Origin of the sequence: Virgibacillus tibetensis (genome assembly GCF_036026595.1) — a bacterium.
Classification (GTDB): domain Bacteria; phylum Bacillota; class Bacilli; order Bacillales; family Amphibacillaceae; genus Virgibacillus_P; species Virgibacillus_P tibetensis.
Genome location: NZ_JARZFX010000001.1, coordinates 799,343 through 857,013, shown reverse-complemented (window position 1 = coordinate 857,013; position 57,671 = coordinate 799,343). Strand labels below are relative to the sequence as shown.

50 protein-coding genes and 1 other annotated feature (2 of these 51 running past the window's edge) are annotated in these 57,671 nt (G+C 37.7%); of the genes, 48 read left to right on the top strand and 2 right to left on the bottom strand.

From position 1 onward, the window contains the following. The 37 genes from bshC to pyrE all read left to right on the top strand — a co-directional run. Window positions 1-1,596, top strand: partial view of a bacillithiol biosynthesis cysteine-adding enzyme BshC gene (bshC, locus tag QGM71_RS04670; RefSeq protein ID WP_327606340.1) — the 3' portion only. Its footprint begins 48 nt before the window's first position; 1,596 of the gene's 1,644 nt are visible here — the last part of the coding sequence; the start codon falls outside the window, past its left edge; it ends in the stop codon at window positions 1,594-1,596. Window positions 1,597-1,800: 204 nt separating this feature from the next. Then, entirely contained in the window at window positions 1,801-2,232 is a 432-nt protein-coding gene (gene mraZ, locus QGM71_RS04665) for a division/cell wall cluster transcriptional repressor MraZ (RefSeq protein ID WP_327606339.1), read from the top strand. A 28-nt stretch (window positions 2,233-2,260) separates the two neighbouring features. Further along, window positions 2,261-3,238 carry a 16S rRNA (cytosine(1402)-N(4))-methyltransferase RsmH gene (rsmH, locus tag QGM71_RS04660; RefSeq protein WP_327606338.1) on the top strand — a complete coding sequence of 326 codons (978 nt, stop codon included), beginning with the start codon at window positions 2,261-2,263 and terminating at the stop codon, window positions 3,236-3,238. Continuing rightward, complete coding sequence (gene ftsL / locus QGM71_RS04655; protein ID WP_327606337.1) at window positions 3,238-3,612, top strand: cell division protein FtsL; 375 nt, start codon at window positions 3,238-3,240, stop codon at window positions 3,610-3,612. The genes rsmH and ftsL overlap by 1 nt, the downstream gene beginning before the upstream one ends. Before the next feature lie 17 nt (window positions 3,613-3,629). Beyond that, a complete protein-coding gene (locus QGM71_RS04650; RefSeq protein WP_327606336.1) occupies window positions 3,630-5,885 on the top strand; it encodes a penicillin-binding transpeptidase domain-containing protein in 2,256 nt (751 codons plus the stop codon). Between the two features lie 120 nt (window positions 5,886-6,005). Then, the gene (locus tag QGM71_RS04645) at window positions 6,006-7,937 is read left to right on the top strand and encodes a stage V sporulation protein D (RefSeq protein ID WP_327606335.1); all 1,932 of its coding nucleotides are present in this window, start codon (window positions 6,006-6,008) and stop codon (window positions 7,935-7,937) included. Window positions 7,938-8,110: 173 nt separating this feature from the next. Further along, on the top strand, window positions 8,111-9,583 hold the full coding sequence (locus QGM71_RS04640; RefSeq protein WP_327606334.1) for a UDP-N-acetylmuramoyl-L-alanyl-D-glutamate--2,6-diaminopimelate ligase: 1,473 nt from the start codon (window positions 8,111-8,113) through the stop codon (window positions 9,581-9,583). A gap of 5 nt (window positions 9,584-9,588) precedes the next feature. Then, window positions 9,589-10,953, top strand: coding sequence for a UDP-N-acetylmuramoyl-tripeptide--D-alanyl-D-alanine ligase (locus QGM71_RS04635; protein ID WP_327606333.1), 1,365 nt, complete (start codon window positions 9,589-9,591; stop codon window positions 10,951-10,953). Window positions 10,954-10,994: 41 nt separating this feature from the next. Beyond that, window positions 10,995-11,981 (top strand): phospho-N-acetylmuramoyl-pentapeptide-transferase, encoded by a 987-nt coding sequence (gene mraY / locus QGM71_RS04630; protein WP_327606332.1) that lies wholly within the window; start codon window positions 10,995-10,997, stop codon window positions 11,979-11,981. Continuing rightward, a complete protein-coding gene (murD, locus tag QGM71_RS04625; RefSeq protein ID WP_327606331.1) occupies window positions 11,978-13,327 on the top strand; it encodes a UDP-N-acetylmuramoyl-L-alanine--D-glutamate ligase in 1,350 nt (449 codons plus the stop codon). Before mraY ends, murD begins: the two co-directional genes overlap by 4 nt. An 88-nt stretch (window positions 13,328-13,415) precedes the next feature. Continuing rightward, complete coding sequence (gene spoVE / locus QGM71_RS04620) at window positions 13,416-14,528, top strand: stage V sporulation protein E (RefSeq protein WP_407702986.1); 1,113 nt, start codon at window positions 13,416-13,418, stop codon at window positions 14,526-14,528. A gap of 175 nt (window positions 14,529-14,703) precedes the next feature. After that, complete coding sequence (locus QGM71_RS04615; protein WP_327606330.1) at window positions 14,704-15,513, top strand: cell division protein FtsQ/DivIB; 810 nt, start codon at window positions 14,704-14,706, stop codon at window positions 15,511-15,513. Window positions 15,514-15,761: 248 nt separating this feature from the next. Then, the gene (gene ftsA / locus QGM71_RS04610) at window positions 15,762-17,042 is read left to right on the top strand and encodes a cell division protein FtsA (RefSeq protein WP_327606329.1); all 1,281 of its coding nucleotides are present in this window, start codon (window positions 15,762-15,764) and stop codon (window positions 17,040-17,042) included. Window positions 17,043-17,160: 118 nt separating this feature from the next. After that, entirely contained in the window at window positions 17,161-18,294 is a 1,134-nt protein-coding gene (gene ftsZ / locus QGM71_RS04605) for a cell division protein FtsZ (protein WP_327606328.1), read from the top strand. A 1,042-nt stretch (window positions 18,295-19,336) separates the two neighbouring features. Next, window positions 19,337-20,257 carry a sigma-E processing peptidase SpoIIGA gene (gene spoIIGA / locus QGM71_RS04600; RefSeq protein ID WP_327606327.1) on the top strand — a complete coding sequence of 307 codons (921 nt, stop codon included), beginning with the start codon at window positions 19,337-19,339 and terminating at the stop codon, window positions 20,255-20,257. A 14-nt stretch (window positions 20,258-20,271) separates the two neighbouring features. Next, window positions 20,272-20,991 (top strand): RNA polymerase sporulation sigma factor SigE, encoded by a 720-nt coding sequence (gene sigE, locus QGM71_RS04595; protein WP_327606326.1) that lies wholly within the window; start codon window positions 20,272-20,274, stop codon window positions 20,989-20,991. Between the two features lie 124 nt (window positions 20,992-21,115). Next, a complete protein-coding gene (gene sigG, locus QGM71_RS04590; protein ID WP_327606325.1) occupies window positions 21,116-21,901 on the top strand; it encodes an RNA polymerase sporulation sigma factor SigG in 786 nt (261 codons plus the stop codon). Between the two features lie 129 nt (window positions 21,902-22,030). Beyond that, the gene (locus QGM71_RS04585) at window positions 22,031-22,300 is read left to right on the top strand and encodes a YlmC/YmxH family sporulation protein (protein WP_327606324.1); all 270 of its coding nucleotides are present in this window, start codon (window positions 22,031-22,033) and stop codon (window positions 22,298-22,300) included. Window positions 22,301-22,364: 64 nt separating this feature from the next. After that, entirely contained in the window at window positions 22,365-23,174 is an 810-nt protein-coding gene (pgeF, locus tag QGM71_RS04580; protein WP_327606323.1) for a peptidoglycan editing factor PgeF, read from the top strand. 27 nt (window positions 23,175-23,201) lie between these two features. Then, on the top strand, window positions 23,202-23,882 hold the full coding sequence (locus tag QGM71_RS04575; protein WP_327606412.1) for a YggS family pyridoxal phosphate-dependent enzyme: 681 nt from the start codon (window positions 23,202-23,204) through the stop codon (window positions 23,880-23,882). Continuing rightward, on the top strand, window positions 23,879-24,310 hold the full coding sequence (locus QGM71_RS04570) for a cell division protein SepF (protein ID WP_327606322.1): 432 nt from the start codon (window positions 23,879-23,881) through the stop codon (window positions 24,308-24,310). Before QGM71_RS04575 ends, QGM71_RS04570 begins: the two co-directional genes overlap by 4 nt. An 8-nt stretch (window positions 24,311-24,318) precedes the next feature. Continuing rightward, window positions 24,319-24,585: a YggT family protein gene (locus QGM71_RS04565; protein WP_327606321.1), complete on the top strand. Its 267-nt coding sequence runs from the start codon at window positions 24,319-24,321 to the stop codon at window positions 24,583-24,585. Between the two features lie 12 nt (window positions 24,586-24,597). After that, window positions 24,598-25,374 (top strand): YlmH family RNA-binding protein, encoded by a 777-nt coding sequence (locus QGM71_RS04560; RefSeq protein WP_327606320.1) that lies wholly within the window; start codon window positions 24,598-24,600, stop codon window positions 25,372-25,374. Between the two features lie 105 nt (window positions 25,375-25,479). Beyond that, window positions 25,480-25,980 carry a DivIVA domain-containing protein gene (locus tag QGM71_RS04555; RefSeq protein WP_327606319.1) on the top strand — a complete coding sequence of 167 codons (501 nt, stop codon included), beginning with the start codon at window positions 25,480-25,482 and terminating at the stop codon, window positions 25,978-25,980. Window positions 25,981-26,037: 57 nt separating this feature from the next. After that, window positions 26,038-26,258, top strand: a binding site (T-box leader). A 118-nt stretch (window positions 26,259-26,376) separates the two neighbouring features. Then, a complete protein-coding gene (ileS, locus tag QGM71_RS04550) occupies window positions 26,377-29,133 on the top strand; it encodes an isoleucine--tRNA ligase (RefSeq protein WP_327606318.1) in 2,757 nt (918 codons plus the stop codon). A gap of 234 nt (window positions 29,134-29,367) precedes the next feature. After that, window positions 29,368-29,838: a signal peptidase II gene (lspA, locus tag QGM71_RS04545; protein ID WP_327606317.1), complete on the top strand. Its 471-nt coding sequence runs from the start codon at window positions 29,368-29,370 to the stop codon at window positions 29,836-29,838. Then, the gene (locus QGM71_RS04540) at window positions 29,835-30,746 is read left to right on the top strand and encodes an RluA family pseudouridine synthase (RefSeq protein ID WP_327606316.1); all 912 of its coding nucleotides are present in this window, start codon (window positions 29,835-29,837) and stop codon (window positions 30,744-30,746) included. The genes lspA and QGM71_RS04540 overlap by 4 nt, the downstream gene beginning before the upstream one ends. A gap of 166 nt (window positions 30,747-30,912) precedes the next feature. Continuing rightward, entirely contained in the window at window positions 30,913-31,455 is a 543-nt protein-coding gene (gene pyrR / locus QGM71_RS04535; protein WP_327606315.1) for a bifunctional pyr operon transcriptional regulator/uracil phosphoribosyltransferase PyrR, read from the top strand. A 162-nt stretch (window positions 31,456-31,617) separates the two neighbouring features. Continuing rightward, window positions 31,618-32,979, top strand: a complete 1,362-nt coding sequence (locus QGM71_RS04530) for a solute carrier family 23 protein (RefSeq protein ID WP_407702992.1) — start codon at window positions 31,618-31,620, stop codon at window positions 32,977-32,979. A gap of 14 nt (window positions 32,980-32,993) precedes the next feature. Then, window positions 32,994-33,941 carry an aspartate carbamoyltransferase catalytic subunit gene (locus tag QGM71_RS04525; RefSeq protein WP_327606313.1) on the top strand — a complete coding sequence of 316 codons (948 nt, stop codon included), beginning with the start codon at window positions 32,994-32,996 and terminating at the stop codon, window positions 33,939-33,941. After that, complete coding sequence (locus QGM71_RS04520; protein ID WP_327606312.1) at window positions 33,880-35,163, top strand: dihydroorotase; 1,284 nt, start codon at window positions 33,880-33,882, stop codon at window positions 35,161-35,163. The genes QGM71_RS04525 and QGM71_RS04520 overlap by 62 nt, the downstream gene beginning before the upstream one ends. Continuing rightward, a complete protein-coding gene (locus QGM71_RS04515; protein ID WP_327606311.1) occupies window positions 35,156-36,256 on the top strand; it encodes a glutamine-hydrolyzing carbamoyl-phosphate synthase small subunit in 1,101 nt (366 codons plus the stop codon). The genes QGM71_RS04520 and QGM71_RS04515 overlap by 8 nt, the downstream gene beginning before the upstream one ends. After that, on the top strand, window positions 36,249-39,449 hold the full coding sequence (carB, locus tag QGM71_RS04510; RefSeq protein ID WP_327606310.1) for a carbamoyl-phosphate synthase large subunit: 3,201 nt from the start codon (window positions 36,249-36,251) through the stop codon (window positions 39,447-39,449). Before QGM71_RS04515 ends, carB begins: the two co-directional genes overlap by 8 nt. Continuing rightward, window positions 39,446-40,201: a dihydroorotate dehydrogenase electron transfer subunit gene (locus tag QGM71_RS04505; RefSeq protein WP_327606309.1), complete on the top strand. Its 756-nt coding sequence runs from the start codon at window positions 39,446-39,448 to the stop codon at window positions 40,199-40,201. The genes carB and QGM71_RS04505 overlap by 4 nt, the downstream gene beginning before the upstream one ends. After that, window positions 40,201-41,106, top strand: coding sequence for a dihydroorotate dehydrogenase (locus QGM71_RS04500; RefSeq protein WP_327606411.1), 906 nt, complete (start codon window positions 40,201-40,203; stop codon window positions 41,104-41,106). Before QGM71_RS04505 ends, QGM71_RS04500 begins: the two co-directional genes overlap by 1 nt. Before the next feature lie 4 nt (window positions 41,107-41,110). Further along, window positions 41,111-41,824, top strand: coding sequence for an orotidine-5'-phosphate decarboxylase (gene pyrF / locus QGM71_RS04495; RefSeq protein WP_327606308.1), 714 nt, complete (start codon window positions 41,111-41,113; stop codon window positions 41,822-41,824). Then, on the top strand, window positions 41,808-42,422 hold the full coding sequence (gene pyrE / locus QGM71_RS04490) for an orotate phosphoribosyltransferase (protein WP_327606307.1): 615 nt from the start codon (window positions 41,808-41,810) through the stop codon (window positions 42,420-42,422). Before pyrF ends, pyrE begins: the two co-directional genes overlap by 17 nt. Window positions 42,423-42,447: 25 nt before the next feature. On the opposite strand, the gene QGM71_RS04485 is transcribed toward pyrE, so the two are convergent. Then, the gene (locus tag QGM71_RS04485; protein WP_327606306.1) at window positions 42,448-43,212 is read right to left on the bottom strand and encodes a class I SAM-dependent methyltransferase; all 765 of its coding nucleotides are present in this window, start codon (window positions 43,210-43,212) and stop codon (window positions 42,448-42,450) included. Between the two features lie 831 nt (window positions 43,213-44,043). Here QGM71_RS04485 and QGM71_RS04480 point away from each other — a divergent pair. After that, window positions 44,044-44,904 carry a LysR family transcriptional regulator gene (locus QGM71_RS04480; protein WP_327606305.1) on the top strand — a complete coding sequence of 287 codons (861 nt, stop codon included), beginning with the start codon at window positions 44,044-44,046 and terminating at the stop codon, window positions 44,902-44,904. 67 nt (window positions 44,905-44,971) lie between these two features. Beyond that, the gene (locus QGM71_RS04475; RefSeq protein ID WP_327606304.1) at window positions 44,972-45,391 is read left to right on the top strand and encodes an organic hydroperoxide resistance protein; all 420 of its coding nucleotides are present in this window, start codon (window positions 44,972-44,974) and stop codon (window positions 45,389-45,391) included. Window positions 45,392-45,580: 189 nt separating this feature from the next. Here the strand turns inward: QGM71_RS04475 and QGM71_RS04470 are convergent, their stop codons facing one another. Further along, window positions 45,581-47,290 carry an Rqc2 family fibronectin-binding protein gene (locus tag QGM71_RS04470; protein ID WP_327606303.1) on the bottom strand — a complete coding sequence of 570 codons (1,710 nt, stop codon included), beginning with the start codon at window positions 47,288-47,290 and terminating at the stop codon, window positions 45,581-45,583. Window positions 47,291-47,543: 253 nt separating this feature from the next. Here QGM71_RS04470 and QGM71_RS04465 point away from each other — a divergent pair, with 253 nt between their 5' ends. The 9 genes from QGM71_RS04465 to rsmB form a co-directional block, all read left to right on the top strand. Continuing rightward, window positions 47,544-50,198, top strand: coding sequence for a calcium-translocating P-type ATPase, SERCA-type (locus QGM71_RS04465; protein WP_327606302.1), 2,655 nt, complete (start codon window positions 47,544-47,546; stop codon window positions 50,196-50,198). A 164-nt stretch (window positions 50,199-50,362) separates the two neighbouring features. Then, a complete protein-coding gene (locus QGM71_RS04460; protein WP_327606410.1) occupies window positions 50,363-51,244 on the top strand; it encodes a YicC/YloC family endoribonuclease in 882 nt (293 codons plus the stop codon). 101 nt (window positions 51,245-51,345) lie between these two features. Beyond that, window positions 51,346-51,609, top strand: a complete 264-nt coding sequence (gene remA / locus QGM71_RS04455) for an extracellular matrix/biofilm regulator RemA (protein ID WP_327606301.1) — start codon at window positions 51,346-51,348, stop codon at window positions 51,607-51,609. Window positions 51,610-51,632: 23 nt separating this feature from the next. Further along, window positions 51,633-52,250: a guanylate kinase gene (gene gmk / locus QGM71_RS04450; protein WP_327606300.1), complete on the top strand. Its 618-nt coding sequence runs from the start codon at window positions 51,633-51,635 to the stop codon at window positions 52,248-52,250. Next, a complete protein-coding gene (gene rpoZ / locus QGM71_RS04445; protein WP_327606299.1) occupies window positions 52,247-52,450 on the top strand; it encodes a DNA-directed RNA polymerase subunit omega in 204 nt (67 codons plus the stop codon). The genes gmk and rpoZ overlap by 4 nt, the downstream gene beginning before the upstream one ends. A gap of 273 nt (window positions 52,451-52,723) precedes the next feature. After that, window positions 52,724-53,932, top strand: coding sequence for a bifunctional phosphopantothenoylcysteine decarboxylase/phosphopantothenate--cysteine ligase CoaBC (coaBC, locus tag QGM71_RS04440; RefSeq protein ID WP_327606298.1), 1,209 nt, complete (start codon window positions 52,724-52,726; stop codon window positions 53,930-53,932). Then, entirely contained in the window at window positions 53,929-56,337 is a 2,409-nt protein-coding gene (gene priA, locus QGM71_RS04435; protein WP_327606297.1) for a primosomal protein N', read from the top strand. The genes coaBC and priA overlap by 4 nt, the downstream gene beginning before the upstream one ends. Window positions 56,338-56,367: 30 nt before the next feature. Beyond that, a complete protein-coding gene (fmt, locus tag QGM71_RS04430; protein WP_327606296.1) occupies window positions 56,368-57,306 on the top strand; it encodes a methionyl-tRNA formyltransferase in 939 nt (312 codons plus the stop codon). A gap of 1 nt (window position 57,307) precedes the next feature. Beyond that, window positions 57,308-57,671: the beginning of a 16S rRNA (cytosine(967)-C(5))-methyltransferase RsmB gene (rsmB, locus tag QGM71_RS04425; RefSeq protein WP_327606295.1), read on the top strand. Its footprint extends 983 nt past the window's final position; 364 of the gene's 1,347 nt are visible here — the first part of the coding sequence; it begins with the start codon at window positions 57,308-57,310; its stop codon lies off the right edge, out of view.

Here is a 57,671-nt window from a genome sequence, read left to right as displayed (position 1 = left end):
CATAGCCAAAATACATTAATGAATGATTATCGACAAAATAAAGAAGAAATTATGAAGTTTTTTGAGTATCTCCCTTTTACCGATCTTAACCAAAGAATGAAGGATTTGGGGGGGTACAATTTTGAACGAGAGAAACTTACCCAAGTATTACATACGATGAATGAAAAATGGGATGCTCCTCAATCAACTTTTTACAACATAGAAAGATTAAAGAAAGAAAACAGTGTTGTAATTATAGGTGGACAACAAGCCGGACTATTAACTGGGCCAATGTATACTATAAATAAAGTAATATCTATCGTCCAGCTAGCAAGACAACAAGAAGCAGAATTGGGAGTGCCGGTTATTCCTGTTTTTTGGATTGCTGGAGAAGATCATGATTTTGATGAAATTAACCATATTTTTTTACCGGATAAATCAAAAATGAAAAAGCACAAACTTTTGCAGCGCATCTTCGGAAAAAGCTCAGTCTCCCATATAGAAATTGATTCTACCTACAGTAATCAGTGGCTGAATCAGCTATTTGAACAATTGGAAGAGACCCAGTACACAAAAGATTTATACCATTCTGTGAAAAGCTGTCTTGATAAGTCATCTACTTATGTTGATTTCTTTGCACGTGTTATTTATAACCTTTTTAGCGATGAAGGGTTAGTTTTGATTGATTCTGCACAACCGGGAGTACGCAGGTTGGAGAGTGAACACTTTGTACAACTAATTGAAAGACAACCTGAAATCAGTAAAGATATTGTTGAAGCCTCCCAGCAGTTAGAGCAATCAGGTTACACTCTATCACTCGATGTAAAATCAACTGACGCCCATATCTTTTATCATAAAAATAATGAACGGATTTTGCTTGAAAGGAATGGGGCTGGTGAATGGATAGGGAAACAGAAAGAGGTCTTATTTTCAACAGAAGAATTGCTGGATGTAGCAAGACGGCACCCCGAACTATTAAGTAACAATGTTGTAACGCGGCCGTTAATGCAAGAATTACTATTTCCTACACTGGCATTTATCGGTGGACCAGGTGAAATTAGTTATTGGGCAGTATTAAAGCCAGCTTTTGAATCTCTGAATATTAAGATGCCGCCTGTAATACCAAGGCTTTCGTTAACTTACATTGATCGAAATATAGAAAAAACATTGAAAAAATATGAAATCACCCCCACATTCGCAGTTAACCATGGCATTAATGAAATGAAGGAGAACTGGCTTGCCTCCAAAAGTGACCCGCCAATTCATAAGGTGGCCAGCGAAATTAAACTTGCAGTCGACCAAGCCCATAAACCTTTAAGGGATATTGCGAAGGGGATACGAGCGGACTTGGGGGAATTGGCTGAGAAGAACTTATATTACCTGCAATGTGATATTGAGTATTTAGAAGACCGGATTATAAAAACACTTGAAGATAAGTATGCAAAAGAGTTGCTCGAATTTGATCGGATATCAATCGCCCTTCATCCGCAACAAGGATTACAGGAAAGAATCTGGAATCCGTTGCCTTGGCTCAATGAATATGGTAATGCCTTTATTAAGGACATAACAAATTCTCCATGCTCATTCGAAAATGATCACTATTTAGTATATATCTAGTAGTAACAAAATATCGTCCACATTCCCCCACTTTAATGGGGGATCAAAGAAAAAGCCGTCTATCATTGATATGACGGCTTTTTCTTTTTGTCTTATTTTATTCCAAATACCTCTTTTTAGGATTAATACAAAAAATATTATAAATAAGTGGTGAATGGTGGGGGAATGTGGTAATATGAAAAATAAGAAAGTGGGGCTAGCTATATGTTCATGGGTGAATTTCAACACAACATTGATACTAAAGGTAGAATAATTGTCCCTTCTAAGTTTCGTGATGAACTTGGAGAAACCTTTGTAGTAACCCGTGGACTGGATAAGTGTTTATTTGCTTACCCAATGGATGAGTGGAAATTATTGGAAGAAAAATTAAAAAAGCTCCCATTGACCAAGAAAGATGCTAGGGCATTCACACGTTTTTTCTTTTCGGGTGCGGTGGAATGTGAAGTTGATAAACAGGGAAGAATAAACCTTCCACAACCGTTAAGAAACTACGCTGTATTAGATAAAGAATGTGTTGTGATTGGAGTATCTAATCGAATTGAATTTTGGGCAAGTGAAAGTTGGGAGGATTACTTCAATAATTCTGAAGAATCTTTTGCTGAAATTGCTGAAAACCTAATGGATTTTGATATATAATCTGCAAAGCATAGAAATGGGTGTTATTATGTTTGATCATTATAGTGTATTAAAAAATGAAACGATAAATGGATTAGCAATAAAACCTAACGGTACATATGTAGATTGTACAGTCGGTGGTGGCGGGCACGCAGAACAAATTGCGTCTCAATTAAATGAAAATGGACTGCTGGTAGCTTTTGACCAGGATCTGGATGCCCTAGAGGCAGCTAAGAAACGGTTGAAATCATATGAAGACCGTATTACTTTCATTCATTCAAACTTCAGAGGTATCGAACAGGAACTCGAATCCCGTAATATTAGTCGTGTTGATGGAATACTGTTCGATCTAGGTGTTTCTTCACCTCAATTGGATAGAGGCGAAAGAGGATTCAGTTATCAATATGATGCGCAGCTTGATATGAGAATGAACCAAACCCAACAATTAACGGCTTTTGAAATTGTTAATACATGGTCATATAGTGAACTAGTAGGCATCTTTTTCAAATATGGTGAAGAAAAGTTTTCAAAACAAATAGCCAGAAAGATTGAGGCGTTTAGAAAAACACAAGAAATTAATACTACACATCAACTAGTCGATTTAATCAAAGAAGGGATACCTGCTCCTGCAAGAAGAACAGGTGGGCATCCTGCAAAACGTATTTTTCAAGCACTGAGGATCGCTGTAAATGATGAACTTGCAGCATTTAATGATGCCCTTCATCAAGCAGCCAGATCAATTGATGTGGGCGGAAGAATTGTAGTAATTACCTTTCATTCGTTAGAAGACAGGTTGTGTAAACAAGCATTTAAGACTTGGAGCACTGCTAAGGAAACGCCAAGGAATCTTCCGATAGTGCCGAAAGATCATGAAGCTCCTTTTAAATTGATTACGAGAAAACCAATTGTAGCGAATACTGAGGAATTAGAAGCTAATCGCAGATCTCGTTCAGCAAAATTACGTATTATTGAAAAAGTAAATCAATGGTCAGAAGAATTTACCTATGAAGAAGGGTGGAAGAAATAATGAGTGCAAATCACGCGCGGAATTGGCAGCAAACAAGACCACAACATTCCCCAAATAAAGAACAAAAAGTTACTGTAAAGGTTCAGAAACAGGGGTGGGTTACAAAAGGCGAAAAGGCAATTTATTCACTTATTGGTGCATGCTTAATCATCGCTGGCATCTTCATAGTCTCCTTCTCTTCATCCACAGATACATTAAATAGGGAACTACAGCAATTAGAACAAACTGTTCAAACGCAACAGTTACAAAATGAGGCACTTACTTTCGAAATGAAAGAACTGAGTCTCCCGGAAAGAATAACTAAAATTGCTAAAGATAACGGTTTAAAAATTCAAGATGCTGAAGTTAAACAAGTACACGCATTTAACAATTAACCGAGGGGTACGTGGTTATGAAAAAAAATAAGACAACTCACTTCATGGCTGGTATATTGATTGTATTTTTTGTTGGTATTTTTCTGGTTCTAACAGGTAGATTTTTGTATATCCAGGCGACTGGGGAAATAAATAATATATCACTAGAGGAATGGGCAGAACAAAAAAGAACTGCGTCTTATAAGTTGAACTCTGAGAGAGGAAAAGTATTTGACAATAATGGAATGCCATTAGCATACGACAGGTCAACTTATCGAATGTATGCCATCGTTAAGGAATCTTATTCTACAAATTCAAAGGAGCCGAAGCACGTAGTAGATCCGAGGAGAACTGCGGATTTGCTGGCTCCTATTTTAGATATTGAATCTAGTGAAATAGTAACCAAAATTGAAAACGGCATTAAGAATGAAAGATTTCAAGTAGAATTCGGGAAAGAAGGAAGAGAGCTTTCCCAGCAAGAAAGAGATGAGATTGCAGAATTAAATCTACCAGGCATTAATTTTGAACGAGAAGCGATCCGCTATTACCCAAATGGCATGTTCGCTTCCCACATTATTGGGTTTGCCAGGGAAACAGAGGAAGAACAAGAAGATGGGACTGTAACAAGAGATATCGTAGGTGTCACAGGGATAGAAAATGAAATGGATGATTTATTAAGTGGAGAGGATGGCCGAATTTCTTTTCAACGTGATAAATACAACAAAAAGCTATTAAACCCGCATGAAGTCATTACGCAACCTAAGGACGGCGATGACGTTCATCTTACTATTGATCAAAAAATACAAACGTTGCTTGAAGATACACTATCACAGGTGGATGAAGAATATAGTCCAGATCGCATGACTGCTATCGTGATGAATCCCAAAACGGGAGAAGTTATTGCTATGAGCAACAGACCGAGTTACAATCCGAATAACCCAGCGGATGTTGAAAATTGGTACAATGATGTCATTTCCACACCTTTTGAAGCAGGCTCAACTGTAAAAATGTTTACATGGGCAGCTGCTATTGAAGAAGGAGTTTATAATGGAGATGAAGGTTATAAGTCCGGCAGCTATCGTCCAAATGAAAAAATCACTTCTATTCGTGATCATAATAGAGGTGAGGGATGGGGTACGATATCCTACAATGAAGGATTCGAACGGTCATCGAATGTTGCTGCAGCTAAATTAGCCTGGGAAAAAATAGGAACAGAGAAATACTTAGAATACCTGAAAGCCTTTGATCTCGATGAAGTTACTGGAATAGATTTACCTGGTGAAGTAGCGGGACAGATCCTATATAATTGGCCATTAGAAAAAATAACAACCTCATTTGGTCAAGGAAGCACGGTAACTCCAATTCAACAGATGAAAGCTGCAACTGCAATTGCGAATGAAGGGAAGATGCTGCAGCCATATGTAATTAAGAAAATCATGAATTCGAATTCAGGGGAAGTCATTGAGGAAAAATCACCTCATGTTGTTGGACAACCAATTTCAAAAGAAACATCAGAGCAGACTCTAAAGTTATTGGAATCTGTTGTCAATGGAGAAAAAGGTACTGGGAAAATGTATCAAATTGATGACTATACGGTCGGCGGAAAAACAGGTACAGCTGAAATACCAAATTCTGAGGCTGGTTCAACACCATATTTAGAAGGTAGAGAAAACTATATATTTTCATTTCTCGGAATGGCGCCAATCGATGCCCCTGAATTAATGATGTACGTATCTGTTAAGCAACCGAAGTTAAAAGCTAATGAGGCAGGATCATCACCCGTTTCTTTTATTTTTAGAAATGTTATGGAAAATAGCCTGCACTACTTAAATATCAATCCTGATAAAGGTGAAAATAAAGCTGTTGAGAATACCAAGATACCAAAATTGATTGGAACAGATGCAGCTGTGACAGAGGAAGCTTTAACCGAAAAAGGACTTAACGTTACTGTGGTGGGAAAAGGGAATATTGTCTCGTCCAATATGGAAGAGGGAGCAGAAGTTTTACCTACTGACCGCATTATATTGGTGACTGATAAACCTCTCATGCCTAATATTACCGGTTGGTCTATGCGTGATGTGCTTCAATTGGCAGATTTATTGCAATTAAAAACAGAGCTCATTGGCAGAGGTTATGTTGTTAAACAAAATGTTGAAGAGGGTACTCCTGTTAAAAAAGAGGATGAGCTAGGGGTCGAATTATTGCCACCAAATGAAAGCTTGGATTCTGAAAACAATGATGAAATACTAAATGATTTAGAGGAAGAGGATGAAGACGAAGATGAGCCGGAGTGATACGATTACCTAATCTTTGTACGGAAAATTCAACAGCTTTTTTAATGATAAACAGTGTTCTATTCAGTTTTATTAACTCATATAGTGAATACAAGCCTACCTATGAAAAGGGGATGGAATATGAAACGGGTATCCACTGTTACGGTTAAAAAGCGAATAGTTACTGTTTTTCTTTTTGGATTACTAATATTTGCTGTTATGGATATACGACTGGGGTATGTCCAGTTTGTTATTGGTGATCAACTAATGGAGCAAGCGAACGAACTTTGGACAAGAGATATTGTATTCGAACCTGAGAGGGGTCAGATTCTGGATACGAATGGTGAAATATTAGCCGAAAATGTTACAGCCCCATCGATTGTGGCCGTGCCGAGACAAATCCAGGAACCAGAAGAAACTGCAGAAAAGCTCGCAATAATCTTAGATGTCTCTGTCGATAAGATATATGATGAAATTACAAAAAATACGATGAGTGTTTCACTTCGGCCGGAAGGGATGAAGATATCGGAAGAACAAGAAATAGCAATAAGGTCACTTAATATAGCAGGTATTTATTTAGCTAAAGACTCTAAAAGGCACTATCCCTATGGGAATTATCTATCACATGTATTAGGGTTTGCTGGAATTGATAATCAAGGACTAATGGGATTAGAACTTTATTATGATGAAGAGCTTAGTGGCGAGAAGGGTAGTCTTTCCTTTTATTCAGATGGAAAGGGAAGAAGATTGGACAGCCTTGCTGACAACTATACAGCACCAACGGATGGCTATAATTTAAAGACCACGATAAATTCGAAGGTTCAGACCATTCTGGAACGTGAATTGGATTTCGCAGTATCAAAGTATAACCCTGATGGGGCTTTTGCTATTGCAGTAAACCCAAAAACAGGTGGAGTGTTAGGGATGTCCACAAGGCCTAACTTTCACCCGGAAAATTATCAGGAAGTAGAATCTAGTATATTCGACCGAAACTTACCAATTTGGAGTACCTATGAACCAGGTTCCACCTTCAAGATTATTACGCTGGCAGCTGCGCTAGAGGAAGGTTTGGTTGATTTGGAGGAGGATAAGTACCATGACCATGGCCATATTGAAGTTGGTGGATCTCATCTTCATTGTTGGAAAAACGGTGGGCACGGGCATCAAACGTATCTAGAAGTTGTACAAAATTCGTGTAACCCCGGATTTGTAAATCTGGGACAAATCATAGGAACAGAAAAGCTATTTACGTATATTAATAATTTTGGTTTTGGTAAAAAAACGGGAATTGATTTGCAAGGAGAAGGAAATGGAATATTATTTAAGCCTGAAAATGTTGGTCCTGTTGAGTTAGCAACTACTGCTTTTGGCCAAGGTGTTTCTGTAACACCAATTCAACAAGTAATGGCTGTGGCAGCATCTGTAAATGGAGGGTATTTATACGAGCCCCATATAGCGCAGGAATGGATAGATTCGCAAACAGAGCAGTCTGTAAAGGTCTATGAACCTAAAATGAAGAAAAAGGTGATATCAGAAGCAACTTCGGAAGAAATACGAGATGCTTTAGAAAGTGTTGTAGCCGAAGGAACAGGTAGACCAGCATATGTGGATGGATACCGAGTAGGGGGGAAGACAGGTACTGCACAAAAGGTGGGGCCGGATGGTCGATATATGGAAAACAATTATGTTGTATCATTCATTGGCTTCGCTCCAGCAGATGATCCGGAAATAGTGGTATATCTTGCGGTAGATAATCCTAAAGATACCTTGCAGTTCGGTGGGGTAGTGGCAGCTCCGTTGGTAGGAACGATTATTGGCGACAGTTTGCGAGCAATGGAGGTAGAGCCGAGGACTGATGGTATGGAAAAAGATTACTTGTGGCCAGATGAACCCAAAATTGAAGTTCCTGACTTAATTGGGTTGTCAAAGGATGAACTGTCGGAGTACATGACAAATTTATCGATTGAAGCAAACGGGGAAGGTAAATACATTATTGACCAAGCTCCTGAACCAGGAACCAAAGTTGAACAAGGTTCGAAATTAAGAATTTATTTAACAGAAAATAATCGTTAAAAGGGATGAAGTTTGCTATAATGTATAAGCAAATAATCATAACTGTGGATAATAATATACTCGCATAAAGGATCATCAGCAATAAAAATTAAAGAGGGTGAAAACCACCCTCTTAAAAAATGTTCTGAACCAGAATACATATGTGGGATATTACTTAAGATAGGATGTTAAACATGAAATTAAAAGAAGTACTATCAAGCTTACCATTTTATGAGGTAAGCTCATCAATTAATGAAATAGAAATTAATAATATTGAGATGGATTCTCGTAAAGTTGTTCCTGATAACCTTTTTGTTTGTATTAACGGTTTTACCGTTGATGGACATAATTATGTGCACCAGGCAACTGATAGAGGTGCAGTCGCAATCATCGCTGAAAAGCAAGTCGAATCAAATGTACCTGTTATAATCGTACCAGATACCTCCCGCGCACTGGCTATGCTGGCAGTTAAGTTTTATAACTACCCTACCAGTCAACTCCCGTTGATAGGGGTTACTGGAACAAATGGTAAAACAACAGTCACGTATCTATTGGAAACCATTTTCAATCAGAATAAGAAAAAGACAGGTGTAATTGGGACAATTCATATGAAAATAGGCGAAGATGAATACCCAGTAAACAACACTACACCTGATGCATTGCTTTTACAAAAAACGTTTAAATCAATGCTTGATCAAGACGTTGATCAAGTGATTATGGAAGTATCCTCGCATGCACTGGATATGGGCAGGGTTTATGGTTGCGATTATGATATAGCCGTCTTTACCAATTTGTCACAAGATCACTTGGATTATCATAAGAATATAGATGATTATCTGCGTGCGAAAAGTCTGTTGTTTGCCCAATTAGGGAATAACTATAATGGTGAAGCTAAGAAGTTTGCAGTTATTAATGAAGATGATCCTTCGAGTTCACAATTAAAAAGAAGTACAGCACAGCATGTAATTACATATGGTTGTAAAAATACTGCACAAGTCATGGCTGAACATATTAAGCTGGATGCAGCGGGTACATTTTTTAACCTGAAAACACCTATAGGAGATATTGGTATTAACAGTAAATTAATAGGAATGTTTAATATTTATAATATGCTTGCTGCAAGTTCAGCTGCGATTGCTTCCAATATATCTTTAACAGTAATTAAAGAGGCTTTAGAGAGTATCACCGGCGTAAACGGACGGTTTGAGCCGGTAAATGCTGGTCAATCCTATGGGGTTATTGTCGATTATGCACACACACCTGATTCATTAGAGAATGTATTAGATACGATAAGGGAGTTTGCAAAAAATAAAGTATACGTAGTAGTTGGCTGTGGTGGCGACCGTGATAGAACAAAGCGCCCGTTAATGGCACAAATAGCTGTTAAGTATGCTGATCTTGCTATCTTTACCTCTGATAATCCAAGAACAGAAGACCCAAATGTTATTTTAGATGATATGATAAATGGTTTAGATAATATGGAAAACAGGTATAAAGTAATCGTTGATCGTAAAGAAGCAATTAACTATGCAATGCAGCATGCAAAAAAAGATGATATTGTATTAATAGCTGGAAAGGGTCATGAGACTTACCAGCAAGTAGGCCTTGTTAAAAACCATTTTGATGACCGTGAAGTCGCACGAGATGCGATCAAGTCTAAGGGGTAGTGATGATGTTATTTACAACTAAGTGGATCACTGGTTTATTTACTGAATTTAGTGGAAGAGCAGAAGAGGAAGTTGCGATTGACGAAGTTACATCGGATAGTCGAGTTAAAACTGAAAATGGGTTATTTGTACCAATTATAGGAGAAAATTTTGATGGGCATGATTATGTAAAACAGGCCATTGATAATGGTGCGGTAGCAATCATGTGGGGAAAGGGCAAAAGTTTACCAGCTTTTATATCACCTGATCTTCCAGTATTCTATGTAGAAAACACATTAACAGCTTTACAGCATTTAGCAGCAGGCTACAGGGATGAAATAAACCCGATTGTAGTAGGTATTACTGGTTCCAACGGTAAAACGACTACAAAAGATATGGTTGCGGCTTTAGTGAAAACTACGTATCGAACGCATTATACAAAAGGAAATTTTAATAATCACATTGGATTGCCATTAACTATTCTATCCATGAACAGAAACACAGAAATGTTAGTACTGGAAATGGGGATGAGTAATTTTGGAGAAATTGATCTACTGTCGCGATTAGCAAAACCGGATTATGCCATCATTACAAATATTGGTGAGTCGCATATAGAATTTCTGGGTTCCAGACGAGGTATAGCTAACGCAAAATTAGAAATAACAAACGGGTTAAAGGAAAACGGGATTATCATCATAGATGGTGATGAAGACCTTTTAATGGAACTGCACAAACAGGATAATGTTATAACATGTGGTTATAATCCAGCTAATGATATAGCTATCGAACAAGTGGAGATCGAGCTTAAGCAAACACGCTTTAAATTATCCGGGGATAATGTTTATACTATTCCACTATTGGGAAGACATCATGCATTAAATGCAACCTATGCTATTGCACTTGCGGATAAATTGGCAATTATTCCGGACAAAAGAAGGCGCGCATTAGAGTCACTTGAGCATACTTCCATGCGTTTTGAGCTGCAGAAAGGCATTAATGATGTGTCTATCATTAATGATGCTTATAACGCCTCTCCGACATCCATGAAAGCAGCTATTGAAGTTGTTAAGCAAATGGAGGGATTCAAACAAAGAATTCTAATTCTTGGTGACATATTGGAATTAGGCGAACATTCTGAGTCAATGCACCGCTCGGTTGCAGCAAAAATAGAGCATCCAGTTACGGCTGTATTTACTTTCGGGGAAGCAGCAGCGCATATTGCATCTACGGTAAAAAAGAAAAATGCTACTATTAACAGCAAGCACTTTACAACTAGAAAAGAATTAGCACATGAATTGGAAAATCATTTAAATAAAGATACACTATTAATGTTTAAGGCATCAAGAGGTCTGCATTTCGAATCTTTTATCAAAGAAATTATTTCATCATAATTGATAATTTGTGTGGACGGTTTTTATGAGGAGGAATAGTAGTGAATATATCTGTGTTATTAATTACAATAGCTATAGCATTTCTGATTACCGTCCTTTTATCTCCAATATTTATCCCATTTTTAAGACGTTTAAAGTTTGGACAAAGCATTAGAGAAGAAGGACCACAATCTCATTTGAAAAAGACGGGAACCCCAACAATGGGAGGGGTAATGATAGTATTCAGTATTATTATTACGTCAATAATAATGGTAAGTAAAGTGAATCCCGGGAGTATCGGTTATGAACTTTGGTTACTGATTTTTGTTTTAATTGGCTATGGACTATTGGGATTCCTTGATGATTTTATTAAGGTCGCAATGAAAAGAAACCTTGGATTAACCTCTAAACAAAAAATGCTTGGACAAATTTTTATTGCACTAGTATTTTATTTTATTCTACGAAGTCAGGACTTTCCAACATCCATTCAGATTCCGGGAACAGACATACAATGGGAGTTAGGTTGGGGTTATGCAATCTTAATTATATTTATGCTGGTAGGTGCTTCAAATGCAGTTAACTTAACCGATGGTCTTGATGGTCTGTTGGCTGGAACGGCTGCTATAGCATTTGGTGCATTTGCGATTTTGGCCTGGTACGGTTTCCCACAAAATGAAGTTACCATTTTTGCATTAGCCAGTGTTGGCGCACTGCTTGGTTTTTTAGTGTTCAATGCACACCCTGCTAAAGTATTCATGGGTGATACGGGATCTTTAGCCTTAGGAGGCGCGATCGCTGCAGTTGCTATTTTAACAAAACTGGAAATAATCTTAGTAATCATAGGTGGAGTTTTTGTTATTGAAACGTTATCCGTTATTATTCAGGTTATCTCTTTTAAAACAACTGGTAAGAGGGTATTTAGAATGAGTCCACTCCACCACCACTATGAATTGTTAGGCTGGTCTGAATGGCGGGTAGTTACTACATTCTGGTTAATTGGACTTATTTTTGCCGCTCTTGGCATCTATATCGAGGTGGGCTTAAGTTGACAAAATTACTGGATATACCTTATTCACGAATCCTGGTTTTAGGTTTGGCAAGAAGTGGTTCTGCTGCAGCCAGGTTATTATTAGCTAACGGAAAGCAAGTGCGTGTGAATGACGTAAGTGCGAATGAAGATGATGTAATGGTCGAAGATTTAAAAAAGATGGGTGCTGAAATCGTGGTTGGCTCCCATCCTCTTTTTGTTTTAGATAACATGGAGCTTATTGTTAAAAACCCTGGTATTCCATATGATAACCCTCTGTTGGTAGAAGCACAAAAGCGAGATATACCAATTATTACTGAAATTGAGCTAGCTGGTCAATTGGCTGAAGGTTCGATCATTGGAATTACCGGTTCAAATGGCAAGACTACCACAACAACATTGGTAAACGACATGCTCCTAAAAAGTGCTCAGTCAGTAAAAGTAGCAGGTAATATTGGAGTCGTCGCTGCCGAGGTTGCCCAAACCCTGACAGAAGATGAAAATCTTGTATTGGAATTATCTTCCTTTCAATTAGCAGGAATTCAGAAATTCAGACCGAAAATTGCTATTTTGTTAAATATATTCGAAGCGCATTTGGACTATCATAAAACAATGGACAATTACCAAGAGGCAAAATTTAATATTTTCAAAAATCAAAGTAATGATGACTATTTGGTTTATAACGCAGACGACTCAACTATAGTAGAAGCTGTAAAGAAAGCCAGATCTAATAAGGTGCCGTTCTCTGTTACAAATAAACTGGAGAATGGCGTATGGTCGAATGGAGAAAGCATTTATTTTAGAGATGAGAAGATTATTGATCTTGAAGAAATTGTCTTAGTGGGTGAGCATAATTTAGCAAACATTCTAGCTGCAATAGCTGCAGCAAAATTAAGCGGAGCCACAAATGAAGGCATTCGAGAAGTACTAACTTCTTTTACTGGAGTAAAACACAGGTTGCAGTTCGTCACCACAATTAACCGTCGTTTATTTTATAATGACTCTAAAGCTACTAACATCTTAGCAACTCAGAAGGCACTTTCGTCTTTTGAGCAACCAACAATTCTTTTAGCTGGTGGTCTTGACCGAGGTAATGAATTTACAGATTTATTACCATATGTTAAACATGTAAAAGCAATGGTAGTATTTGGAGAAACAGCAGCTAAGTTAAAAACCCTTGGGGAGGCAGCAAAAATAGATAGTATTATATTGGCTGATGATGTACAGCATGCTGTAGAGGAAGCGTATGCTATATCAAATGCAAATGATGTAATTTTACTTTCCCCGGCATGTGCAAGCTGGGATCAATATCGTACATTTGAAGAAAGAGGAGACATGTTTATTCAAGCTGTGCATACACTAGTGTAGGGGGCTTGTTTACACGGTCACTACTTCATTAAAATGGCTATTTCCCAAAAGGCGCCCCTGTCTATACTTAAAGAAAAGGGGTGTTTTTTTGTTTCAAAAAATACAAAAGGACCAAAGTGCGCCTGATTATTTGTTATTAGGTGCCATTTTCACTTTACTGATTATTGGTGTAATCATGGTATACAGTTCGTCTTATGTGTGGGCAGATTACAAGTTTGGGGATACATTGTATTACTTAAAAAGACAGCTGCTCTTTGCAGGTGCAGGTGTTATTGCAATGCTGTTTGTTATGCAAGTTCCTTATAGTGTATGGCAAAAATATGCCAAGCTATTATTGTTTAGTTGCTTTGTTCTGTTATTTCTTGTGTTAATACCAGGTATTGGTATGATACGTGGAGGAGCACAAAGCTGGATCGGAATTGGAGCTTTCAGTATACAGCCCTCAGAATTTATGAAACTTGGTTTAATTATCTATTTAGCGGCATTTTTATCTTCGAATCAAAAATATATTATATCCTTTAAAAAAGGCTTCTTCCCATCTATCATTTTAATTTTTACCGCATTTGGCTTAATTATGTTACAACCGGATTTAGGGACTGGAATGGTGCTGGTACTAACATGTATGCTAATGGTATTTGTAGCGGGCGCACGGCTATTGCATTTTTTTGGACTAGCAGCAATTGGGCTGGCCGGATTTGTGTTTCTTATTTTATCCGCTCCCTACCGTATTAGCCGTATTACTGCATTCTTAAATCCATGGGAGGACCCACTGGGGGATGGTTTTCAAATAATTCAGTCTTTATATGCAATAGGACCAGGAGGTTTAATGGGACTCGGATTAGGGGAAAGTTTGCAGAAGTACTTCTATTTGCCTGAACCCCAAACGGACTTTATTTTCGCTATTTTAGGTGAGGAACTTGGCTTTATAGGTGGTACGGTTGTGATAGGATTATTTTTACTTTTATTGTGGCGTGGGATAAAAATATCATTAGAAGCACCAGATTCTTTTGCAAGGTTCCTGGCTTTTGGAGTCGTTTCAATGCTAGCGATACAGGCAATGATAAATATCAGTGTAGTCATAGGTTTAATCCCGGTGACTGGTATTACGTTACCATTTTTAAGTTATGGTGGGTCTTCTCTGACCTTAACACTTTGTTCAGTGGGTATTCTGTTAAATATTAGTAGATATTCAAGAATTTAGCAAGTCAATAAGAACTTTTTGTTTATTGGGAAATTTTTATATGAAAAAGTTAGTATTCTAGACGTTGTATACTACATCTTTAGGGGTATTATATGATATAATTCAAATAACAACTAATAAGTGTCTAAAATTAGCGCTTCAGTTTGTGAAATTTGTTATAAAGGAAGAAATGGAGATGAGCAAAAAGAAAGTTGTTTCGATAGAGGATCGAATTCCAAAGCTGAAACAAGCCCGAAAAAAGAAGGCAAACCGACGTTTGATATTCTATCTATCTATTTTTTTCTTTTTAATATCAATCATTGTTTACTTGCAATCACCATTAAGTCATATCAAGACTATTAATGTAACCGGAAATTCGTTCTATACAGAAGAAGAAGTTATCAACAAAAGTGAATTAACCACAACTACGAATATTTGGACAATAAACAAAGCTGCTATAATAGCAGCCATAGAGAGTAATCCGATTATAAATTCGGTAGAAATAGAGAGAAAACTTCCTTGGACCATAGAAATACATTTATCAGAAAATGACCTTGTTGGGTATATTAGTGATGAGAATAAGTTTTATCCTGTTCTTGGAAATGGAACAGTACTGAGTAATGTTGGGCAAAACACCTTTAATGGGGAAGCACCTCTAATTTCCGATTTTTCTGATGAAGCGTATTTACATAGGATGACTGACGAACTTCAAAAATTACCCGGTAATATTTTAAACTTAATCTCAGAGATTTATTGGACACCATCGGAGGACAACAAAAATAAGATAGTATTGTATATGAACGATGGATATATGGTAAAAGGAACGATCAGGAATTTTGCCGATCGAATGGAAGTTTATCCTTCAATCGTTTCTCAACTCGAACCAAACAGCAGTGGAATTATCCACATTGGGGTGGGGGCCTACTTTGAATCGTTTGACAGCGAGACTAGTGATCCGGGAATAGATAGGGAAATAGAGGAAGAGGATTCTGATGAATTGCATTAAGTGTCTGGAAGAAAGTCATATATATTGCATTCTAAACGAAACGTATGGTGTCACCAGTAAATGGAACACTAATTATCTGTACACAATCTTAACTTAACTTAAAATGGTGGTCGATTTTTGCGAAATTACCTGTATTAATTTCTTTTTTTGGTAATTTCCTATAATATATTAGATTATTAGTATATAAATAGAAGTAGAAGTAAACATCTGAACAGATCAGATGCTTCTGAAATAGGGGGTGCCTTTCTTTGAACAACAGTGAAGTACTAGTAAGCCTTGATATAGGTACATCAAAAATCAAAGTGATTATTGGAGAAGTATTGAATGACTCACTGAACATTATTGGAGTTGGATCTGCAAAATCCAATGGGATGAAAAAGGGTGCGATTGTCGATATTGATCAGACAGTCCAGTCAATCAGAACTGCAATTGAACAGGCAGAGCGCATGGTAGGCATGCAAATTGATCGTGTAGTTGTTGGTGTCAATGGGAATCATATCCAAATGCAGCCATGTCATGGCGTTGTAGCTGTTCAAAGTGAAAATCGTGAAATCGGTGAAGAAGATATTACTAGAGTGATTGATGGAGCACAAGTAGTCTCCATTCCACCAGAACGCGAAATCATTGATGTAATACCTAAACAATTTATTGTCGATGGACTGGAAGAAATTACTGATCCAAGAGGTATGATTGGTGTTCGTTTGGAAATGGAAGGAACCATTATTACATGCTCTAAAACGGTTCTTCATAATATTTTGAAATGTGTAGAACGGGCCAATCTTCAAGTATCTGATATCTGCTTACAGCCACTTGCTGCAGGCACAATTGCTTTATCACCAGATGAAAAGAATATGGGAGTAGCACTTATTGATGTTGGTGGTGGTTGTTCCACTGTTTCTATATTTGAAAATGATCATCTGATATCTACCAGTGTCGTTAGCCTTGGTGGAGATAATATTACTAAGGATTTATCCATAGGACTCAGAACTTCTACCGAACAAGCAGAAGACATTAAACTTAACTATGGACATGCTTTCTATGATAATGCACAAGAAGATGAAACTTTTGAAGTATCTATGATAGGAAGTAATACGAAGCAAAGCTATAACCAGCTGCAAATCTCTGATATGATTGAAGCAAGAATGGAAGAAATTTTTGCTTTTGCTGATAGGGAAATCAGAAGGATGGGTTACCATGAACTACCTGGTGGTTATGTTTTAACAGGTGGCACAATGACAATGCCGGGTGTTTTAGATCTGGCACAAGATTTATTCCGTTCAAATGTCAGAATTGCTATTCCTGATTACATAGGTGTTCGGGAACCTCAGTTTACAGCAGGAGTAGGAATCTTGCAATTTGCCTACCGTAATGCGAAAATACAAGGAAAAGAATTATTTCCATCTGTAATTATTAATACACACGAACAAAAGCCAAAACGAACAAAAAAACAACCAAAGTCTAATGAAAACAAAGAAAAAAAGAAAAAAGAATCTGGAATGGCTAATTTGTTTAAATATTTTTTTGACTAAACAGACGTTTCCTTTATAATGTGAGTTCAAAAGCTGAATACATACTGCTTTTGGATAATATTTTTTATAAATTAGCTTCTAGAACTCTTGTAATTTTGCATATTAGGAGGAACGAAATATGTTAGAGTTTGATACAAACATGGAGGAACTAGCAACAATCAAAGTTATTGGTGTAGGTGGCGGTGGTAATAATGCTGTCAACCGAATGATTGAACACGGCGTTGAAGGTGTTGAATTTATTGCTGTTAATACAGATGCCCAAGCATTAAATTTATCAAAAGCTGAAGTTAAAATACAGATTGGTGGCAAACTAACCCGAGGTTTAGGAGCCGGAGCCAATCCCGATGTAGGAAAGAAAGCTGCAGAAGAAAGTAGAGAACAGCTGGAAGAAGTTCTGCAAGGTGCAGATATGATTTTTGTAACTGCTGGTATGGGTGGAGGCACTGGTACGGGAGCAGCTCCTGTTATTGCACAGATTGCTAAGGATCTAGGAGCTTTGACTGTTGGAGTAGTAACACGACCATTCTCATTTGAAGGCAGAAGACGAGCGACTCAGGCAATATCAGGAATTGATGCATTGAAAAGCAGTGTTGATACATTAATAGTTATCCCAAATGATAGATTACTTGAAATTGTTGATAAAAATACGCCTATGCTCGAAGCGTTTCGCGAGGCAGATAATGTACTGCGTCAAGGTGTCCAGGGTATTTCAGATTTGATTGCAAAACCAGGTTTGATTAATGTGGATTTTGCTGATGTGAAAACAATTATGTTTGACAAAGGGTCCGCATTAATGGGAATTGGTGTCGCTACTGGAGAAACTCGTGCAACAGAAGCAGCGAAAAAAGCAATCTCGTCTCCATTACTGGAAACATCCATTGATGGTGCCCATGGCATATTAATGAACATTACAGGTGGTACAAACTTAAGTTTGTATGAAGTTCAGGAAGCAGCTGATTTGGTAACCTCCGCAGCTGATAATGAAGTAAACGTTATATTCGGTTCTGTTATAAATGAAAATCTGAAAGATGAGATTATCGTAACAGTAATTGCGACAGGATTTGACGAAACAACCCAAAACATAGAAAATCCTGTAAAGCAGCAACGTCCTGTTATTAATCACAATCAGCATGCAGCAACAAGACCAAATGAAGAATTACAAAGAGAACCTGTTCAGCACCAACGCCCGAAACAAGAGGAAGAGACGCTGGATATACCAACTTTTCTAAGAAACAGAAATCGTAATCGTTAGGTTTACAATAGTGCAACCTTATTCTGTAAAATTTTAATGAAGTTGCATAAGGTGATAAGAGCAGAAAGGAGTGTCTTCATTCCTCTCTGCTCTTTTTTTGTTGTCTAGCGTACTATAAAAGTTGAGACCTGTGGATAACAAACTAATCTATCTAGCCACGTCTAGCTCCAGCGCCCACCACCTAGTGCCCTTCCGGCCTCTTCTTAATCTAACTCAACATAAACCAATTCGTTACACTTGGGCCTACAGGATGTAGGTCAGTTCGACGTTGCCACAGGATAAGGAAAGCATCTGTGAGATGCATCGCCGCAGGAAAAGTGCTTTTCTTTTTCAAGGACGTGGCGATCTTAGTCGAACATCCTTTAATTAAATATCTCATACGACAGAGGAAGATCGACTAACTACGCCGCTCCTGAGCGACTACGTCGACCCACCCGCGCAGCGCGGGCGCAGCGCATACGGTGATAAACGGGCCCTGCGCTTTTGTTCTTAGGATCTTTTTTCTAAAAGTTTGGGAATATACCTGTAGCTGCGATTACTCGGTATAAAATCATAGGTAATTTATATTTGCGACGTAGTGGTTGCTGTTCCCATAGGAGTCTGGCGTATTTCAGTACGGATTCATCTAAGTAATCTAGATGAATACTAACTAAATAGATGCCAACGCAGGAAATGCACGAAAACCCTTCGAAATTGTAAACCGCATTTTCTTCGTGCGTTGTATTGCTTCCATAGCTTTCCTTGTCCTGCTCAGAACAGAGCGAGCAGCTATGTTAGTAGTGAATTACGCAGCTACTTTATATCAACAGCAACAAACTATAATCTACTTCCACCTCCCCAGCTATTCATTATATTGTAGCTTTATTACAATCAATTAAGATCACCGACAAACTTTCCGATAACTAGTTAAAATTAGCCCTTATATGATTACAAGAAGTGACAGACTTTGCCTTCAGGCTTAGATATACTTCATGTAGTACATTCACTCTCCTGCTAAAGATTCGAACTCAATACGACACATCGAAAGGAAGGAAGAAATTTTGTGACTATTTATCTTGATGCTGTGTGGACTTTAAACATCCTCTTGGACATGATGCTTCTGCTGCTTACAAAAGCTCTGGCAAGAGACAGCACAAGAAAAATCAGAATTCTATTTGGAGCGTTTATCGCATCACTGCTTGTACCAATATCTTTGTATTTTCCTGATTCATTTTTCACGAGTGTAGCAGGGAAGTTTTTATACTCTATTCTTATTATTGTAAGTGCGTTCGGATTTATAACGATTTATCGAATGATGAAATTACTTCTAATATTTTATTTTACAACGTTTGCAATAGGAGGTGGATTAATAGCGATACATTTTCTATTTCAAAATCCGGTCGGCATAACTACAAATGGACTACTTACGTTTACAAGTGGGTATGGTGATCCCATCAGTTGGTTGTTTATAGTAATTGGATTTCCATTAGTATGGCTGTTTACAAAGTCCCGTATGGACAAGCACGCTGTAGAGAAAATTAGATATGATCAGTTGTGTCCAGTTACCATCAAATTAAATGATATTAGTTATTCCACTACTGGATATATTGATAGTGGCAATCAATTGGTAGATCCATTAACAAAGAGGCCAGTAATAATTTGTGATGAATTCTTTTTAAAAAAATGGTTTAGTGACAAAGATTGGAAATTGTTAGAAGAGGCCCATGCAGAGATGGATTTTGAGAAGATCCCTCGAGAATGGGAAGGAAGCATACAGATTGTGCCATATCAAGGTGTACAGGGAAATAGTTCATTCCTGTTAACGATTAGACCACAGGAGTTAATTGTTTATTATGGCTATCAAAAGATTGTTACGAAAAAGGTATTGATCGGTATTCAATTTGCTGAGTTAGTAAAAGACAGGAGTTATCATTGTTTACTGCAACCGCAAATTATAAAATTAGCAGCTGTACAATCTGCGTAAAGGAGAGATAATAGTTGGTATCAATAAAATTACGTTTGCGCCTATGGTGGTATAAAGTTCTAATAAAGCTAGGAATTAAATCAGATGAGATTTATTATATTGGAGGAAGTGAAGCACTCCCACCGCCTCTTTCCAAACAAGAGGAAAAAGAGTTATTAATATTGCTGCCTAAAGGGGATAAATCTGCAAGAGCATTATTAATTGAACGTAATTTACGTTTAGTTGTTTATATAGCGCGCAAGTTTGAGAATACTGGTATAAACATTGAAGACTTGATAAGTATAGGCACGATCGGACTTATAAAAGCAGTTAATACATTTAATCCGGAAAAACAAATTAAATTAGCTACTTATGCCTCCAGGTGCATAGAAAATGAAATACTTATGTATCTCCGTCGAAATAATAAATTGAAATCTGAAATATCCTTTGACGAGCCACTAAATATAGACTGGGATGGAAATGAATTACTACTATCCGATGTTCTAGGTACCGAAGTGGATATCATCACGAAAAACCTGGAGTCAAATGTAGATAAGAGCTTACTTAAAAACGCATTATCGCAACTGAATGATCGTGAAAAACAAATTATGGAATTACGCTTTGGACTGATTGGTGAAGAAGAAAAAACACAAAAAGATGTAGCTGATATGCTAGGTATTTCACAATCCTATATTTCGCGTTTAGAAAAGAAAATTATCCGGAGATTAAAAAAAGAATTTAATAAAATGGTCTAGCCCTGTTGTACTAATAAAGTAGTGCGTTTTTACATTTATTTCAACTTAATTTGTTTGCATAAAAGTCCTTCTAGGCGGAGATACTGTCCATGAACAGCATCACCAACTGGGAGGGTTGAACAGAATGACTAGACATAAGGTTGAGATATGTGGTGTTGATACATCAAAGTTACCTGTTTTAAAGAATGAGGAAATGCGGAAATTGTTTATAAAAATGCAATCAGGAGATGGAGATTTGGCAGCTCGTGAGGAGCTTGTGAATGGAAATTTGCGCCTCGTATTAAGTGTTATCCAACGATTTAATAATCGCGGTGAATATGTCGATGATTTATTTCAGGTTGGTTGCATTGGACTAATGAAATCAATTGATAATTTTGATTTATCACATAATGTGAGATTTTCTACGTATGCTGTTCCTATGATTATTGGTGAAATAAGAAGGTACTTAAGGGATAACAATCCAATAAGAGTATCAAGGTCATTACGTGATATTGCGTATAAGGCCTTACAAGTAAGAGAAAGATTAATTAATAAAACTTCTAAAGAACCAACACCAATGGAGATCGCTGAAGAAATGGGTATCCCTCATTCTGATATTGTATTTGCAATGGATGCCATTCAGGATCCAGTATCGTTATTTGAACCTATCTACAATGATGGTGGTGATCCTATTTTTGTAATGGATCAAATAAGTGATGAAAAAGATAAAGATTCTACATGGTTGGATAAACTTTCATTGAAAGAAGGCATGCATCAATTAAATGAAAGAGAAAATATGATATTAAACAAACGCTTTTTTCAAGGCAAGACACAAATGGAGGTAGCAGAAGAAATTGGAATATCACAAGCACAGGTTTCTCGGCTTGAAAAAGCAGCAATCAGTCAAATGAATAAACAGATGTTTGAATAATAAGCCACCACACAGGGGTGTTTAAAAACAAAAGGAACGGTAGATATTACCGACCCTTTTGTTTTTTCTTGTTTTTATGAAAATATCACTCGCCCACGCATATAAATAAGTAAGGGTGAGGTGAGTGTAGTGATAAAATTATCAGAACTACAATTAAAAGAAATTATAGTAATCGATGACGGTAGAAAATTAGGACATATTAGTGATTTGGAAATCGATATAGATAATGGTAAAATTCTTGCTATAATAGTTATTATACGTGAAAAGAAAGGTGGCTTATTTGGAAAACCTGATGAATTGATTATCCATTGGAGACAAATTGTGAGAATTGGTTCGGACGTTATTTTAGTCAAAGAAGTTCGAGATCCATTACTGTATCCAAGTCCCTATAGTGAATAAAAAAGTAAATGCATGAGGAAAATGTGATAAAATGGTACAATGTATACTTTCAGGAGGCTTGTAGATGAGTGAACTATTTAAGCATTGTAACGAACTACATTTACATATAGAAAAATGGCAAAAATTATCCCCAAATTTGACTGTTGGGTTCACTACTAAAAATGGTGGCATAAGCAAAGCACCATATGATACTCTAAATTGCGGTTTGCACGTAGCCGATACATATAATGAGGTCATTGCCAATAGAACAAAACTAGCAGATGTGCTAAAATTCCCCTTGGAAAATTGGGTTTCCGGTGAACAGGTCCATGGGACAGTAGTAAAAAACGTTGACGAAGAAGCCAAAGGTAAAGGCGCTACATCCTATCAAGATTCAATTAAAGGAACAGACGGGTTAATTACGAATAAACCTGGAATACTATGTACAGCTTTTTTTGCTGATTGTGTACCTCTGTTTTTTTTCGATCCCATTACAGGATACATAGGGATTGCTCATGCAGGATGGAAAGGTACTGTGGGTGGGATGGCTAAAGAAATGATTCAGAAGTTTGAGGCAGCAGGTGTAACCAAATCAGATCTCTTAGTTGCAATCGGACCTTGTATATCAGGTGAGGCCTATGAAGTTGATGAACATGTTATAAGCCATATTAGTGATAAATACAAAAAGAAAGCTGTAACTCCAAAGGGAAATAACCGTTACTTGTTAGATTTAAAACAATTAAACGTGGAAATTCTTTTACAATGTGGGGTCTTACGTAATAATATAGATGTAACAAATTATTGCACATTCTATGATAATCAGTTGTTTTTCTCACATCGACGGGATAATGGGAAGACAGGAAGAATGTTAGGTTATATCGGTTATTCAATATGATTATAAGGGGAAGGAGAAATGGTCATAATGGATGTAACAGCTAATCTTGCTGAAATTCAACAAAATATAAGACAAGCATGCGAAAACGGTAATCGAAGCCCGGAAGAAATAACACTAATAGGTGTTACAAAATATGTTACAATAGAACGAACAGAAGAAACGATTAACGCTGGTGTTAAAAATCTTGGCGAAAATCGTCTTGAAGGGTTTCAAGAAAAATACGAACATTTTAAGGACAAGGCAAAATGGCATTTTATTGGTACATTACAATCGAGAAAGGTAAAGGATGTTATTGACAAACTGGAAGCAATACATTCTTTAGATCGTCTTTCACTAGCGAAAGAAATTAATAAACGCGCTAACAAACGAATCGATTGTTTCGTACAAGTAAACGTAAGTGGAGAAGGATCAAAACATGGTCTTGAACCGGGTGGAGTTCTCTCTTTTATTAAGGAGATGGCTGCATATGAAAATATACATGTGGTCGGATTAATGACAATGGCTCCACATAGTGACAATGAGACTTACTTAAGAGACATATTTAAAAAACTTGCATCATTAAGAGATGCTGTCAAGCAGGAAAAGTTGGCCCATGCACCCTGTGAATTTCTATCGATGGGGATGAGCAATGATTATGAAATTGCTATTGAAGAAGGTGCTACACATATTCGAGTGGGTTCTAAATTAGTCGGTGAGGTGAGAGAATGAGCATAAAGAATAAAATTAAAAACTATTTTACTATGGATGATGAGTATGAATACGAATATGTAGAGGAACACGGAGAGACAGACACTAAGTTAAATCAAAATAAAAAAAACGAGAATGTAGTTAATTTAACCAGTATGCAACAGCCGTCTTCAAAGGTTGTACTTTGCGAGCCAAGAAATTATAATGAAGCCCAGGAAATAGCAGATAATATTGTAAACAGGCGGGCAGTTGTAATTAACTTACAGCGTGTAGACAACACGCAGGCAAAAAGAATTGTTGATTTTCTAAGTGGAACTGTTTATGCCATCAATGGTGATATTCAAAAGCTTGGAACAGAGACATTTCTCTGTACACCAGATAATGTAAATGTTTCAGGTACTATATCAGAAGCATTTATTGAAGAAGATGAATTTGAAAAAGGATGGTAGAGTAGATTATGGGTCAAATTTTTTCATTATTAGATACTGCCCTTGTTATGTACAGTTATGCATTAATAGTTTATATATTTATGTCCTGGTTCCCTGGTGCTCGCGAATCTTCTATAGGCACCTTTTTAACTAAAATATGTGAACCTTACCTAGAGCAATTCCGACGGTTTATTCCCCCACTAGGCATGATTGATCTGTCGCCAATCGTCGGTATACTGGTTCTTCATTTAGCAAGATTCGGTTTAGGTGAACTATATAGAATGCTCTTTATGTAGGAGTAGATATAGATGGATATCTACCAGCATTTTCGTAAAGAAGAACAACCATTTATTGATCAGGTATTATCGTGGAAGGAAATTGTTGAACAGACATTTCAATCTAAACTGACTGATTTTCTTGATCCAAGAGAACAACAGATTATGGAGATATTGTTGGGAAATGCTAATGAGGATATAAAAAGCTCCATGAACGGTGGTGGGTTAACTGCTGAACGAAAGCGAGCGGTAATAGCACCTTTTTATGAAGAAGTGAATGAAGATACTTATCAACTCACTCTCCTGGAAGCAACCTATCAAGACAAATTTATTAAACTGTCTCATCCAGATGTAATGGGTGCGTTCTTATCTCTTGGTATTAAACGGAAAAAGCTTGGAGATATAGTCGTTGATGGTGGTTTAATTCAAATTATTATGGCAGAAGAAATTGCAGCTTATGTACAAGCTAATTTAACTTCTATTAAAAAAGCGACAATTCAGCTGGACAAAAAACCATTATCGTCCAAAATAGAAGCAGAAACTAACTGGATAGTTGCAGATCATACTGTTTCCTCCCTGCGATTAGATGCTGTTCTTAAGGAAGTATATAACATCTCCCGGAAGGAGGCAGCTGACTATATAAAGAAACTTCAAGTGAAAGTGAATTATAAAGTAGTTGAAGATAGTAAATTTAATCTCCAGGAAGGAGATTTACTATCGCTGCGTGGTAGAGGAAGAAGTAAACTTGATAAAATTAATGGTCGAACAAAAAAGGATAAACTCAGAATAACAACAGCTATTTTGAAATAAACTTAATTTTTTGCAGGATTTACATGATTTTTGTCGAATAAAATCCTAAAGGACTATATTTAGATTATTTTATAGATGATACTACATTTCAAGGAGGTGGCCCATGTGCCATTAACACCACTAGATATTCATAATAAAGAGTTTAACAGAAGTTTCCGTGGGTATGATGAAGATGAAGTGAATGAATTTCTAGATCAGGTTATTAAGGATTATGAAATGGCAATACGGGATAAAAAAGATTTAAAAGAAAAAGTTGATCAGTTGAATGAAAAATTAGGACATTTTACAAATATTGAAGAAACATTAAACAAATCAATTTACGTTGCTCAAGAAACTGCTGAAGAATTAAAGGGCAACGCAACAAAGGAATCGAAATTAATTATTAAAGAAGCTGAGAAGAATGCAGACCGCATTATCAATGAAGCATTAAGCAAATCACGTCGTATATCGATGGACGTAGAAGAATTAAAAAAACAAGCTAAAGTATTTCGTACAAGGCTTAGAATGCTTGTTGAAGCTCAACTGGATATGATAGGAACAGACGATTGGGAAGAATTGTTTGATGCTGAAATGGGCGAAGAACTCGATCTGGTCGAAAACAAGTAATAATCTTGACGATATCTGGAATATTACATATAATTCATACACATAGGTTTTAAGAAACTAAATACGATGAAAGAGACAGTATAAAAGTTATTGCTGAACAGCGAGTCAGGGTTAGGTGTGAGCCTGATACAGGAATGCTTTTAGAAAATCACTCTTGAGTATCCATTATGAATTCAGTAGTAATGGACGGTTTATTTCCGTTATGAATATCGAGTGAATTTGAAATGAAGTTATTTTGAATTTATAAGGGTGGTACCGCGAGTCTTCTCGTCCCTTTTGGGATGCAGAGGGCTCTTTTTGTTTAAAAAGGGAAAACCCTTTAGTAGTGTACAGAATTGGTTAGGGAAAGTTTAATTCGTTTTAAATATTTTTAACCATATTAGGGAGGAAACAGTAATGGATTATAAAGAAACATTATTAATGCCAAAAACAGAATTTCCAATGAGAGGGAATTTGCCAAATAAAGAGCCTATGCGACAAGAAAAATGGGATGAGTCGAATTTATATGAAAAGGTTCAAGAAAGAACTAAAGGAAGACCTTCGTTTATTTTGCATGATGGTCCACCGTACGCAAATGGAGATTTGCATATTGGGCATGCCCTTAATAAAATTCTAAAAGATTTCATTACCCGTTATAAATCAATGACAGGTTATCATGCACCATATATTCCAGGATGGGATACACATGGATTGCCGATCGAAACAGCATTAACAAAAAACAAAAAAATTAAGCGAAAAGAAATGAGTATTGCAGAATTCAGAAAAAAATGTGCGGAATACGCAATGGGACAAGTGGACAGCCAACGTACACAATTTAAGCAATTAGGTGTCCGTGGAGATTGGGATAACCCATATATTACATTGACCAAGGATTACGAAGCTGCACAAATCCGCGTGTTTGGAGAGATGGCTAAAAAGGGCTACATCTACAAAGGTTTAAAACCTGTATATTGGTCTCCATCATCTGAATCAGCGTTGGCGGAAGCTGAGATTGAATATCATGACAAACGTTCTGCTTCCATTTACGTTTCTTTTGAAGTAACAGATGGTAAAGACCTGCTTGACGGTGGGGAGAAAATAATTATTTGGACGACAACTCCTTGGACAATACCTTCAAACTTAGGAATTAGTTTACATCCTGAATTGGTTTATGCTGTGATACAAGTAAATGGTGAAAAATACATGATTGCGCATGCATTGCTGGAGTCTGTTTCGACTGAATTAGAGTGGGAAAATCCACAGGTTGTAAAAACTTTTAAAGGTAAGGAAGCCGACAAAATCGTAGCAAAGCATCCTTTTTATGATCGCGACTCACTGGTTATGCTAGGTGACCATGTGACAATTGAAGCAGGTACTGGTTGTGTCCATACTGCACCGGGTCACGGGGAAGATGACTTCTTCGTGTCCAGAGAATACGGCATCGATGCACTGTCACCTGTTGACAATCGAGGTTATTTTACGAATGAAGCACCTGGTTTTGAAGGCTTATTCTATGATGAAGCAAATAAGCCAATTACTGAAAAACTGGATGAGGTTGGCGCCCTATTGAAACTATCCTTTATAAAACACTCGTACCCACATGACTGGAGAACGAAGAAACCGACGATATTCCGTGCAACTTCCCAGTGGTTTGCGTCAATAAAGGATTTTCGTCAGGATATTTTGAATGAAATCAAGCGCATTAACTGGTACCCATCATGGGGAGAAACACGACTTCATAACATGGTTCGTGATCGGGAGGATTGGTGTATTTCACGCCAACGTACATGGGGTGTTCCAATTCCTGTGTTTTACGGCGAAGATAGCACACCGATCATTACTGATGAAACGATAGAGCATGTCTCTAATTTATTTAACGAACATGGTTCAAATATCTGGTTTGAAAGAGAAGCAAAAGATTTGTTGCCTGAAGGATTTACATCTGAACACAGTCCTAATGGAGAATTTACTAAGGAAACGGACATTATGGATGTCTGGTTTGATTCTGGATCGTCACACGAAGCAGTTCTGGTTAATCGGGAGGATCATAGACGGCCAGCAGATATATATTTAGAAGGCAGTGATCAATACCGCGGATGGTTCAACTCATCGTTGTCTACTTCTGTAGCGGTTACTGGTAAAGCGCCATATGAGAATATCATCAGCCATGGGTTTGTATTAGATGGTAATGGCAGAAAAATGAGTAAATCATTAGGGAACGTTATGGTCCCTTCTAAAGTACAGAAACAATTGGGTTCAGATATATTACGTTTATGGGTTTCTTCGGTTGATTATCAAGCAGATGTACGTATCTCAAATGAGATATTAAAGCAAACCTCCGAAGCATATCGCAAAATTCGTAATACTTTTCGTTTCATGCTAGCGAACTTGGCAGATTTTGACCCCAAAACAGACCGTGTTCCAGAACCGGAGCTCGAAGAAGTGGATAAGTACCTGCTTCACCGGTTACAAAATCTGGTGAAAACTGTTCGCGAAAACTATGACAACTATGAGTTTTCACCAATATTCCACCATGTCCATAATTTCTGTGCGATTGATTTAAGCTCCTTCTATTTGGATTTTGCGAAAGATGTTTTATATATCGAAGGAAAAGACAATAAGCGTCGTCGCAGCATTCAAACAGGTTACTATGAAATTTTAACAACATTAGTGAAGTTGTTGACACCGATAATTCCACACACTACAGATGAGGTATGGGAATATATCCCGGGTGTCGAGGAAGAAAGTGTTCAGTTAACCGATATTCCTGAACCGAGGGAAATTGCCGGGTTTGGCAACTCACAAGAACAATGGGATCATTTTATGAAAGTTCGTGATGATGTATTAAAAGCCCTGGAAGAAGCTCGGAATGAAAAAATAATTGGTAAATCACTGGAAGCAAAAATTACGATTATTCCAAAGGACAAACAAACGAAAGAAGTATTACATTCCATGGAACAGCTGCATCAATATTTAATTGTATCTGAAGCTATTGTGTCAGAAAGTGCACCAAATGCTAAGGAATACAGCTATATTGATGTCTTAGTGGAAAAGCATCCAGGTGATAAGTGTGAACGTTGCTGGGTAGCTTCACCTACTGTTGGGGAAAATGAAGATCATCCTAATCTGTGTACACGTTGTGCAAATGTAGTAACAGAGCACTATTCAGCTTAAAGTTATTAGAATATCCCTCTAACGCAGAGGGATATTCTTTATGTCTTATATATTGAAATAATAGGATTTAAAGTATAATATAAAGTGATACTTCGTTTAGTGCATCTCTTTCTTCCTTGACTAAAAAAGGTATATGGTCAATATGGTGGCCACCAGTAACGTGAAATTGAAATTATTGTATTATTGTTATTTGCTATGATTAGAAATGAATGAAATTATATCGGGGGAAACGTCATGTATTTGTACTATTTACTGGCACTTGCAGTTATTGTAATCGATCAGATTACGAAATGGGCAGTGGTAAAAACAATGGCCCTTGGGGAAAAAATAACAATTATTGAGAACTTTTTTTATCTCTCTTCACACCGAAATAAAGGAGCGGCATGGGGGATACTACAGGGGCAGATGTTGTTTTTCTATATTGTAACAGTCATTGTTGTTATCGGAGTCATCGTTTACATGCAAAAATATGCCAAAGAAAGTAAAACTTTAGGCATTGCCTTAAGTTTAATATTAGGTGGAGCAATTGGAAACTTTATTGATCGTGTATTTCGAAAGGAAGTTGTAGATTTTTTCGATTTTATTATATTTAATTATAACTTTCCAATCTTTAATATAGCTGATTCTGCGTTGGTAGTCGGAGTAACTCTAATTATTATTGCTACAATTATTGATGAAACAAAGAAAGGGAAATCTAAAAAATGACTTCATTTCAACATACAGTAACAGAAGAACAAGAAAAAATGCGCCTTGATAAATTACTGACACAGATTAACCCAGACTGCTCACGTTCTCAAGTGCAATCTTGGATAACAAAAGAACTTGTTACCGTTAATAATGACGTAGTAAAAGCAAATTATACATGCCATTTAGGGGATGTTGTAAGCTGGGCATTACCAGAAGTACAGCCATTGAATGTCGTTGCTGAGAATATTCCTCTGGAAATCATTTACGAAGATAGTGACTTACTCGTTATTAATAAAACGAAGGGGATGGTTGTTCATCCTTCAGCTGGACATCAGGGGGGCACGCTAGTAAACGCTTTGCTTTACCACTGTAAGGACTTATCGGGAATAAATGGTGTGGAACGCCCAGGTATCGTTCATCGAATTGATAAAGATACAAGCGGATTACTAGTTGTCGCAAAAAATGATTATGCACACGTCCACCTATCACAGCAATTATCATCTAAAGAGATTAAACGTAAATACGAAGCGCTAGTTCATGGAGAAATACCTCATGAAACTGGCATGATTGATGCTCCTATTGGTAGGGACCCTAAAGATCGTCAAAAGATGGGAGTAGTTGATGGCGGCAAACCTGCAATAACTCATTTCAGTGTAATAAAAAGCTACCCAGATTATACGCATGTGGAATGTCAGTTGGAAACAGGAAGAACGCACCAAATCCGAGTGCATATGAGATATATTGAGTATCCAATAGTAGGAGATCCAAAATATGGACCAAGAAAAACGCTGGAAGCTAATGGTCAAGCTTTGCATGCAAAAGCACTTGGTTTTACACATCCTGTAAAGAAGGAATGGATGGAATTTGAGGTTAGTCCACCAGCATCCTTCCAGGAGCTGTTAGCATATATCGAAAAATTATATTGACAAAAGAGGTATTATTTGAAATAATAGATGAAATGAATAAGACCCTTTAAGATAGTCCCGTGAGGCTAACAAGGTACCGGTTGGATTTATATGTAGCTATACGTATATCCAAGTCCCTTTTTTCCTTACGGAGAAAAGGGATTTTTTTATAGCATGAGGTGAAATGATGAAGAAAAAAACAGAAGTTCTCGATCAACCTGCGATGAATAGGGCATTAACGCGAATTGCTCATGAGATATTAGAAAAAAATAAGGGGGGAGAAAACTTAGTTTTAGTTGGTATTAAAACAAGAGGAATCCCGCTTTCAAAAAGACTTCAGGAAAAAATAAAACAAATTGAAGACATAACAGTTCCAATCGGTGAATTGGACATAACCTTATATCGTGATGATTTAAAGAAGGTATCACACGATGAGGAGCCGCAATTAAAATCTACAAAGATTGATGTCGTTCTTGCCGGTAAAAAAGTAATCCTTTTGGATGATGTACTCTATACAGGAAGAACAGTAAGAGCTGCTATGGATGCGTTGATGGATAGTGGTAGGCCTTCACAAATTCAGCTTGGGGTACTGGTGGACAGAGGACACCGTGAATTACCTATACGTGCTGACTATGTTGGGAAAAACATCCCAACATCCGATAGAGAAATTGTTGTTGTACAATTAACAGAGACAGACGATTTGGACCAAGTCTCGATTTATGAGAAATAAACATATTTAACCTTTAACTAAATCCAGAGAGATTTACAAGGTTGCTTAAGAAAACGTGTGTGAAATTCACTGCACGTGTACCTCTTTGCGACCTTTCGCAAAGAGGTTTTTTTATACTCTTAACTAGAGGAAATTGGAGGAATGGAAATGACAAAAGTGAAAATGGCAATGGACGTTAACGAAATACCTAAAACTCAACAATGGATTTTTCTCAGTATACAGCATTTATTTGCAATGTTCGGGGCAACTATTTTAGTTCCATTCCTTACAGGCTTATCTCCATCAGTAGCATTAGTCTCGAGTGGTGCGGGGACATTAGCGTATTTATTAATTACAAAAGGGAATGTCCCAGCTTATCTTGGATCTAGCTTTGCGTTCATAGCACCGATAATTGGCGCAAGCATGTCGGCCGGTCCCGCTGGCGCAATGGTAGGTGCATTTTTAGCTGGTATTGTATATGGGCTTGTAGCAGTTTTCATTAAAATATTAGGCTTAGGCTGGCTAATGAGGATTCTGCCTCCAATTGTAGTAGGTCCTGTTATTATCGTAATCGGTTTGGGTCTGGCTTCTACAGCAATTGACATGGCTATGTATATCCCAGGGGTAGACGAGCAGGTTTATAGCAGCATGCATTTTATGGTAGCTTTAGTAACATTGTCGATAACGATAATAGCTTCTATTTTCTTTAGAGGATTTTTCAGCCTAATACCAATATTGATTGGAATTGTTTCTGGGTATACATTCGCCTTACTTCAAGGAATTGTTGATACAACAGAGATTATTACAGAATGGAATGAAATCATTTCAGCTGACTCAATTGGTGGATTTTTCATGGCAGTTTTTCAAATGCCGGATTTCATAGTTCCATTTGTTCATTATGCCCCTATGGAAATAATTAATCTGCAAATTATTGCTATCATGGTTCCGGTTGCTTTAGTAACAATCGCAGAGCATATCGGAGATCAAATGGTTTTATCAAAAGTTGTAGGGCGTAACTTCCTGAAGAAACCAGGCTTGCACCGTTCCATTTTAGGTGATGGTGTAGCAACGATGATTGCATCATTCATAGGTGGTCCACCAAACACAACATACGGAGAAAATATTGGGGTCCTTTCCATTACGAGGGTTTTCAGTGTTTTCGTTATCGGCGGAGCGGCAGTTCTAGCAATACTGTTTGGATTTGTGGGGATAATAACAGCAGTAATTGGCTCAATTCCTACGGCAGTAATGGGTGGTGTCTCCATTCTGTTATTCGGGATCATCGCATCGAACGGTTTACGAATGCTGATTGATAATCAAATAGACTTAAGTGATAAACGTAATTTAATTATTTCATCCGTTATCCTGGTCGTGGGAATTGGAGGAGCGTTTATTCAACTGTCAGATGATATGCAAATTGCAGGAATGGCCCTGTCAGCAATCATAGGTGTGCTTTTAAATCTAATTCTTCCAGGCAAGGAAAGTGGTTATGGGAACGGTGCTTTTTTCGAGGATAAAGATCTTTCAGAAGAAACTAACATGTAACCGGAGGTGGAGCTATGAGACATTTTATATCTGTAAAGCAACTGACTGAGCAAGAGATCCTCTCTGTTTTGGAAATTGCAGAAGAGTACCGGGAGAATAAATTTCATATTAAGCAAGAATTGTTCGTAGCAAATCTATTTTATGAGCCGAGTACACGAACAAAAATGAGTTTTATTGTTGCTCAACGAAAGCTTGGAATGGAAGTATTGGATTTTCATACTGAAACTTCAAGTGTTCAAAAAGGGGAGTCACTGTATGACACTGCTAAGACGTTTGAAGCAATCGGCACAAATATGTTAGTGGTGCGCCATCCGGATGATACTTGGTTTGAGGAGCTTCATCAAAATGCCGCTGTACCCATTATTAATGCAGGTGCAGGAAAGGAAGAACATCCTACACAATGTATGTTGGATTTATTGACGATTTATCAGGAATTCGGAACATTTAAAAATTTGAAGGTAGCTATTGTAGGAGATATTAAACACAGCAGAGTTGCACATTCAAATGCTATTGCCTTGGATAGACTTGGTGCTAATGTATATCTGAGTTCAGCCCCGGGATTTGAGGATGAGGATTTTGATTTTCCTTATGTGACGATTGATGATGCTGTAGAAACATGCGATGTTGTCATGCTGCTACGTATACAACATGAACGACATCAACAAGACAGTAATTCAGCAAAAGAGGATTACCTTGAGCATTATGGCTTAACTAAGGAACGCGAGAAGGTAATGAAAGACCATGCAATTATTCTACACCCGGCACCGGTAAACAGAGGAATTGAAATAGATACGGATTTAGTTGAATGTAGTAGATCAAGAATTTTTAAGCAGATGAACAATGGTGTTTATGTAAGAATGGCTATTATTGCGAAACTATTATTGGAGTGGGGGATTATAGATGAAAATGTTATTGAAGAATGCCAAGAAGCTGGTTTCACCAAACGAATTAATAGCATGTGAAATACTGATTGAAAACAATAGGATTAAACAAGTAAGTTCCAAAATTACAGAAGAAGTAGATCAAGTGATCGACTGTGAAGGAAATTTAGTTTTACCAGGATTTATTGATGTTCATATTCATTTGCGAGAGCCAGGCGGGGAACATAAAGAGACGATAGCATCTGGTACAAAAGCTGCGGCACGAGGGGGATTTACTACTGTTTGCTCTATGCCTAATACGAATCCAGTTCCTGATAATACGGGAACAGTAAAGGATCTTTTCGATAAAATTGATCAAGATGCTGTCGTTCGTGTTTTGCCATATGCTGCTATTACAAAAGGTTTGAAAGGCGAAGAACTGAACAACATAGAAAAACTGGCAGAAACAGGAGTTTTTGCTTTTACTGATGATGGGGTTGGTATTCAGACAGCTGACTTCATGTTACAAGCCATGAAAAGGGCAGCGGCTTGCGGGATGCCAATTGTAGCACATTGTGAGGATAACTCAATTGTTTACGGTGGAGTAGTTCATGATGGTGAAGTAAGTAAAGCATTAAATTTGCCGGGAATTCCCTCATTAAGTGAATCTGTTCAAATAGCACGTGATGTTTTATTAGCAGAAGAAGCAGATTGTCATTACCATGTCTGCCATGTAAGCTCGAAGGAATCAGTACGTGTTATCCGGGATGCTAAGAAAGCTGGAATAAAGGTTACTGCAGAAGTAACCCCGCATCATTTACTTTTAAACGAACATGATATTAAAGCTGATGACGCTAACTATAAGATGAATCCTCCATTGCGTGCAAGGAAAGATCAGGAAGCCTTGATGGAAGGTCTATTAGATGGGACGATTGATTTTATAGCAACAGACCATGCACCGCATGCAGAAGAAGAAAAGGAAAAAGGTTTCATGGGAGCTCCATTTGGAATAGTTGGATTAGAAACAGCTTTTTCTTTACTCTACACAAATCTTGTAAAAACGGAAAAGATCACACTCTACCAACTGGTTGAATGGTTAACATATAAACCAGCAACTGTCTTCGGTCTGCCGTTTGGAACATTGGAAGAAAACAGATCAGCAGATATTACAGTTGTTAATTTAGAAAAAGAAGTCATTATCGATAAGAAAGGATTTTCTTCTAAAGGTAAGAACACCCCGTTTCATAATTGGAAAGTAAAGGGTCTACCAGTCCTAACGATTTCCGAGGGGAAGGTTGTATACAAGGAGGGTTACAATGAGTAAACGACAATTGGTGCTCGAAGATGGTACAGTATTTATCGGAGAAGGCTTCGGAAGTGAACGTACAACAGTCGGAGAAGTTGTTTTCAATACAGGTATGACAGGCTACCAGGAGATCATATCTGATCCGTCTTACTGTGGACAAATTGTTATGATGACTTATCCATTGGTAGGTAATTATGGTATAAATCGAGATGATTTTGAAACAGTTACTCCTTTTATTCATGGCTTTATCGTGAAAGAAGTTTGTGATTTTCCGTCTAACTTTCGTAAAGATGAAACCCTTGACAGTTATTTAAAAGTTAATAACATTCCTGGAATATCAGGAATTGATACTCGTAAACTAACGAAAATTATTCGTAAGCATGGAACAATGAAAGGAATGATTACGTCTGCAGATGAGTCTTCAGAATCAGTTATAGAACGAATGAACAGTTTGCCAGCAAAAACGGATCAAGTAAAACAAACATCAACCATTAAGCCATACGTTGTGCCAGGACGAAGCAAGCGAGTAGTATTAGTTGATTTCGGCATGAAGCACGGTATACTTCGTGAGCTGACAAAACGCGAATGTCATGTAACAGTCGTACCATATAATTACGGAGCAGATAATATATTCCGACTGAAGCCAGATGGTATTATGCTAACGAATGGTCCAGGAGACCCGAAAGATGTTCCGGAAGCGATTGAAATGATTCAACAAGTACTTGGTAAAATACCGGTTTTCGGAATTTGCTTAGGGCATCAGCTGCTTGCATTAGCATGTGGAGCTGATACGGAAAAAATGAAGTTTGGTCACAGAGGTTCAAATCATCCGGTGAAAGATATTATGCGATCGAAAACCTATATTACTTCCCAAAATCATAGTTATGCTGTACGAGAATCTTCTTTACCGAATACAGGTTTAGAACTGACACAGGTGGCGTTGAATGATAACACGGTAGAGGGTGTGAAGCATACGGTACATCCCGCGTTTTCGGTACAATATCACCCGGAAAGTTCACCAGGTCCTGAGGATACGAATCACCTATTTGATGAATTTATTCAAATGATCAATCTTAATCAGATTAAAACAGAGGAGGAGTATCATGCCTAAGAACACAGCAATTAAGAAGATTCTTGTAATTGGCTCCGGGCCAATTGTAATTGGCCAGGCAGCTGAGTTTGATTACTCTGGTACACAGGCCTGTCAGGCATTAAGAGAAGAAGGGTATACAGTAATCCTGGCTAATTCTAATCCGGCAACTATTATGACGGACAATACAGTAGCTGATAAGGTGTATATGGAACCATTAACAGTCGAATTTCTATCGAAAATTATCCGCAAGGAACAACCTGATGCACTTCTACCTACTCTTGGTGGTCAAACAGGGCTTAATTTAGCGGTAGCATTAGAGGAGACTGGAATTTTTCAAGAGTATAACATCAATCTGTTAGGAACGTCGCTGGAAGCTATTCAAAATGCGGAAGATCGTGAAAAGTTTAGAAATTTAATGAAAGAATTAAACGAACCAGTTCCTGATAGTCAAATTGTAAATTCTGTCGAACAAGCTTGTGATTTTGCCAATGAGATTGGCTATCCTGTAATTGTCAGACCTGCCTACACACTTGGTGGTACAGGTGGGGGAATGTGTTACAGTGAACCTGAATTAGTTGAGATTGCCCGGAATGGTCTATCTTTATCTCCAGTAAATCAATGCTTGATAGAGAAAAATATTGCTGGCTTAAAAGAAATTGAATATGAAGTTATGCGTGACAAGAATGACCAGGCTATTGTTGTATGTAATATGGAAAATGTCGATCCAGTTGGAATTCATACAGGGGATTCCATTGTTGTTGCACCATCACAAACATTGAGTGATCGCGAATATCAGCTTCTTAGAAATGCTTCTTTAAAAATTATAAGAGCATTAAAAATAGAAGGCGGATGTAATGTTCAACTGGCGCTGGATCCAAACAGTTTTGACTATTATATTATAGAGGTAAACCCAAGAGTCAGCAGGTCTTCAGCACTTGCTTCTAAAGCAACAGGTTATCCTATCGCGAAGATGGCAGCTAAGATAGCTGTTGGACTAACACTTGATGAAATTCTAAACCCAATAACGGGGAAAACATATGCTTGCTTTGAGCCGACACTTGACTATGTAGTCACAAAAATACCACGTTTTCCGTTTGATAAATTTGTTACTGGCGACCGCAGCCTTGGTACGCAAATGAAAGCAACCGGAGAGATTATGGCTATTGGAAGAAACTTTGAAGAGTCTTTGCTTAAAGGAATTCGTTCCCTTGATATAGGCACAGAAGAGCTTTGGTTAAGTAGTCTGGTCGAGGTAGCGGACGAAGATCTTGAGAAACGGCTTAAAAATGCTGACGATGAGCGGATTTTTGTACTGGCAGAAGTGTTGCGCCGAGGGATGTCAGTTGATGAGATTTTTCAGTTAACAAAAATAGACCGATTCTTCTTGGTGAAACTGGAAAAACTCATTCATTTAGAGAAGGAATTAGCTACTGCCAAGTTTTCTTCTGAACTACTGTTAAAAGCGAAAAAAGTTGGATTTTCAGATGCACATATAGCGCGCTTATGGAATCTTACGGTTGACGAGATCTATCAACAAAGGAATTCACAAGGGATCGTTCCTGTCTATAAAATGGTAGACACTTGTGCAGCCGAATTCGAATCGGAAACACCTTATTTTTACAGTACCTATGAAGAAGAGAATGAATCAGTTGCTTCAAGCCGGAAAAAAATTCTCGTGCTCGGTTCTGGCCCAATACGTATAGGACAAGGAATCGAATTTGATTATGCAACGGTGCATTCCGTTCTGGCAATTAAAGAAATGGGTTATGAATCAATTATTATGAATAATAATCCGGAGACAGTTTCTACTGATTTCAGTATATCTGATAAGCTCTATTTTGAACCACTCACATTAGAAGATGTCATGCATGTTATTGAATTAGAAAAGCCTGAGGGTGTCATTGTTCAATTCGGAGGTCAGACTGCTATAAATTTAGCGGCGGGACTTGAACGTAGAGGGGTTAAAATCTTAGGAACAAATTTAGAAGCAATTGACCGAGCAGAAGATCGCGATAAATTTGAGATATTGCTTGATGAACTGGTGCTGTTACGTCCAAAAGGAAAAGCAGTTCCTAATTTTGACAGTGCAATTGAAGTTGCTAATTCTATAGGTTATCCCGTGTTGGTTCGTCCGTCGTATGTGATTGGTGGAAGCAGAATGGAAATCGTTTATGACGATGAGGAGCTTCATGCTTATTTGGCAAAATCAAGTAAATTAAACAATGAACATCCAATCCTGATTGATAAGTATCTTACAGGAATAGAAGTGGAAGTTGATGCAATTTGTGATGGAGAAACGACTATTGTTCCAGGGATTATGGAACATATTGAGCGTGCAGGTGTCCATTCTGGCGACTCTATAGCTGTATACCCACCACAGCGTATCAGTGAGGGAGTAAAACAAAAGTGTATGAATGCAGCTGATCAGATTGCGACTGCATTACATGTTAAGGGATTAATTAACATTCAGTTTATCATTCGTGATGAAGATGTTTATGTCCTTGAAGTAAATCCAAGAGCAAGCAGAACAATTCCATTTTTAAGTAAAGTAACAGGGGTAACGATGGCAAATATTGCTACGAAGTGCATTTTAGGAACGAAATTGGCAGACCTGGGCTATGAATCAGGAATTTTACCGGAATCTGACCAAATATCTGTTAAAGTACCCGTATTTTCATTTGAGAAATTGCGAAGCGTCGATACAATCCTAGGACCAGAGATGAAATCTACAGGTGAAGCAATCGGCTATGATAAGACTCTGGAAAAGGCATTATACAAAGGCCTGGTGGCATCTGGTGTATCGGTTCCGCAAGAGGGCTCAGTTCTATTGACAGTTGCTGACAAAGATAAAGAGGAAATGCTGGAAATAGCCGAACGTTTTCATCAGCTGGGCTTTCAATTATACGCAACGAAAGGAACAGCCGAATTTGTAAGACAGTCAGACATTCCTATTACAGAAGTGGCGAAAATTGGATCAACTGAACCTAATGTGTTATCCATTATTGAAAATGGCCATGTACAATTTGTTGTCAATACTCTTACTTCAGGTAAAAAACCACGTTCAGACGGCTTTATGATTCGCAGGGAATCTGTTGAGCATGGGATTGCTTGTTTAACTAATTTAGATACAGCTAATGCTATTTTGAATGTCATTGAATCAACTACTTTCAGCGCAAATCCAATGACAGGCAAAGGTGCTGTATTATTATGATGAAAAAAGAGAAGATGCTAATTATAAAATCAACTGTTATTGCTCTGGATACGATTGAAATGGTGCTCGAAAATAGCTACATTAGTCAGTATGCAGTTCCAGGGCAATTTCTCCACATGAATGCAGAGGGACATACGTTAAGAAGACCAATTTCAATAGCCGATGTAGATAGAGCGTCTGAAACAATTACCATCTTATTTAAAATAATTGGTTCTGGTACAAAGCAGCTGGCAGCCTATCAGCCTGGTATGTCAATTGACGTTTTGGGTCCAAGTGGAAATGGGTTTTACCTTGAAATAGAAGAGAATCCGACAATTTTATTAATAGGAGGCGGCATTGGAGTGCCGCCACTCTATTATCTTGGTAAAACATTAGCAAGAGAAGATGTAAATATTATATCTGTATTAGGTTTCCAATCAGCTGATTATGTATTTTATGAACAGAAATTTAAAGAGCTTGGAAAGACATTTATTGTAACCAATGATGGATCATATGGAGAACGGGGATTTGTAACAGATGTGCTGAATAAGGTCGGACAATTTGATTGTTATTACTCATGCGGCCCGTTACCGATGCTTCAAGCGATAACTGGTAAACTCAAAGGAAAGAAAGGCTATATTTCTTTGGAAGAGCGAATGGGCTGTGGAGTAGGCGCCTGTTTTGCTTGTGTAATTCCTACAGATAATCAAGGTGGATATAAAAAAATATGTAAAGATGGTCCGGTTTTTAATGCGCAGGAGGTGAGCCTGTGATGAATTTGGCTGTAGATTTACCTGGTTTAAAACTTAAAAATCCAATTATGCCAGCGTCAGGTTGTTTTGGTTTTGGGCGAGAATACAGTGATTTTTATGACTTGAATATATTGGGCGCAGTAATTATGAAGGCAGCAACTGGGAGTGAACGTTTTGGAAACCAGACCCCACGTGTAGCAGAAACGGCGTCTGGAATGCTTAATGCAATCGGTCTGCAAAATCCGGGTGTAGAGAAAATAATAGAGACAGAAGTCCCTTTTCTGGCAAATTACAATGTGCCGATTATTGCAAACGTAGCAGGAAGTACAATAGAGGAATATGAAATGGTAGCAAAAGCGTTTAACCAAACGGATCAGGTCAGTGCAATTGAATTGAATATATCCTGTCCTAACGTAAAAGAGGGAGGTATTCAGTTTGGAACAGATCCATCCATGGCCGCTAATGTAACAGAAGTTGTGAAGAAAGCCAGTAATCTGCCAGTGTATGTTAAACTATCGCCCAACGTATCCGACATTGTAGCAATGGCCAAAGCGGTTGAAGCTGCCGGTGCAGATGGTTTATCGATGATAAACACATTATCAGGTATGCAGATCCACTTGCCCAGTAAGCGGGCATTGCTTGGCAATAAAACAGGCGGACTTTCAGGAGCGGCGATAAAGCCTGTTGCGATACGAATGATCTATGAAGTAAAACAGCAGGTATCGATACCAATTATTGGAATGGGTGGTATTACAAATGCGGAAGATGTATTGGAATTTCTATTGGCCGGTGCAAGTGCTGTCGCAGTTGGAACAGCCAACTTCCAAAACCCTTTTATTTGTTCGGAATTAATCAATGAGTTACCTGACGTATTAAAGAAATACGGGTTTAATTCTGTTCAAGAAGCAATCGGAAAGGGGATATAAGCATATGCCAACAACGTATTTATCACTTGATTTTCCTGATTGGAAGGAAACGAAGCAATTCTTAGATAGGAATGAATTACACGGTGTTCCAGTAAAAGTGGGGATGGAATTGTTCTACAAAGAAGGCCCTCGTGTCATTGAACTATTAAAAGAAAACAACCATGCTATATTCCTTGATTTAAAACTGCATGACATTCCAACAACCGTAATGCGAGCAATGAAAAATATTGCCAAACTTGAAGTGGATATGATTAATATACATGCACTTGGAGGCAGTGAGATGATCCAGCGTGCTAAGGAAGGATTACTGGCAGGATCCAGTTCTCGTCACCAAACAAAGCTCATTGCCGTTACGATATTAACGTCGATGGACAGTGAAACAATGAATAGTGAACTTTTATTACCAGGTGAGCTTGGTAATAATGTTGTTCATTTTGCCGATTTTGCGAAAGAAAATGGGGCAGATGGGGTTGTCTGTTCGGTACATGAAGCAAATCAGATTAAAACTATATGTGGTTCATCCTTTTTAACAGTTACACCAGGAATACGGTTGCAGCAGTCCAATAGTAATGACCAAAAGCGAATTGCAACACCTGCTTACGCTCGTGAAAATGGAGCAGATATACTTGTTATTGGAAGGACTGTAACAAAAGCCGAAAATCCGAGAATGGCATACGAGCAAATCATGAAGGAGTGGGGACATGGCAGTAAAACATGAGTTAGCAAGAGATCTATTGGCGATAAAGGCTGTACAAATTAATCCCATAGAGTACTTTACATGGACATCCGGAATTAAATCACCTATTTATTGTGATAATCGGTTAACAATGTCGCATCCTGTGGTCCGCAGAAAAATTACAGACGCATTTGTTCAAATAATAGAAGAAATGGATGAAAAACCAGAGGTAATTGCTGGCTGTGCTACAGCAGGGATTCCCCACGCAGCATGGTTGGCTGACAGTTTGAACCTGCCAATGGTCTATGTTCGATCGAAACCAAAAGGTCATGGTAAGGGTAATCAGATTGAAGGGCAATTAGAAAAAAATAAGAAAGTCCTTGTTATTGAAGATCTGATTTCAACAGGAGGTTCATCTATTGAGGCAGCCAAAGCTTTGCAGCAAGAAGGAGCTGAAGTAACAGGGGTATTGGCTATTTTTACGTATGGATTACCTAAATCCAAGCAAGCATTTTCAGATGTAAGCCTGCCACTTCACACAATCACAAACTTTGATGAATTAGTAGAAGCTTTGATGGAAGATGGTGAAATTAAGGAAGAGGATAGAATTAAATTAATAGAATGGCGGGACGAATTGTAGAAAAGAAATGACCACGTCAGTGTGGTCATTTCTTTTCTAATAAGATCATCCATTCATCAATAGTAAACGATTTAATGTTATCGTTTTTAAATTTAATATCGTAATAATCGTGTATATCACTTGTAGCGTTTTTTATAAAATTAGTTACACTTTCTTTATCTTCTCTCATATCCAAGGTGCGATTTATCCAATCATCATAAGGCAACGTTTTCTTCCGTTCCTGCTGTTTCAGGAAGGTTAGTTTATTATCATTGAAAATCTCCTTCCATTCAGAAATCCTAAGTGATCGTACATGACTGTAGTCCCGCATTTTTTCTAATGTGTTAATAAAGTTTCCATAGTCTGATTGTTCAGCTGCTATGTTATCAATAAATAGAAATTTACCATTGGGTTTTAAAACACGATTTACTTCTGATACGAATTTTTTTGGATTTGGGAAGTGATGGGCCGCGATTCGGCATGTTATTATTTCAAACGTGTTGTCGAGAAAAGGTAAGCTTTCTGCATCTGCTATTACATAGTCTATATTCGAATATGCAGCCAGGTGAGCAGCAGTGTTTTCCAACATTGCTTTTGTTATATCAGTTGCAACTACTCTTTTTACAAAGGGTGCAAGTCTTTTTGCTACATGACCTCCCCCTGTGGCAATATCAAGTACTTCCATAGTGGATTTTGGGTTTAGCCACACTGGCAGTAAGGATAAATCGCTTCCTGATGCATGTGTACTACTCTTTACGTAGTCCTCTTTATTCTTTGAAAAAGCACGTTTTACATCATCTTTCTCTTTCATAAATTCTCCTCCTTGTTTATTGGAACCCTGTGTTTTCCCAAGTGATAAATCTAACGTAGTTGATATAAAAGACGAAGTAATGAAAATTCTCTTAGTGATACCTTTCACTTTTTAAAGATGGTTGAATGCTTGGATTCGCTTCGGAAGAATACTTCGCTTTCCATGGGCACGGCCTCAGCCTCCTCAGAAGCAAAGAACGCTTCTTCCGGGGTCTTCGGACACGTGCTGTTCCCATAGGAGTCTACGTATTCTGCCTACGCTGATAAAGATTTCCTGATTTTCCAGCCGCAGAAAATGTAAGACTCCTCGAAAAACATCCACATTTTCTTCGTGAGATTTAATATTGCCGAAGCTTTACTGCGGGTTCTTTAGCAGGGACTTGGACTGCGATTACTCGCCCCATCGAAAACCACTTGTAATTACTCGTCCCTCCAAAAGGCTTTGGTGCCCGCAGGAGTGGACTGACCGTAGCAAAAGTCAAAAAAATTATAAGCATTAGGTGAATTTTAATAACATTCCACAATGGCCAGCGCAGGAAATATACGAAGACTCCAGCGGGAAAAGCGAAGACGATGAGACCCCACAGTGAGCGTTCTTTGCGAGCGAGGAGGCTTAGCGCGAGCCCGCGGAAAGCGAAGTGTATTTCCGTAGCGGGGTTACGTTAATAACAAGTTACTTCGTCTTTTATAGATAAAGTACCTTAACTTTGTTAAATAAGCTTTATTTTTTCTTATTCTTATAGTTATCATATATTTCCTAATGCAATAAGTACAATACTAGTTTATAATCAAAAGTAATAACAAAAACTTATTGACTAAAAGGAAGGTCATTATGAAAATTGAAGATTATATTTTATTGTTAAAGCTCAAAGAGGTTGGTACGATCCGAGGTACTGCTAAGCAAATCTTGATATCTCAGCCGGCGGTAACGCAACGTCTTAAATATATCGAAGGATATTTTGGTGCAGACATTTTTATTCGAACACCAAAACGATTAATGTTGACACCGAGTGGTGAAATGATCCTGAAACATGCTGCATTGGTAGTTGAACAAGAACAATCAATTAAAAATAGGCTTGCCCAATCAAGTAAGGAGGTTCAAGGTACCTTATCCATTGCCTGCTCGTCTCTTATAAGTCAGCGATTTTTACCAGAAATATTGGGAGAATTCACTTCGCATTATCCAAAAGTAGCGATTGATCTCGTAACTGGAATTAGTGAAGACATTAAACGGGATCATAAAAATTATCATGTTTGTATAATCCGGGGCGAAAAATTAAAAGAGAGTACATGTGTTCATCTGTTTGAAGATCCATTATACATATTTGATACGGAAGAATTTCCAAGGGATAAACTAAAAGAACGCCCGTTAATCTCATTCAGCAGTGATGACAGTATGCATGAGCTTGTTGACAATTGGTTATACCACCATCAGAACGATATTAAGCCATTGAAAACAATTACGGTGGACCAGATTGAAACTTGTAAACAATTTATGCAACAGGGGTTAGGGATGGCCGTCCTGCCTGAAAGTGTTTCGAAATGGATGAAGGAGGAATATCCTCATATCCCTTTGAAATTGAATGGAAAGGCTGTAACGAGAGATACTTGGGTATGTTACCAGGAGGGGGTTCGTGATCTCCCCCAAGCTAATCAGTTTATTGAGGCTTTAATAAATCGAACGTTCTTGTAAATGTTTAACTTCTTCTGTATAAAGGAACAATATAAAGAGTAGCTAAATAAAGGAGTGTTCGTTTACAATGAGTAAAGTAATTTTCACGTCAAGTGCAACTGCAAAAAATGGCAGAGATGGTCATGTTAAATCAGAAGATGGGTTAATAGATCTGAAGTTAGTAAATCCTGCAAAAAATAAAACAGATAAAGGATCAAACCCAGAACAGTTATTTGCTGCAGGTTATGCAGCCTGTTATGATGGAGCATTAAATCATGTTGCATCAGAGCAAAAAAAGAAAATCAATTCTGAAACTACAGCCGAAGTAAGTTTTATGAAAGATCCTGACGATAATGGCTTTAAGATAGGAGTTACATTAAATATTACTATTGAAGGAGTCGGGCCCGAAGAAGCAGAAGAATTAGCTGAAGATGCCCACCAATTTTGTCCTTATTCAAAAGCAACAAGAGGTAATATTGAAGTGATTTTAAATCCAAAGGCTGTATAGAATAAAAATGGATGATTCTTTTCTGAATCATCCATTTTTATATAGCATAAGTAAAAACCTGTTTTTTTGAGTTGGAAATAGGTCGCGTTCAGCCCCGACGGGATAGGAGGTGGCGTGGGCCAGTATCTACATTGCCTAGTGTTAATTCCGTTCCTCTTTAACAGGCTCACCGTGCTTTAAGTTTTTTTATTAGCTTCCCTTTAATTCATCAATTATTTTCTTGTTTGGTGTTACAAAAAGCGTTTTTTGATTGTCATACGTTACATAGCCAGGTTTCGCTCCACTAGGCTTCTTCACATGACGTATTTTCGTATAATCCACAGGAACAGAAGATGACTGCTGTGACTTACTGAAATATGCAGCGATTTGAGCAGCTTCCAATAATGTTCCTTCACTAGGTTCTTTAGATCGGATAATGACGTGCGATCCGGGAATATCTTTGGTGTGGAGCCAGATGTCATCTCGGTGGGCCACTTTCGTTGTTACATATTCATTTTGTTTATTGTTTTTACCAACAAGAATTTGTGTACCGTCAGTTGATGTATATTCTTCAGGCACTGGTTTGGTTTGTTTATTTTTTTGTTTCTTCCGTTTTGCTTGTTTCTTTAAATAGCCCTCTTCACGCAGTTCTTCACGGATTTCTTCAATGTCTTCTTCACTTGCAACATCTATTTGCTGCAATAATTGTTCCAAATAAGTAATTTCCTCCTTCGTCTTAATGATTTCTTTTTCAATTATTTTCTTGGACGTTTTCAGTTTCTGATAGGTCTTATAATAGCTTTGGGCATTTTCACTAGGTGTTTTAGTTGGATTTAATTCAATTGTTAATTCACTTTGTTCCGGATCATAGTAATCAACTACTGTTACACTTTTATCACCATGCGATACGACATGCATATGCGCGGTAAGCAATTCACCCATTTTTTGATAGTGTTCAGCACCTTCTGCTTTCTTAATGGTTTGCTGGTGCTTTTTCATTTTACGGACATTTTTATCCTTTTCATTCTTGATAAATCGATATAAATCTTTCGCTTGTTGCTTGACTCGATCACGTTCTGCTTTTCCTGTATAAAAATAATCCAGCATTTTGTTTGTTGTTGCAAAAGATTCCTTCTCGCCTTGAAAAGAAGTAATTGGAAGTACATGAAAGTCTTCTTTTTTATTTCGGTAAATAGTTGGTATATACTCATTATTTTTGATTAACTGTTGAACTTCCACAAACTTCTGCTTATAAACAGCTGCAGATCCAAGTTTAGCGCGGTTTGCTACTTCCTTTGCTATAAAGGGAGAAAATCCAACTAACATGCCGACCATTTGGACTTCCAGTTTACCTGCATTAAAATCCAGCTTCTTTATGAAATATTCTCCATCAATATCTAAAGGGCTCAGCTTATCCTGCATTGGCGGGAGTTTATATTCATGGCCTGGCAATATCGTTCGATATCGATTCTGAGCCATGGAAATATGTTTTAAACTATCGATAATATGACCTTTTTCCTGATCAATTAACATCACATTACTATGTTTACCCATTAATTCTACCACAAGTGTTTTGTAGCCAATATCACCAACTTCATTTCTTGATTTAATGGAAAAGTTTATTATTCTCTCCATACCATATTGTTCAACTTTTTCGATAACAGCGCCTGATAAATGCTTGCGCAATACCATACAGAACATCGGGGCTTCTTTTGGATTTCTATATGTATCATCTGTTATATGAAATCGTGCATATGTTGGATGAATGGATAGCAGTAGGTTATGGTTCTTCCCCTGGCTCCTTATGGTCAAAACTAATTCAGTAAGTGTTGGTTGATAAATTTTTGTGATTTTACCTGGGAGTATTACATTTTTTAATTCCTCTGTTACTGCTCGAGTAACAATACCGTCAAATGGCATGCGATCACCTCATGCGCAATTATAGCATTTTTTTGGACAAGTCTGCATAGATATTAATAAACAAAAGCGTAAGCGACTGTATAAAGGTGTATGGACTACGCTTGTAAATAGCAGTGTAAGCGAAATTTTATAAGGGAAACTTTCACTTACACTGCGAACAGGCTTATTGGGGAAAATAAGGAGGGGGTCCATTCGTCACTGGTCGTTGAATCTGGACGTGGCTGAAGTCTGGACAAATGTGGAGGTATACGGTATGAGATGGTATCAATTAGATGTAGATCGAGTAGAGCAAAAGTTGCACGTAACAGCTAATAGTGGACTGAGCACCAAGCAAGTAGAGCAACGGCGTAAAAAATATGGTTTCAATATTCTGGAGGCCCAAAAGAATACATCCAAATGGCTTATCTTTCTAAAACAATTTCAGGACTTTATGGTACTTGTCTTACTTGCTGCTACTCTAATCGCTGGACTGCTTGGCGAGTATATTGACGCTATTGCGATCATGGTTATCGTACTGGTTAATGGATTTATTGGTTTTTTTCAGGAGCAGAAGGCTGAAAAGTCATTAGAAAAACTAAAAGAACTGTCAGCCCCAATGGCAAATGTTCTGCGTGATGAAAACTGGGGGAAAATCCCTTCCAGAGAAGTTGTAGTTGGAGATGTTATAAGAGTAAACAGTGGCGACCGTATTCCAGCAGATATTCGAATAGTACAATCGAATAGCTTGGAAACAGAAGAATCTACGCTTACTGGAGAATCCCTACCGGTTATGAAGCATGCTACTGCCATCGCAAATGACAGTCTGGATGCACAGGATCAAGTCAATATGGCGTTTATGGGAACATTAGTCACCAGGGGATCCGGGATAGGAATCGTAGTAGGTACTGGAATGAATACCATAATGGGACAAATTGCATCACTTATGGTTAATACAAAGAAAGCCATTACTCCCTTAGAAAGAAAGCTTGCTGAATTGGGGAAAATTTTAATTGTAGTTGCTTTACTCCTTACTGCAATGGTTGTATTTCTAGGGGTTTATCAGGGGCATCCAGTTTATAATATGTTTTTGGCCGGGGTCTCTCTAGCTGTTGCAGCTATACCTGAAGGGTTACCAGCAATTGTTACAGTTGCACTATCCCTGGGAGTTCAGCGGATGATTAAGAAGAAAGCAATTGTGCGAAAGTTATCAGCAGTTGAAACATTAGGTTGTGCATCTGTAATCTGTTCTGATAAAACTGGCACGATGACAGAAAATCAAATGACTGTAAAAGAAATTTATTTAAATGGACAGCATATGTACGTAACTGGAGATGGGTATGACATCCGAGGAGATTATTTTTTAAACAAAAATAAAGTGGATAATAGTTTTCCAAATCTGGAAAAAATGCTTCTATATGGAATGCTGTGTAACAACGCCACGTTAAATATAAAAAAAGGTAAATATTTCGTAGATGGTGATCCAACTGATGGGGCACTTTTAGTAGCTGCAAGAAAAATCGGTTTAACTGCTATGATAGAAGAAGACTATCGTATTATTAAGGAATTACCCTTTGATTCAGACCGAAAACGAATGAGTGTAGTCGTAGAAGATGAAAACTCCATGCGTTATTTGATAACGAAAGGTGCACCTGATGTTCTCCTCCCCAGATGTACATTTCATTTAGGGGAAAGTGGAAGAAGTCTGTTGAAAGCCGAGGATAAAAACAGGATTAGTCAGTCAGTTAATACGATGGCAGATAAAGCATTACGAACAATTGCGATTTCAATGAAATCATTATCTAAAAATGAAGACCTTGAAACAGCGTTTCTGGAAAATGACCTTACGTTTATCGGTTTATATGGAATGATAGACCCACCAAGAAAAGAAGTGAAGTCAGCTATTGAAGAATGCAGACAAGCTGGGATAAAGACAGTTATGATAACTGGAGATCATGTTAAAACTGCCCGTGCGATTGCCAAAAATTTAAATCTACTTCCAGAAGATGGATTGGTTTTGGAAGGGTATCAATTAAATCAGATGTCGGTAAGTGATCTGGAAGAGAAGATTGAAGACACGTACGTATTTGCCAGAGTCACACCAGAACACAAGCTGAAAATTGTAAAAGCATTTCAGAAAAAAGGTCATATTGTTGCAATGACAGGAGATGGAGTAAATGATGCTCCGGCAATTAAAGCAAGTGATATTGGCATCAGCATGGGAATAAGCGGAACGGATGTAACGAAGGAAGCATCATCACTTGTATTAATGGATGATAACTTTGCAACTATTAAATCGGCTATTCAAGAAGGTAGAAATATATACGAAAATATCCGTAAATTTATCCGGTATCTATTAGCATCAAATGTAGGTGAAATACTCGTTATGCTGTTTGCAATGCTGCTTGGCATGCCGTTGCCACTCGTACCTGTACAAATACTATGGGTTAATTTAGTGACAGATGGTCTTCCGGCAATGGCGCTTGGTCTTGATCAGTCTGAGGGAGATGTGATGAAGCAAAGCCCGCGAAACCAACGAGAAGGAATATTTTCCAGGGGACTGGGCTACAAAATTATTAGTCGGGGAGTTCTGATTGGTATTGTCACATTGATAGCTTTCATGCTAGCCTATCAAGACAATCCAGAAAATTTAGTTTACGGACAAACAATCGCATTTACTACATTGGTAATGGCACAATTGATTCATGTATTTGATTGTCGAAGTGAGAAGTCTGTATTCTCAAGAAATCCTTTTGAAAATATGTATCTCGTGTTAGCAGTTTTATCTTCGTTGCTACTCTTACTAGTAGTTATCTATTGGGAACCACTGCAGCCTATTTTTCACACAACAGCCTTGAGTTTAAGAGATTGGATGTTAATTGGCGTATTAAGTGCTTTGCCAACTGTGCTATTTGGATTCACTAAGAAATAAAAACAACTAGTCATGATAGCCATAGGACGGTTTGATAGATTTGAAATACAATCCCTGAATCAGGTTAAAACCGGTTCAGGGATTGTTTTCTTTAGACTAATATAATAAAAATTTTCCTTTTCCCATAATCAAAGGTATAATTGGGAGTATTGGATGTGATAGATATGGTTAGGAGTATGACAGGCTACGGCAGAAGTGTCCTTCGTTTAGAAAAAACAACAGTAACTGTGGAAATTAGAAGTGTTAATCATCGGTACTTGGATTTTACTGCTAAAATTCCCCGGTCTTTTTTATTTTTGGAAGATAAATTGAAGCGGATAGTACAATCCAAGTTTCAACGAGGTAGTATAGATGTGTTCATTAGTATTGAAGGGGAAGGATTTTTGGAAAAGAGTTTAAAAGCAGATTGGGAGTTAATGGATTATTATATGGAAACATTAAAAAAAGCGAAGGATCGTTATAACCTATCTGGAGAGATTCCAGCAGCAGTTATTACTACTTTACCTGAACTTATAACTGTACAAGAAATAGATAATCAGCCGGATGATTTAAAGGCTTCTATCTTATCAAGTGTAGATAAGGCATGTGAACAGGTAGCTGCTATGCGTAGGGAAGAAGGTACATTCCTAATGGAGGATGTGAAAGAAAGAATTGCAGCCATACAGAAAACAGTCATGCATCTGCAGTTGCGCAGGCAGAATGTGATTGAGGAGTATCGTGAACGAATTCAAAGTAGAGTGAATGATTATTTAAAGCATGTGGTAAACATCGATGAATCCCGTATTCATCAGGAAATTGCTCTTTTGGCAGAAAAGGGAGATATAACGGAGGAAATAACACGTCTTTTCAGTCATATTGATCATTTCAGTGCCACGATTTCAACGGATGGCGCAGTTGGTCGGAAATTGGATTTCATAACACAGGAAATGCACCGCGAAGCTAATACCATAGGAGCTAAATCGATGGATGCAGCGATAAGTGAAAGTACTGTTTCCTTAAAGAGTGAAATTGAGAAAATCAAAGAGCAGTTGCAAAATATCGAATAAACATTTGAATTTCATATTCATTTTAACTTATAATAAGGTACTGTAGATAGAAACATAGTGAGATTGTTACATAAGATAGAGAAAACAAGGGGGATAAATTTTTGAGTTTACGATTAATTAATATAGGTTTTGGCAATGTAGTTTCAGCAAATAGAGTTATTTCAATTGTTTCACCCGAGTCAGCACCAATTAAAAGAATTATTACAGTGGCCCGTGACAATAATAAACTAGTGGATGCAACCTATGGAAGACGCACAAGAGCAGTAATTATTACAGATAGCGATCATGTTGTTCTTTCTGCTGTACAGCCCGAAACAGTTGGACAACGTGTGCTGAGTCATGAAGAAGTTTTAGATGACAACTAAGCAGCGTATTAGGAGGAAATATTTTGATTGATGAGAAAGGGATTTTATTTATCCTGTCTGGTCCATCTGGTGTAGGAAAAGGAACAGTCAGAAAAGAACTTTTTGACCAGGCAACCCATTTGAAGTATTCCATTTCCATGACTACAAGAAATAGAAGGACAGGAGAAACAGATGGTATTGATTACTTTTATAAATCAAAAGAGGAATTTGAAAAGCTGATTGAACAAGAACAGCTTTTAGAATATGCTAAATATGTTAATAACTACTATGGTACACCTAGAACATATGTAGAAGAGATGCTTGCAGCCGGGCACGATGTTTTTTTGGAAATAGAGGTACAGGGTGCTTTGCAGGTTAAAGAGAATTTTCCAGAGGGAGTTTTTATTTTTCTATTCCCACCTAGTCTAGAAGAGCTGAAAAACCGAATTGTTAATCGTGGAACGGAGTCAACGGAACTTGTGTTAAACCGCTTGAAAGAAGCTAGAAAAGAAATTGAGATGATGGATGCATATGATTACGTGGTAGTAAACGATCGAGTTGAACTTGCAGTAAGAAAAATCCAATCGATTATTCAGTGTGAACACTTGAAACGTGAACGGGTCGCTAAACAGTATAAAAAGTTATTAGAGGAGGAAATGTGATGTTAGAGCCATCAATTGATGCATTACAAGAGAAAATTAATTCGAAGTATATACTAGTAACTTTGGCAGCAAGACGTGCAAGACAAATGAGTGAAACAAATAAGGTGTTAATCGAAAATCCGAAGTCTTATAAGTATGTTGGAATGGCTCTTGAAGAAGTGCAAGCAGATAAGTTGTTTGTAAATAAAGGAAAAAAATAACCTACGAAGTGTGTCCCTCGCTCATTATTATTTGCGAGGGACTTCTTTTTTAAATAGGAAAGATGGAGAATTCTAAAGGCTACTTACTCCATCGTGACATTCTGTAAGAAAATGCTCATACAGGATATGGCATTTTTATACTTTATTCTGCTGCTGTGGATTCTGAGTATCCTTTACTTCTTTTAAATTTACTTATACAACCTAATATAAGATTTATATCGGCATTGTATGATATAAATAGACTAGAATATTAACTGTGGGAGGGATATCATAATGGTTCATAATAAGAACGTCGTTTTAGGAGTGTCTGGGGGAATAGCAGCATATAAAGCTTGTGCGCTGGCAAGTAGATTAACACAAAAAGGGGCGAACGTGAAGGTAGTAATGACAGTAAGTGCTACTAAGTTTGTCTCACCATTAACATTCCAGGCTTTATCCAGAAATCCGGTTTACATAGATACATTCGATGAAAAAGATCCAGCTAAAATTGCTCATATAGATATCGCAGATTGGGCTGATATTGTAATAATTGCTCCTGCAACAGCAAATGTTATTGGTAAAATTGCCAACGGGATTGCAGATGATATGCTTTCTACAACCTTATTAGCGACACAGGCTACTGTATATATTGCACCTGCAATGAATGTTCATATGTATGCGCACCCTGCTGTTATTAATAATATGAAACGTTTGGATGATTGGGGTTATAATTTTATTGAGCCAGGAGACGGCTATTTAGCTTGTGGATATGTAGGAAAAGGGCGTTTAGAGGAACCGGAAAGCATTATTCAAGCAGTGGTAAACCATCAAGCTGATAAAGGAGTGCTTGCAGGTAAGAAAGTGCTGATTTCAGCAGGGCCAACACAGGAAACAATTGATCCAGTTCGTTTTTTTACGAATAGATCAACCGGGAAAATGGGTTTTTCTTTAGCGGAGGCTGCGGCAGAAGCGGGGGCTGAAGTTACCCTTGTTGCGGGACCTAGTGGAGAAAAGCTATCCAATAGGTTAATTAATCGTATTGACGTTTTAACTGCCGAAGAAATGTATGAGAAAATGCATCAGCACTTTCCTTCCCATGACATCGTTATAAAAGCAGCAGCCGTTGCGGATTACCGACCGAAACATGTATATAGCGAAAAAATGAAAAAGCAGGAAGGAATGTGGAGTATTGAAATGGAGAGGACCAAGGACATTCTCAAGTCCCTTGGGGAGATCAAAAAACACCAATTTCTGGTAGGGTTTGCAGCTGAAACAACTAATCCGCAAGAGTATGGGGTACAGAAATTAAAGAAAAAGAATTTAGATGCGATTGTTATTAATAATGTAGCAGCTGTTGGAGCTGGGTTTGGAGGAGATACAAACATCGCAACCTATATAAATAAAAATCTCAAACCCGATGAGATAACACTAGCAACTAAAATAGAAGTTGCCAGAAAGATAATAAGGTTTATAGATCGTGATATGAAGGATGAAGGTCAGTGAATATAGCTAACGTTATTGTCGATGTACCTGCGAGTAGTATTAACCAAACATTCGACTACCTTATACCAGATAGGTTTCAGGATATACTTACAAATGGGATGCGTGTAATTGTTCCGTTCGGCCCCCGGAAAGTAATGGGATTCGTTGTTGGTAAAACGTCTGAGTCCAATTTCAGCAAATTAAAGGAAATACATGATGTTCTGGATTTAACTCCGGTGCTTACAGAGGAATTATTAGATCTGGGAAAATGGGTAGCAAATGATACAATCAGTTTTTATATAACGGCCTTGCAGGCCATGTTACCTCAAGTACTGAAGGCACAATATAAAAAAGAAATCGTTCGGATGACCGCTGGTGACTTATCAAACGAACTGGAAAGTCTTTTTGCTGGAAGAGATGTCATTACATTTGAAGAATTTGAAGCTTCTGCTCTTACCTATTATCAGTTACAGAAGGCGATACAAGATGGTGATATTTCTATTGAATATCTTGTGAAATCAAAAATCACCAAAAAGCATCTAACCATGATTAAGCCAGTCAGTGAATTGCATTTACTGGAGGAATCACTTCAGGACTTATCAAAGAGTGCGAAAAAACAAGAGCAACTCTTAAAGTATTTCCTTGAAAATCCAGAACCGGTTGAAAAACAAAGTTTACTTAAAAAACTGCAAACAACTTCAAGTACTTTAAAAACGTTAATTGACAAATCACTACTTGTATCGGATAAAGTTGAGGTTTATCGAAACCCCTATGATGATGATTCTATTTCAAGGACAACAGCATTAGAACTTACAGAACAACAAAAAACTGCGCTAACGCCAATTAAAGAAAAGGTGAATTCAGAAGAGCACGATGTATTTCTTTTGCATGGTGTAACTGGAAGCGGAAAAACAGAAGTATATTTACAGGCAATTCAGGATGTTATACGTAAAGAAAAAGAAGCTATTGTCCTTGTGCCGGAAATTTCACTCACACCTCAGATGGTTAAGCGTTTTAAAGAAAGGTTTGGTTCGAAGGTTGCTGTCATGCATAGCGCCTTGTCGGCAGGGGAAAAATATGATGAGTGGCGTCGTATTCAACGAAAAGAAGTACAAGTAGTCGTAGGGGCAAGGTCAGCAATTTTTGCCCCATTTGAAAATATCGGCATCATTATTATTGATGAAGAACATGAAACAACATATAAACAAGATGATCAGCCACGCTATCATGCGCGTGATATTGCTATTTACCGGGGGAAAACACATAAATGCCCTGTAGTTTTAGGCAGCGCTACACCTACACTGGAGTCCTATGCAAGAGCACAAAAGGGTGTTTATCAATTAGCAACATTAAGTAAACGTACAAATGATAAAGCAATGCCAAAAGTTGAAGTTGTAGACATGAGGGAAGAACTTCATGCTGGAAATAGAACCATGTTTTCACGTAGTTTAAAAGAAAGAATCGAACAATGCATTGAAAAAGAGGAGCAAATAGTATTATTACTAAATAGAAGAGGTTATTCAACGTTTGTTATGTGCCGTGACTGTGGCCATGTGAAGGAATGCCCACATTGTGATATTGCGCTTACCTACCATAAAAACAGTAATCAATTAAAATGTCATTATTGTTCTTATGAAGAGTTAATGCCTAAAGTGTGTCCTGAATGTGAGAGCGATTTAATTCGTTACTTCGGGACAGGTACCCAAAAGGTGGAAGAAGCGTTAACGCAATTAATTCCTCAGGCTGAGGTTATTCGTATGGATGTTGATACAACTCGCCGGAAGGGCTCTCATGAAAAATTACTGAATCAGTTTGCAAATAAAGAAGCAGATATATTACTTGGCACGCAGATGATTGCAAAAGGTCTGGATTTTGACAATGTAACATTAGTAGGTGTATTGACAGCAGACTCAATGCTTCATTTACCTGATTTCCGCTCATCTGAAAAAACATTTCAATTACTGACACAGGTGAGCGGGAGAGCAGGCAGGCATAAACTTACTGGTGAAGTAATTGTCCAGACCTATACACCAGATCACTATAGTATAGAATTAGCCAGTGTTTATAATTTTGAAGATTTTTATGCGAAGGAAATGAATATGAGAAGGACCTTTCAATATCCTCCTTACGTCTTCCTGGTATTGATAACCGTATCACATCCCAACAAAATTAAGGTTGCTCAGACGACTCAGCAGATCGTCCAGTTGCTGATGAGTAATATTCAAAAAGATACAGTGGTCTTAGGTCCAACACCTTCACCAATGCCGCGTATGAAAGATAGATATCGGTATCAATGCATGATAAAATACAGAAATGAGCCTCAATTACGTGTATATATAAATAAAATTCTTGACCAATTTGCTGACGATGTTCGCAAAAATGATTTGTTAATTACGGTGGACATGCAACCATACCACCTTATGTAAGGAAGTACAGTAATAGAAAGAGGGTATATGATGAAACGAATAGTTTTTATGGGTACTCCAGATTTTTCGGTACCAATTCTCGAAATGCTTGTCCAGTCGGAATATGAAGTTGTACTCGTAGTTTCACAACCGGACCGCCCTAAGGGTAGGAAGCGAGTAATCACTCCACCTCCAGTAAAAGTAGAAGCGGAAAGACATAATATTCCGGTGTTTCAGCCTGAACGATTAAAGGATGAGTTTGAAGAAATACTTGCCTGCAAACCAGATCTTATAGTCACTGCAGCCTATGGTCAGCTTTTACCGAATGCATTGTTGGATGCGCCGGAATTTGGTTGTATAAATGTACATGCCTCCTTACTACCCGAGTTGCGGGGAGGGGCTCCAATTCACTATGCAATTCTGCAAGGGAAAAAAGAAACTGGAATAACAATTATGTATATGGTAGAAAAACTGGATGCTGGAGATATTTTAAAACAGCGATCTGTTCCAATTGATGAAAAAGACCATGTTGGTTCGCTACATGATAAGCTGTCCAAGCTAGGTAGAGATTTACTATCTGATACATTACCATCTCTTTTTGCAAATGATATTACACCTATTAAACAAGATAATGAAACAGCAACATTTGCAACTAATATTAAACGTGAACAGGAAAAGATCGATTGGACAAGAACGAATGTTGAAGTATATAACCACATTAGAGGGTTGCATCCATGGCCTGTTGCTTTTTCTTTATACAAAGGGAAAGTGATGAAGCTTTGGTGGGGTGAGACGGATAATAACGAATACGAAGGAATTCCCGGAGAGATTGTTCGCAAAGAGGATAATGGATTTGTAGTTGTTTGCGGCAACAAAAAGGGTATTCAAATTACAGAAATTCAGCCAGCAGGTAAGAAGCGGATGACTGTGGAAGAATATCTAAAAGGCTCTTCAGATCGAATAAAAACTGGAATAGTGATGGGTGATTAATATGAGTGACTATCAATTGCGTAACACTGTATTGAATTTGTTATTACGCATAGATAAAGATAATGGATTTAGTAATTTAGTTATCGATTCTGAACTCAAGTCAGGAAGGGTAAACCCAAAAGACGAGGGTTTATTAACGGAAGTTGTTTATGGGACCATTCAACGCAAGCTGACATTGGATTATTATATAGACAGCTTTGTTGATTCAAAGAAGAAGTTGGACGACTGGGTTAAAATGCTTCTTAGAATGTCTATTTACCAAATGGTATTTCTGGATAAAGTACCTGATCACGCAATTATTAATGAGGCAGTTGAAATAGCAAAGAAACGCGGGCATAAAGGTACAGCTTCGTTTGTTAACGGTG

Bases quoted from the DNA above. Each gene is read 5' to 3' on its own strand.
- mraZ (WP_327606339.1), top strand. From the start codon at position 1,801: ATGTTCATGGGTGAATTTCAACACAACATTGATACTAAAGGTAGAATA.
- rsmH (WP_327606338.1), top strand. From the start codon at position 2,261: ATGTTTGATCATTATAGTGTATTAAAAAATGAAACGATAAATGGATTA.
- ftsL (WP_327606337.1), top strand. From the start codon at position 3,238: ATGAGTGCAAATCACGCGCGGAATTGGCAGCAAACAAGACCACAACAT.
- QGM71_RS04650 (WP_327606336.1), top strand. From the start codon at position 3,630: ATGAAAAAAAATAAGACAACTCACTTCATGGCTGGTATATTGATTGTA.
- QGM71_RS04645 (WP_327606335.1), top strand. From the start codon at position 6,006: ATGAAACGGGTATCCACTGTTACGGTTAAAAAGCGAATAGTTACTGTT.
- QGM71_RS04640 (WP_327606334.1), top strand. From the start codon at position 8,111: ATGAAATTAAAAGAAGTACTATCAAGCTTACCATTTTATGAGGTAAGC.
- QGM71_RS04635 (WP_327606333.1), top strand. From the start codon at position 9,589: ATGTTATTTACAACTAAGTGGATCACTGGTTTATTTACTGAATTTAGT.
- QGM71_RS04615 (WP_327606330.1), top strand. From the start codon at position 14,704: ATGAGCAAAAAGAAAGTTGTTTCGATAGAGGATCGAATTCCAAAGCTG.
- ftsZ (WP_327606328.1), top strand. From the start codon at position 17,161: ATGTTAGAGTTTGATACAAACATGGAGGAACTAGCAACAATCAAAGTT.
- sigG (WP_327606325.1), top strand. From the start codon at position 21,116: ATGACTAGACATAAGGTTGAGATATGTGGTGTTGATACATCAAAGTTA.
- pgeF (WP_327606323.1), top strand. From the start codon at position 22,365: ATGAGTGAACTATTTAAGCATTGTAACGAACTACATTTACATATAGAA.
- QGM71_RS04575 (WP_327606412.1), top strand. From the start codon at position 23,202: ATGGATGTAACAGCTAATCTTGCTGAAATTCAACAAAATATAAGACAA.
- QGM71_RS04570 (WP_327606322.1), top strand. From the start codon at position 23,879: ATGAGCATAAAGAATAAAATTAAAAACTATTTTACTATGGATGATGAG.
- QGM71_RS04565 (WP_327606321.1), top strand. From the start codon at position 24,319: ATGGGTCAAATTTTTTCATTATTAGATACTGCCCTTGTTATGTACAGT.
- QGM71_RS04560 (WP_327606320.1), top strand. From the start codon at position 24,598: ATGGATATCTACCAGCATTTTCGTAAAGAAGAACAACCATTTATTGAT.
- ileS (WP_327606318.1), top strand. From the start codon at position 26,377: ATGGATTATAAAGAAACATTATTAATGCCAAAAACAGAATTTCCAATG.
- lspA (WP_327606317.1), top strand. From the start codon at position 29,368: ATGTATTTGTACTATTTACTGGCACTTGCAGTTATTGTAATCGATCAG.
- QGM71_RS04540 (WP_327606316.1), top strand. From the start codon at position 29,835: ATGACTTCATTTCAACATACAGTAACAGAAGAACAAGAAAAAATGCGC.
- pyrR (WP_327606315.1), top strand. From the start codon at position 30,913: ATGAAGAAAAAAACAGAAGTTCTCGATCAACCTGCGATGAATAGGGCA.
- QGM71_RS04530 (WP_407702992.1), top strand. From the start codon at position 31,618: ATGGCAATGGACGTTAACGAAATACCTAAAACTCAACAATGGATTTTT.
- QGM71_RS04525 (WP_327606313.1), top strand. From the start codon at position 32,994: ATGAGACATTTTATATCTGTAAAGCAACTGACTGAGCAAGAGATCCTC.
- QGM71_RS04520 (WP_327606312.1), top strand. From the start codon at position 33,880: ATGAAAATGTTATTGAAGAATGCCAAGAAGCTGGTTTCACCAAACGAA.
- QGM71_RS04515 (WP_327606311.1), top strand. From the start codon at position 35,156: ATGAGTAAACGACAATTGGTGCTCGAAGATGGTACAGTATTTATCGGA.
- carB (WP_327606310.1), top strand. From the start codon at position 36,249: ATGCCTAAGAACACAGCAATTAAGAAGATTCTTGTAATTGGCTCCGGG.
- QGM71_RS04505 (WP_327606309.1), top strand. From the start codon at position 39,446: ATGATGAAAAAAGAGAAGATGCTAATTATAAAATCAACTGTTATTGCT.
- QGM71_RS04500 (WP_327606411.1), top strand. From the start codon at position 40,201: ATGAATTTGGCTGTAGATTTACCTGGTTTAAAACTTAAAAATCCAATT.
- pyrF (WP_327606308.1), top strand. From the start codon at position 41,111: ATGCCAACAACGTATTTATCACTTGATTTTCCTGATTGGAAGGAAACG.
- pyrE (WP_327606307.1), top strand. From the start codon at position 41,808: ATGGCAGTAAAACATGAGTTAGCAAGAGATCTATTGGCGATAAAGGCT.
- QGM71_RS04485 (WP_327606306.1), bottom strand. From the start codon at position 43,212: ATGAAAGAGAAAGATGATGTAAAACGTGCTTTTTCAAAGAATAAAGAG.
- QGM71_RS04480 (WP_327606305.1), top strand. From the start codon at position 44,044: ATGAAAATTGAAGATTATATTTTATTGTTAAAGCTCAAAGAGGTTGGT.
- QGM71_RS04475 (WP_327606304.1), top strand. From the start codon at position 44,972: ATGAGTAAAGTAATTTTCACGTCAAGTGCAACTGCAAAAAATGGCAGA.
- QGM71_RS04470 (WP_327606303.1), bottom strand. From the start codon at position 47,290: ATGCCATTTGACGGTATTGTTACTCGAGCAGTAACAGAGGAATTAAAA.
- QGM71_RS04465 (WP_327606302.1), top strand. From the start codon at position 47,544: ATGAGATGGTATCAATTAGATGTAGATCGAGTAGAGCAAAAGTTGCAC.
- QGM71_RS04460 (WP_327606410.1), top strand. From the start codon at position 50,363: ATGGTTAGGAGTATGACAGGCTACGGCAGAAGTGTCCTTCGTTTAGAA.
- coaBC (WP_327606298.1), top strand. From the start codon at position 52,724: ATGGTTCATAATAAGAACGTCGTTTTAGGAGTGTCTGGGGGAATAGCA.
- fmt (WP_327606296.1), top strand. From the start codon at position 56,368: ATGAAACGAATAGTTTTTATGGGTACTCCAGATTTTTCGGTACCAATT.